The sequence below is a fragment of the Rhizobium sp. AC27/96 genome, from assembly GCF_001692325.1.
Classification (GTDB): Bacteria; Pseudomonadota; Alphaproteobacteria; order Rhizobiales; family Rhizobiaceae; genus Rhizobium.
In genome coordinates this window covers 57,046-114,716 of record NZ_LXKN01000009.1, presented here as the reverse complement: position 1 = coordinate 114,716, position 57,671 = coordinate 57,046, and the positions used below count along the sequence as shown (strand labels likewise).

General features: G+C 61.1%; 47 protein-coding genes, 1 pseudogene and 2 riboswitches (2 of these 50 only partly in view). Of the genes and pseudogenes, 26 read left to right on the top strand and 22 right to left on the bottom strand.

Annotated features, from left to right (window positions below; genetic code table 11):
* From A6U86_RS10130 to A6U86_RS10115, 4 genes are all read left to right on the top strand, one after another.
* A protein-coding gene (locus tag A6U86_RS10130; RefSeq protein ID WP_068389989.1) for a LacI family DNA-binding transcriptional regulator crosses the window boundary here: on the top strand, positions 1-231 show its end. 792 nt of this gene lie to the left of the window's left edge; the window shows 231 of its 1,023 coding nt (coding positions 793-1,023); its start codon lies off the left edge, out of view; it ends in the stop codon at positions 229-231.
* A 39-nt stretch (positions 232-270) separates the two neighbouring features.
* The gene (locus tag A6U86_RS10125; RefSeq protein ID WP_068390155.1) at positions 271-2,127 is read left to right on the top strand and encodes a DUF2264 domain-containing protein; all 1,857 of its coding nucleotides are present in this window, start codon (positions 271-273) and stop codon (positions 2,125-2,127) included.
* Positions 2,124-3,149: a hydroxyacid dehydrogenase gene (locus A6U86_RS10120; protein WP_068389986.1), complete on the top strand. Its 1,026-nt coding sequence runs from the start codon at positions 2,124-2,126 to the stop codon at positions 3,147-3,149. Before A6U86_RS10125 ends, A6U86_RS10120 begins: the two co-directional genes overlap by 4 nt.
* 114 nt (positions 3,150-3,263) lie before the next feature.
* The gene (locus tag A6U86_RS10115) at positions 3,264-3,851 is read left to right on the top strand and encodes a transglycosylase SLT domain-containing protein (protein ID WP_068389983.1); all 588 of its coding nucleotides are present in this window, start codon (positions 3,264-3,266) and stop codon (positions 3,849-3,851) included.
* Positions 3,852-3,900: 49 nt separating this feature from the next.
* Here A6U86_RS10115 and A6U86_RS10110 read toward each other — a convergent pair whose 3' ends face one another.
* The 3 genes from A6U86_RS10110 to A6U86_RS10100 all read right to left on the bottom strand — a co-directional run bounded on the left by A6U86_RS10110 (position 3,901) and on the right by A6U86_RS10100 (position 7,811).
* Positions 3,901-5,166, bottom strand: a complete 1,266-nt coding sequence (locus A6U86_RS10110) for a Gfo/Idh/MocA family protein (protein WP_068389980.1) — start codon at positions 5,164-5,166, stop codon at positions 3,901-3,903.
* A 222-nt stretch (positions 5,167-5,388) separates the two neighbouring features.
* A complete protein-coding gene (locus A6U86_RS10105; protein WP_068389977.1) occupies positions 5,389-6,813 on the bottom strand; it encodes a mandelate racemase in 1,425 nt (474 codons plus the stop codon).
* Between the two features lie 302 nt (positions 6,814-7,115).
* On the bottom strand, positions 7,116-7,811 hold the full coding sequence (locus tag A6U86_RS10100; RefSeq protein WP_068389974.1) for a TetR/AcrR family transcriptional regulator: 696 nt from the start codon (positions 7,809-7,811) through the stop codon (positions 7,116-7,118).
* A gap of 181 nt (positions 7,812-7,992) precedes the next feature.
* On the opposite strand from A6U86_RS10100, the gene A6U86_RS10095 reads away from it, so the two are divergent.
* The 6 genes and pseudogenes from A6U86_RS10095 (at position 7,993) to A6U86_RS10070 (ending at position 14,527) form a co-directional block, all read left to right on the top strand.
* Positions 7,993-9,279 carry an ABC transporter substrate-binding protein gene (locus tag A6U86_RS10095; protein WP_068389971.1) on the top strand — a complete coding sequence of 429 codons (1,287 nt, stop codon included), beginning with the start codon at positions 7,993-7,995 and terminating at the stop codon, positions 9,277-9,279.
* Positions 9,280-9,376: 97 nt separating this feature from the next.
* Positions 9,377-10,252, top strand: a pseudogene (locus tag A6U86_RS10090) (carbohydrate ABC transporter permease); the annotation flags it as partial.
* Between the two features lie 28 nt (positions 10,253-10,280).
* A complete protein-coding gene (locus A6U86_RS10085) occupies positions 10,281-11,129 on the top strand; it encodes a carbohydrate ABC transporter permease (protein ID WP_198929043.1) in 849 nt (282 codons plus the stop codon).
* Between the two features lie 170 nt (positions 11,130-11,299).
* Positions 11,300-12,325 carry a Gfo/Idh/MocA family protein gene (locus A6U86_RS10080; RefSeq protein WP_068389964.1) on the top strand — a complete coding sequence of 342 codons (1,026 nt, stop codon included), beginning with the start codon at positions 11,300-11,302 and terminating at the stop codon, positions 12,323-12,325.
* Between the two features lie 7 nt (positions 12,326-12,332).
* A complete protein-coding gene (locus A6U86_RS10075) occupies positions 12,333-13,403 on the top strand; it encodes a Gfo/Idh/MocA family protein (protein ID WP_068389961.1) in 1,071 nt (356 codons plus the stop codon).
* A 44-nt stretch (positions 13,404-13,447) separates the two neighbouring features.
* The gene (locus tag A6U86_RS10070; protein WP_068390149.1) at positions 13,448-14,527 is read left to right on the top strand and encodes an ABC transporter ATP-binding protein; all 1,080 of its coding nucleotides are present in this window, start codon (positions 13,448-13,450) and stop codon (positions 14,525-14,527) included.
* 302 nt (positions 14,528-14,829) lie between these two features.
* Here the strand turns inward: A6U86_RS10070 and A6U86_RS10065 are convergent, their stop codons facing one another.
* The 7 genes from A6U86_RS10065 to epmA form a co-directional block, all read right to left on the bottom strand.
* Positions 14,830-17,301: a glycoside hydrolase family 2 protein gene (locus A6U86_RS10065; RefSeq protein ID WP_068389959.1), complete on the bottom strand. Its 2,472-nt coding sequence runs from the start codon at positions 17,299-17,301 to the stop codon at positions 14,830-14,832.
* A 77-nt stretch (positions 17,302-17,378) separates the two neighbouring features.
* Entirely contained in the window at positions 17,379-18,338 is a 960-nt protein-coding gene (locus tag A6U86_RS10060) for a DUF1839 family protein (RefSeq protein ID WP_068390146.1), read from the bottom strand.
* A gap of 8 nt (positions 18,339-18,346) precedes the next feature.
* Positions 18,347-19,255 (bottom strand): amino acid--[acyl-carrier-protein] ligase, encoded by a 909-nt coding sequence (locus tag A6U86_RS10055; RefSeq protein ID WP_068389956.1) that lies wholly within the window; start codon positions 19,253-19,255, stop codon positions 18,347-18,349.
* A gap of 5 nt (positions 19,256-19,260) precedes the next feature.
* A complete protein-coding gene (locus A6U86_RS10050; protein ID WP_068389953.1) occupies positions 19,261-20,454 on the bottom strand; it encodes an acyl-CoA dehydrogenase family protein in 1,194 nt (397 codons plus the stop codon).
* Complete coding sequence (locus tag A6U86_RS10045; protein ID WP_068389950.1) at positions 20,454-20,705, bottom strand: acyl carrier protein; 252 nt, start codon at positions 20,703-20,705, stop codon at positions 20,454-20,456. Before A6U86_RS10045 ends, A6U86_RS10050 begins: the two co-directional genes overlap by 1 nt.
* 356 nt (positions 20,706-21,061) lie before the next feature.
* A complete protein-coding gene (locus A6U86_RS10040; RefSeq protein ID WP_068389947.1) occupies positions 21,062-22,114 on the bottom strand; it encodes a lysine-2,3-aminomutase-like protein in 1,053 nt (350 codons plus the stop codon).
* Positions 22,111-23,175 (bottom strand): EF-P lysine aminoacylase EpmA, encoded by a 1,065-nt coding sequence (gene epmA, locus A6U86_RS10035; RefSeq protein WP_068389944.1) that lies wholly within the window; start codon positions 23,173-23,175, stop codon positions 22,111-22,113. The genes A6U86_RS10040 and epmA overlap by 4 nt, the downstream gene beginning before the upstream one ends.
* A gap of 151 nt (positions 23,176-23,326) precedes the next feature.
* Between epmA and efp the strand changes: the two genes are divergently transcribed.
* Positions 23,327-23,896, top strand: a complete 570-nt coding sequence (gene efp / locus A6U86_RS10030) for an elongation factor P (RefSeq protein ID WP_068389941.1) — start codon at positions 23,327-23,329, stop codon at positions 23,894-23,896.
* A 79-nt stretch (positions 23,897-23,975) separates the two neighbouring features.
* On the opposite strand, the gene A6U86_RS10025 is transcribed toward efp, so the two are convergent.
* Positions 23,976-25,826: an ABC transporter ATP-binding protein/permease gene (locus A6U86_RS10025; protein ID WP_068390137.1), complete on the bottom strand. Its 1,851-nt coding sequence runs from the start codon at positions 25,824-25,826 to the stop codon at positions 23,976-23,978.
* 165 nt (positions 25,827-25,991) lie between these two features.
* On the opposite strand from A6U86_RS10025, the gene A6U86_RS10020 reads away from it, so the two are divergent.
* The 4 genes from A6U86_RS10020 (at position 25,992) to A6U86_RS10005 (ending at position 29,852) form a co-directional block, all read left to right on the top strand.
* Complete coding sequence (locus A6U86_RS10020) at positions 25,992-26,834, top strand: MoxR family ATPase (RefSeq protein ID WP_068389938.1); 843 nt, start codon at positions 25,992-25,994, stop codon at positions 26,832-26,834.
* A 26-nt stretch (positions 26,835-26,860) separates the two neighbouring features.
* Positions 26,861-27,478, top strand: coding sequence for a hypothetical protein (locus A6U86_RS10015; RefSeq protein WP_068390134.1), 618 nt, complete (start codon positions 26,861-26,863; stop codon positions 27,476-27,478).
* A 131-nt stretch (positions 27,479-27,609) separates the two neighbouring features.
* A riboswitch (SAM riboswitch) is annotated at positions 27,610-27,687 on the top strand.
* A 47-nt stretch (positions 27,688-27,734) separates the two neighbouring features.
* On the top strand, positions 27,735-28,661 hold the full coding sequence (gene metA, locus A6U86_RS10010) for a homoserine O-succinyltransferase (protein ID WP_068389935.1): 927 nt from the start codon (positions 27,735-27,737) through the stop codon (positions 28,659-28,661).
* Positions 28,662-28,664: 3 nt separating this feature from the next.
* A complete protein-coding gene (locus tag A6U86_RS10005; RefSeq protein ID WP_068389932.1) occupies positions 28,665-29,852 on the top strand; it encodes a VWA domain-containing protein in 1,188 nt (395 codons plus the stop codon).
* Positions 29,853-29,923: 71 nt separating this feature from the next.
* On the opposite strand, the gene A6U86_RS10000 is transcribed toward A6U86_RS10005, so the two are convergent.
* Positions 29,924-30,481 (bottom strand): DUF308 domain-containing protein, encoded by a 558-nt coding sequence (locus A6U86_RS10000; RefSeq protein ID WP_068389929.1) that lies wholly within the window; start codon positions 30,479-30,481, stop codon positions 29,924-29,926.
* Between the two features lie 140 nt (positions 30,482-30,621).
* Here A6U86_RS10000 and A6U86_RS09995 point away from each other — a divergent pair, with 140 nt between their 5' ends.
* The 6 genes from A6U86_RS09995 (at position 30,622) to A6U86_RS09970 (ending at position 36,425) form a co-directional block, all read left to right on the top strand.
* Positions 30,622-31,209 carry a TetR/AcrR family transcriptional regulator gene (locus A6U86_RS09995; RefSeq protein WP_068389926.1) on the top strand — a complete coding sequence of 196 codons (588 nt, stop codon included), beginning with the start codon at positions 30,622-30,624 and terminating at the stop codon, positions 31,207-31,209.
* Positions 31,210-31,560: 351 nt separating this feature from the next.
* Positions 31,561-32,586: an aldose epimerase family protein gene (locus A6U86_RS09990; protein ID WP_068389923.1), complete on the top strand. Its 1,026-nt coding sequence runs from the start codon at positions 31,561-31,563 to the stop codon at positions 32,584-32,586.
* Positions 32,587-32,708: 122 nt separating this feature from the next.
* Positions 32,709-33,482, top strand: coding sequence for a GntR family transcriptional regulator (locus A6U86_RS09985; protein ID WP_068390132.1), 774 nt, complete (start codon positions 32,709-32,711; stop codon positions 33,480-33,482).
* A complete protein-coding gene (locus A6U86_RS09980) occupies positions 33,479-34,510 on the top strand; it encodes an SIS domain-containing protein (protein WP_068389920.1) in 1,032 nt (343 codons plus the stop codon). Before A6U86_RS09985 ends, A6U86_RS09980 begins: the two co-directional genes overlap by 4 nt.
* Complete coding sequence (gene nagA / locus A6U86_RS09975) at positions 34,510-35,667, top strand: N-acetylglucosamine-6-phosphate deacetylase (RefSeq protein WP_068389917.1); 1,158 nt, start codon at positions 34,510-34,512, stop codon at positions 35,665-35,667. Before A6U86_RS09980 ends, nagA begins: the two co-directional genes overlap by 1 nt.
* Before the next feature lie 29 nt (positions 35,668-35,696).
* Positions 35,697-36,425: an SIS domain-containing protein gene (locus tag A6U86_RS09970; protein WP_068390129.1), complete on the top strand. Its 729-nt coding sequence runs from the start codon at positions 35,697-35,699 to the stop codon at positions 36,423-36,425.
* A 323-nt stretch (positions 36,426-36,748) separates the two neighbouring features.
* On the opposite strand, the gene A6U86_RS09965 is transcribed toward A6U86_RS09970, so the two are convergent.
* The 5 genes from A6U86_RS09965 to A6U86_RS09945 all read right to left on the bottom strand — a co-directional run bounded on the left by A6U86_RS09965 (position 36,749) and on the right by A6U86_RS09945 (position 44,491).
* Entirely contained in the window at positions 36,749-39,913 is a 3,165-nt protein-coding gene (locus A6U86_RS09965; protein ID WP_068389915.1) for an efflux RND transporter permease subunit, read from the bottom strand.
* Positions 39,910-41,091 (bottom strand): efflux RND transporter periplasmic adaptor subunit, encoded by a 1,182-nt coding sequence (locus A6U86_RS09960; RefSeq protein ID WP_068389912.1) that lies wholly within the window; start codon positions 41,089-41,091, stop codon positions 39,910-39,912. Before A6U86_RS09960 ends, A6U86_RS09965 begins: the two co-directional genes overlap by 4 nt.
* A 313-nt stretch (positions 41,092-41,404) precedes the next feature.
* Complete coding sequence (locus A6U86_RS09955) at positions 41,405-43,234, bottom strand: ABC-F family ATP-binding cassette domain-containing protein (protein WP_068389908.1); 1,830 nt, start codon at positions 43,232-43,234, stop codon at positions 41,405-41,407.
* Between the two features lie 2 nt (positions 43,235-43,236).
* Entirely contained in the window at positions 43,237-43,890 is a 654-nt protein-coding gene (locus A6U86_RS09950; protein WP_068389905.1) for a thiamine diphosphokinase, read from the bottom strand.
* A gap of 73 nt (positions 43,891-43,963) precedes the next feature.
* A complete protein-coding gene (locus tag A6U86_RS09945) occupies positions 43,964-44,491 on the bottom strand; it encodes a MarR family winged helix-turn-helix transcriptional regulator (protein WP_068389902.1) in 528 nt (175 codons plus the stop codon).
* Between the two features lie 166 nt (positions 44,492-44,657).
* Here A6U86_RS09945 and A6U86_RS09940 point away from each other — a divergent pair, with 166 nt between their 5' ends.
* From A6U86_RS09940 to A6U86_RS09920, 5 genes are all read left to right on the top strand, one after another.
* Positions 44,658-46,193, top strand: a complete 1,536-nt coding sequence (locus tag A6U86_RS09940) for an MDR family MFS transporter (protein ID WP_068389900.1) — start codon at positions 44,658-44,660, stop codon at positions 46,191-46,193.
* A 70-nt stretch (positions 46,194-46,263) separates the two neighbouring features.
* Positions 46,264-46,380, top strand: a riboswitch (TPP riboswitch).
* A gap of 85 nt (positions 46,381-46,465) precedes the next feature.
* Entirely contained in the window at positions 46,466-47,458 is a 993-nt protein-coding gene (thiB, locus tag A6U86_RS09935) for a thiamine ABC transporter substrate binding subunit (RefSeq protein WP_244509863.1), read from the top strand.
* Positions 47,459-47,468: 10 nt separating this feature from the next.
* Positions 47,469-49,106, top strand: a complete 1,638-nt coding sequence (thiP, locus tag A6U86_RS09930) for a thiamine/thiamine pyrophosphate ABC transporter permease ThiP (protein ID WP_068389897.1) — start codon at positions 47,469-47,471, stop codon at positions 49,104-49,106.
* Positions 49,099-49,827, top strand: coding sequence for an ATP-binding cassette domain-containing protein (locus tag A6U86_RS09925; RefSeq protein ID WP_068389892.1), 729 nt, complete (start codon positions 49,099-49,101; stop codon positions 49,825-49,827). The genes thiP and A6U86_RS09925 overlap by 8 nt, the downstream gene beginning before the upstream one ends.
* A 375-nt stretch (positions 49,828-50,202) precedes the next feature.
* Entirely contained in the window at positions 50,203-51,627 is a 1,425-nt protein-coding gene (locus tag A6U86_RS09920) for a M48 family metalloprotease (protein WP_068390122.1), read from the top strand.
* A 43-nt stretch (positions 51,628-51,670) separates the two neighbouring features.
* On the opposite strand, the gene A6U86_RS09915 is transcribed toward A6U86_RS09920, so the two are convergent.
* The 5 genes from A6U86_RS09915 to A6U86_RS09895 form a co-directional block, all read right to left on the bottom strand.
* Complete coding sequence (locus A6U86_RS09915) at positions 51,671-52,534, bottom strand: RNA polymerase factor sigma-32 (protein WP_068389889.1); 864 nt, start codon at positions 52,532-52,534, stop codon at positions 51,671-51,673.
* Positions 52,535-52,942: 408 nt separating this feature from the next.
* Entirely contained in the window at positions 52,943-53,515 is a 573-nt protein-coding gene (locus A6U86_RS09910) for a CarD family transcriptional regulator (RefSeq protein WP_068389886.1), read from the bottom strand.
* A 398-nt stretch (positions 53,516-53,913) separates the two neighbouring features.
* Positions 53,914-54,252: a ferredoxin FdxA gene (gene fdxA, locus A6U86_RS09905; protein WP_068389883.1), complete on the bottom strand. Its 339-nt coding sequence runs from the start codon at positions 54,250-54,252 to the stop codon at positions 53,914-53,916.
* A 194-nt stretch (positions 54,253-54,446) separates the two neighbouring features.
* Positions 54,447-54,851, bottom strand: a complete 405-nt coding sequence (locus tag A6U86_RS09900) for an RNA-binding S4 domain-containing protein (RefSeq protein WP_068389880.1) — start codon at positions 54,849-54,851, stop codon at positions 54,447-54,449.
* A gap of 3 nt (positions 54,852-54,854) precedes the next feature.
* On the bottom strand, positions 54,855-57,671 hold the 3' portion of the coding sequence (locus A6U86_RS09895; RefSeq protein ID WP_083196778.1) for a helicase-related protein. It continues 339 nt past the right edge of the window; only the last 2,817 of its 3,156 coding nucleotides appear in the window; the start codon falls outside the window, past its right edge; it ends in the stop codon at positions 54,855-54,857.

Here is a 57,671-nt window from a genome sequence, read left to right as displayed (position 1 = left end):
GAAGCCGGCCTGCGCGTGCCGGAGGATTTCGCCATCGTCGGCTTCGATGATCTCCCCTGCGCCCTGATGACCAACCCGAGGCTGGCGACCATGCGTGTCGATCGCGCGGCGCTGGGTCGCGAGGCCATCGGCCTGATGGTCGCCCGCTTCCGCGATCGCGATGCTCCCGCTCGCCAGATCTGCCACGGCGCTCCACCGGTCGCCGGCGGCACCCTTCCACCTGAAACCTGACCCCTCCCCGCAGCGGAAACAATCGAGAGAGCCATGCCGATGATCTACGACCCCGCCAGCACCAATCCGCTTGCCGGCAATCCACTGAAGACCCACACGGACATGCGCCGGGCGCTGACCGACCTGTTCAATCCGCTGCTGCCCTATTTCTCCGAGGGCAATGCCCGCGTCCGCATCGATGGCGCCGGCGCGCATTTTGACCGCGCGGCTGCCGATCTCGAAGGTTTCGCCCGCCCGCTCTGGGGCCTGGCGCCGCTCGGTGCCGGTGGCGGCGACTTCCGCCACTGGGACCGCTATGCCGAGGGGCTGGCCAACGGCGTCGACCCGAAGCACCCGGAATATTGGGGTACCGTCAACGGCCGCGATCAGCGCATGGTCGAGCTTGCCGCACTCGGCTTTGCACTCGCCTTGGTGCCCGAAAAGATCTGGGAGCCACTCGATCAACGCGCGCGCGACAATCTCATCACCTATCTCAAGCATGCCCGCACCTTCGACTATGCCGACAACAACTGGAAATTCTTCCGCATCTTTGTCGATATCGCCCTCGACAGGCTCGGCGCTTCCTTCGATCGCAGCCTGACGGAGAACTATCTGCGGGAGTTGGACGGCTTCTACATCGGCGACGGCTGGTATCGCGATGGCGATGTCCGCCGCATCGACCATTACATTCCCTTCGCCATGCATTTCTACGGGCTGATCTATTCCAAGCTCGTCAATGACGACCGCGCCGAGCGCTACCGCGAGCGCGCCGCCCTCTTCGCGAGGGATTTCCGCCATTGGTTTGCGCCTGATGGCGCCACCATCCCCTTCGGCCGCAGCCTGACCTATCGTTTCGCCTGCGCTGGCTTCTGGTCGGCGCTCGCCTTCGCCGATGTCGAGGCGCTGCCATGGGGCGAGATCAAGGGACTGTGCCTCCGGCACTTGCGCTGGTGGGCCGACAAGCCGATTGCCAATCGCGACGGCACCTTGCCGATCGGCTTTGCCTATCCCAACCTCCTGATGTCGGAGAACTACAATTCCGCCGGCTCGCCATACTGGGCCTTCAAGGCCTTCCTGCCCTTGGCGCTCAAGGAAACGCACCCCTTCTGGACGGCGGAAGAAAAGCCACTGGAAAATGAGCCGGCTATCGCCCCGCAGAAACATCCCGGCATGGTGTTGATGCGCAGCAAGGCTGATGTCGTGGCGCTCTCCTCCGGCCAGGAAAACCAGCAGATGCGCTTCGGCGCGGAGAAATACTCGAAATTCGCCTATTCGGCCCGCTACGGCTTCAGCGTCGAAAGCGATGAGCGCATTTTTGCCGGCGGCGCCTTCGACAGCATGCTTGCCTTCAGCGACGATGGCCTGCATTACCGTGTGCGCGAGACGAATGAAGAAGCCAAGCTCGCCGCCGATACGCTCTATGCCAAATGGTCGCCCTATCCGGACGTCACGGTCGAGACATGGCTCGTGCCCACCGCGCCCTGGCATGTCCGGCTGCACAAGATCACCACGCCTAGGCCATTGCAGACGGCGGAAGGCGGCTTTGCCATCTCCCGGCGTGATCTGGAAGCCGACACGCTGTCATCCGCAACTGGCGCCGCCTATGCGGTAGGCGAGGAAGATTTCAGCGGCATTCTCGATCTCGGCTCGACCGTCGAGCGTCAGGGCATAGCGCAGAAAGCTCCGCCGAACACCAATCTCATCGCCTCGAAGACACTGGTGCCGCAGCTGCGCGCCACCATCCCATCAGGTGAAACTATTCTCGTATCCGCCGTTCTGGCTGAGAAGGACCCATCCGCAGTCGGCAGCGCCTGGACGAAGCCGCCTGCGAAACCCGATATCGATGCCCTGCGCACCCTCGTGGCAGACAAGGGCATCACGGTCAGCGCCATCGAGGCGCCCGGTCGCTTGCCATGACGCAATTTACATCCGCTCGTCCGGCCATTGCCTTTGCGATGCAGCCATCGCGCACACAACACGTCCTGCCGGAGGCGCTGATCCAGCGCCTCGATACTGTCGGCCGAGTGTTGGACGCAGCACCAATGCAACGCTTCGATGATGCCCGCGCCGGAAAAATCCTCGCGGAGGCCGAAATCCTGATCACGGGCTGGGGCTCGCCAACCATCGATGCTGCAGCGCTGGCGCTGGCACCGCATCTGAAGCTGGTGGCGCATTCCGCCGGTACGGTGAAGGGCCTGCTCGGAGACAGCCTGTTTGATCGCGGCATAGCGGTCAGCCATGCGGCGCAGGCGAATGCGCTGCCGGTTGCCGAATTCACGCTTGCCGCCATCATTTTCGCCGGCAAGAAGATCTTCCGCTTTCGCGACCTCTATGTCGCCGACCGCAACCGCAAACGGACGCAGCCGATCCAGGCGCAGGCCATCGGCAATTACGGCCGCACTGTCGGCATCGTCGGTGCCTCGCGCATCGGCAGGCGCGTCATCGAGTTGCTCGCGCCCTTCGACTACCGCATCCTGCTCTACGACCCCATGGTCGATGCGGCCGAAGCGGCAGGCCTCGGCGTCGAGAAGACCGAGCTGGACGCCTTGATGACATCGGCCGATATCGTCTCGCTGCACGCGCCATCCCTGCCGGCGACACGGCATATGATCGACGTCCGACGTCTTTCGTTAATGAAGGAGGGGGCGACGTTCATTAATACGGCGCGCGGTGCTTTGGTCGACGAAGCAGCGTTGATCGCCACGCTGAAAACCGGCCGCATTGACGCGATCATCGATGTCACCGACCCGGAGATCCCCGAGGCCGGCTCGGCCTTCTATGACCTGCCGAATGTCTTCCTGACACCGCATATTGCCGGCGCTGTCGGACTTGAGCGGACGCGCCTCGGCGAAATGGCGGTGGAGGAGACCATGCGCTTCATCGAGGGCAGGCCGATGCTCTACGAAATCCACCGCGAGGACATGGCCCGCATGGCATGATGCGACGCAGCAAATCCATGAAAACACCCTGAAATCGCCCCATTTCGGCACAGGCAAACAACCGGTTTTTAATCATTCCGCGCTAGCAATTTCCTCAGCGAAGAGGTTCTAGTTATGCGTAGTCGCGTCCTTTCCATTCTGGCTGTGGTGCTGCTCGGCGTGCTGGCAGGCTGTGCCACTGCACCCTCGCGCACCCGCAACATCTGCGCGATCTTCGATCAGCGCGACGGCTGGTTCAACAATTGGCAGCGCGCCGCCCAAAACACCGAGCGCAAATACGGCGTGCCGGTGCCGATCCTGATGGCGACGATCTATACCGAATCCGGCTTCCGACCGCGCGCCCGCCCGCCGAGACGCTATCTGCTCGGCTTCATTCCCTGGAAGCGCCCGACAACCGCCTATGGCTATTCGCAGGCCCTCGACGGCACCTGGGACAAATACAAGCGCGAGACCGGCAACTGGACGGCAAGCCGCACCAATTTCGCCGACGCCATCGATTTTGTCGGCTGGTATCACTACCAGACGCACCTGCAGACCGGCATCGCGCTGAACAATTCCTACGATCTCTATCTTGCCTACTACTCCGGCCCCAAGGGCTATCTGCAGGGATCGTGGCGCGGCAATTCGACCGCTCTCGCCGGTGCCAAGCGCTTCAACGGCATGACACGGATCTACGCGCAGCAGCTGCCGGGCTGCGGCTGATCTCGCCACTGACTTTGAAGCAATTTCCGCAAAAGGCGGAGCCGCAAGCCTAAGGCCGCGGCTCCAGCAGGTTCAGACCGTCATCCTTGCCCCACAGATCGGCAAGCGATACCTGCTGGCCGGTGCGGCTGCTCTGCAAGGCCGCGATGCCGCAGAGAACCGACATCGCACCCGCACGCGAGCCGGCACGCTGCTTGAGCTCGTCGTTCGGGCCTGAGCGCAGCAGCATGTTGCGCAGCCGGTCGTCACCACCATAGTGACCGCCGGATGCGTGCGGCACCCATATGCGCTCGACATCACCGAAATTCTTCATGACGACGATTTCGTCTGCCGGCGGTGTCGACCACTTTTGCTTCTCGTATTGGCGCAACTCGATGCGGCCCTTGTGGCCGTTGAAGGCGATGTGGTGTCCCTCGATCGGCATATAGGTGTTGAGGGAATAGGAGACGTTGACGCCGTTGCGATAGCGGATGGAGGCGACCATCGTATCCGGAATATCGATATCCTCGCGGAAAACGCAGGCATCGCGCACATAGCCGTCAACGGTCGACGGGTCCTCATAGAGGCTTTCGAGCAGCGGCGTCGCGCTGATGTCGAGATAATAGTCGCACTCGTCCTTGTAACGACAGTTCCGACAGCGCTCGCCGCGGAACGGACCCTTGCGGCCGTAATGCTTGAGATCGGCAAAGGCGGCAACCGTTTCCGGATCGGAATCCAGATACCAGTTCAAGAGATCGAAATGATGCGTCGCCTTATGAACGAAGAGGCTGCCCGAATTTTCCGTGAAGGCATGCCAGCGGCGGAAGTAGTCGGCGCCGTGGCTGGTATCAAGATACCAGTGAAAATCGACCGAGGTGACATCGCCGATGACGCCGGAATTGATCAGCTCCTTGATCTTCGCCGATGTCGGCGCGAAACGGTAGTTGAAGGAGATATCCAGCCGCTTGCCGGTGCGCGCCTCGGCGTTGAGGATGCGCTTGATCTTGTCGACCGTCGTCGTCATCGGCTTCTCGCTGATGACATTGGCGCCGGACTCCATCGCCTTGACGATCAGATCGTCATGCGTGGAATCGCGCGTGCAGACGATGACCAGATCCGGCTTCTCCACCCGCAGCAGCTCATCGAAGTCGGTGTAAACAGGCACGGAGGCGCCGATATAGTCGAGCGCCCGCTGGGCCCGCATGGCATTGAGATCACAGACCGCAACAAGCTCGACCTCGCTGCTCCAGCGCTCGACAAGGTCCCTGCCCCACATGGTCGCGCCGCGATTGCCGGTACCGACCAGAACATAGCGTTTCTTCGATGACGATTGCATGTCTCCTCCTCAAGAGTCTGCAAATGACGATGTGAGGCCGCGTCGGGCCTGATTTACTTCGGCGAAGTGCCCCTCACCCCAACCCTCTCCCCGCAAGCGGGGCGAGGGGGCTTCCCTGCCAAACCCACGCTCACTCCGGGTGGTAAATTCGAATATTACGCTCCGTCGTCCCCTCTCTCCGCCCGCGGGGAGAGGGCTAGGTTGAGGGGCAAGGCAGGAAATCTATACCGCCGATGAGGCCTCCATCGCGTTCCAGTCCGGCTCCACCAACGAACCGAGACCGACAGCGTCGATAACGGAGCCGATCGCAAGCTGCCCGCCGTCGATCCGCAGCCGCGTCCGGCCATTGCTGACGCGATAGAGATCTGAATGGCTACGGGCGAAAGCCGCCTGCTCTTCCTCCGGCGCGCCGGCCATGCCATCGACATAGTGATGCCCGTTGCGCTCGATATGGGTCATGCCGATCAGCGAGGCGAGTGCCAGGTCCTGCTGCACGGCAAGTCCCCCTTGAGTCGTCAGGTCCTCGGCCGACATGAAATAGGGGATACCCTCTTCCGCGCTCCACTTGGCGACGCGCGCCCGGTTCAATAGCGAGCGATAGAATCCCTTGCAGGACTTCGAGGAGATGCCGGTATAGCCGAGCCCCCTCGCCGTCACGAAGGCATCGATATCGGCATCGGATTCATCGATCTCCACCGGCTTGAAGCCAGCAAGCGCCGTCACCGGCTTCTCAAAGGCATACGCGCGTGCGATCGGCTGCTCGACGAACAGGATCGAGGCGGCGAAACGCGCCAGCCTCGGCTCATCCCTGACGCGGGCGAGCAGATCGGCGACCGCCTCGGCGGACGAAAACTGCTCGTTGCCGTCAAGCGTCACGGAATATGTCGGCACCTTGGCATCGATAACGGCGGCAACGCGGCAGAGGCGATCGATATCGGCTTCGGGAGCACCTGATACCTTGACCTTGAAGAAGGTCAGGCCATAGGCGTCGATCGCCTCCTCGAAACCCTCCGGCAGGCCGTCATTCAGACGTTCGCTTGCCGGGATATCGCTTGGCACGATCGCATCGACCAGACCGACCGTATGCCGGGCGGCGAGGCGCGTTGCAGGCTCCAATGTCGACAGAAATCCGGAGAGATCGAAGCCAGAGAGATCATGCGCCGTCGAAGCGTCGATGCCGGGCCGGTTTGCCCTGATCGCCTGCGCAACCGTCTGGCCTTCCAGCCGGCAGAGGGCATCGAGAACAGCCCGATTGGCAACGGCGAGGCCGAAGGAGGCGACAAGGCCGTTCAGCTTTTCAGCCGCCGCACGGGCATGATGCGATGCCTCAACGGCCGCATGCAGCCCGAAAGCCGTTCCAGTACCCGCGCTTCTCAGCGCATCGAGCGCCAGCACCAGCGAGCGGCGCAGCTGGTTCTCATTATCGCCGTTGGAAAGATCAGGCGATTTGTCGAACCATTTCGGCACCATCAGCTCGGCCGCCATCCCTTGCGCCGAGCGGCCCAGGGCATCCTCGATGCGCACGCGCAGGAAAATCTGCCGGGCCTCCCGCAAGGTCGCGGCCCCGAAGCGGAAAGGCAGCCGCAATTTGACTGGGCGCTCGAATGCCTCGGCCTCGACAAGCCTGATTTTCAACGGTTCGGTCATGATGGTTGAGTGCTTCCCTTGTGGTTATCAGGCTCAACTGCCAAAGCCGTGCAGGAGAGCGGCAATGCTAAATCTCCAGCGGCGGGTCATGCTCCGTGCATGCAGCAATATCATGCATGGCGATGCCGATGCGCTTCATGATTTCTCCTCCCTGCCCGATTCCCTCCGGAATCAGGAAGCAACGCTTGGTCGCCGAAGAAATGTAACCGTATAGTTACAAGATCGCGCGATCACGCCGGCTTTGTCAATCGCCTTTTTTAAATTTCTCCGGCACCTCCAGGGATGCGTACTTTCGGGGCAGGTCATGCCCGGATGGAGGCCAGCGTCATCGCGACGATATGTTCGCCCCAGGCGTTGAGGGAGTCCTGGCTGCCCAGCTTGCGCGCAAAGATCGTCGAAAGCGTGTGGCGGTTCGAGAGATAGAAGAAGCCGAGTGCCGCAATCGTCAGATAGACGGATATCGGATCGACGGCAGCCCGAAACATGCCGGCCGCCTCTCCCCGGCGCAACACGCCCGAAAGCTCATCGATAAGATGTGAATGCATCGCAAGCACCTTGTCGGATCGCTTGAGATAATGAGCGTGATGCAGATTTTCGGTGGCAAGCAGGCTCAGGAATTCCGGATGCGCGAGGAAGTGCCGCCAGGTGAACAGAGCCAGCTCCCGCATCCCTTCCTCCGGATCGCGGCGTGCAAGATCGAGATGTTTTTCGGCATTGCGGATCGCCGCATAGGTCGCCTCCAGCACCGCGAGATAGAGCCCTTCCTTGTCGCCGAAATAGTGATAGAGCATCCGCTTGTTGGTCTGCGCCCGCGCAGCGATCGCATCCACCCGGGCGCCGCCGAAACCGTGGGCGGCGAATTCCTCGGTCGCCGCTTCCAGAATCATGGCATGGGTCTTTTGCGGATTGCGCGACACTTTTTTAGGCCGCACTCGCACGACCTCGTCGATTTCAGCTTGTGCTGTATTTTCAGTCCCTTGTCTCTCCCTGGCGGTCATGGCTAACCTCCTCCCGGATCGGTCTTTCCCGCAACGCGCGTCACCGGCCCCCGCATGCGTCGTTTTGAGTGTGACACGATTGGCGCTTGACAGCAGTCACATTTCTATCCAACTTGTAACCAAATAGTTATATCATGCAAAGCAGTTCGTAAATCATCGCTTTACTGGGGAGGAGACCAGGATGACGTTGACGATCGACCGCCGGCAGTTGCTTGCCGGCATGACAGCCGCGCTAGCCTTGAGTACTATCGGACTTTCCCGCGCCAATGCGGCAACGGCGATGCGCCTTCTTTGGTGGGGATCCAAGGAACGAAGCGACCGCACATTCTCAGCCGTCAAAGCCTACCAGACTAAAAATCCCGATATCACCATCGCCGGAGAATCCTTCGGCTGGGACAGCTACTGGACGCGCCTTGCCACCCAGACCGGCGGCGGCAATGCGCCCGACCTGATCCAGATGGATTATCGCTACATCTTCGAATATGCCCGTCGCGGCACATTGCTCGATATGACGCCCTATCTCGGCAAGAGCCTGGCGATCGAGGATTTCGGCCCCGCCAATATCGATTCCGGCAAGGTCGACAACAAGATTTACGGCGTCAGTCTCGGCGTCAATTCCTTCATGGTCGTCGTCAACACGGCAGCATGGACTGAAGCCGGTGTCGAGCCGCCGCATGACGCCATGAACTGGGAACAGCTCGGCGATGCCTGCGCCAAGGTGACGTCAGCCAAGAAGCGCCGCGGTTTTTATGGCACGGCCGATGCAAGCGGCGGCGAGCCGGCTCTCGAATGCTGGCTGCGCCAGCGCGGCAAGGCACTTTATACGGCTGACGGCAAACTGGCCTTCGAAGCCAAGGACGCCGCCGAATGGTTCGATTTCTGGGGTCATATGCGCAAGATCGGCGCTTGCGTGCCGGCCGATGTCCAGGCGCTCGACCAGCAGACCCTCGAAACCGACATGCTGGTGACCAAAAAGGCGGCCGTCAGCTACGCCCATTCCAACCAGTTTGTCGCCATTCAGGCCCTCGTCAAGGATAAGCTCGACATCGTCTCCTTTCCGGTTTCCGGTGCGGACAGCAAACCCGGGCAATATTTGAAGCCGTCGATGCTGATGTCGATTTCGGCGGCCTCGGCAAACAAGGATGCCGCCGTCGCCTTCGTCAATTATCTGGTGGAGGACCCGGAAGGTGCCAAGACCCTCGGCGTCGAGCGCGGCGTTCCTCCCTCGTCGAAGATCCGCGACCTTCTAACGCCTGATCTGGACCCCGTCAGCAAACAAGTCGTCGACTATATCGGCCGACTGACGCCGCATGTCGGGGCACTGCCGCCGTCTCCGCCGAACGGCGCCGGCGAGAATGCATTCCTGTTGAAAAAGATCGCCGAGGAAGTGGCTTTCGGCAAGACCAGCTCCCAGGACGCAGGGACGAAGTTTGCCGAACAGGCAGCAGCAAACATTACGCGAGGCTGACACCGTGGGTACAAACAGCAACAGCGTTGCCGGCGGCTTGGCCGTCAGCGCGTCCGCGCCGGTGCGCGTGGAAACCATCTACAAGGCGCCGAGCGCCTTTTCCCGCAACGCGCCGGGCTATCTCTTTCTCCTGCCGTGGTTCATCGGCTTTTTCGGGCTGACCCTCGGACCGGCGATCGCGTCGCTCTACCTCTCCTTCACCGACTACAATCTGTTGCAGTCGCCGAACCTGGTGGGGTTGGACAATTATGTGCGCATCGCCACGGCGGACGACAAATTCCTGTCCTCGTTGAAGGTGACACTGTTCTACGTCGTCTGCTCCGTGCCGCTGAAGCTTGCCTTTGCACTCGCGGTGGCACTGCTGCTCAATCGCGGCATCCGTGGCCTTCCGGTCTATCGCGCCATCTTCTACCTGCCGTCGCTGCTCGGCTCCAGCGTCGCCATCGCCGTGCTCTGGCGGCAAATCTTCGATGCCGATGGCATCGTGAACACGCTGCTCTGGTATCTCTTCGGCATCAACGGACCGAGCTGGATCTCCAATCCGGACTATTCGCTCTATACGCTCGTCATCCTCGCCATCTGGCAGTTCGGCTCGCCGATGATCATCTTCCTGGCCGGTCTTCGGCAGGTTCCGACCGATCTCTACGAGGCCGCCAGTCTCGACGGCGCATCCAAGACGCGGATCTTCTTCAAGATCACCCTGCCGCTTTTGACGCCGGTGATCTTCTTCAATGCGGTGGTCCAGACCATCGACGCCTTCAAGGCCTTCACGCCGGCCTATGTGATTTCGTCCGGCACCGGCGGCCCGATCGATTCGACGCTGTTCTACACGCTCTATCTCTACCAGGAAGCCTTCGGCTATTTCCGCATGGGTTATGCTGCGGCGCTCGCCTGGGTTCTGGTTGTCATCATCGCCATCTTCACCGCCTTCTCCTTCCTTTCCGCTCGTTATTGGGTGCATTACGATGACTGACGCGAAGCTCACCCATTTTGCCGAGGATATGAACCCGCCGCGCGAGCGCCCCTGGTTCGTCTCCGTCCTCGTCCACACCGCTCTCATCGCCGCATCCATCGTGATGCTCTATCCGCTGCTGTGGATGCTCTCCGGTTCGATCAAGGACCAGAACGAGATCTTCGGCACAGCATCGCTGATCCCGTCTCACTTCGACTTCAGCTCGTTCCCGCGCGGCTGGTTCGGTGGTCAGGTCACCTTCGGCACCTTCGTCTGGAATTCGGCCGTCATTGCCGTGCTGTCGGTCCTCGGCAATGTCATTTCCTGCTCGCTGGCCGCCTATGCCTTCTCGCGGCTGAATTTCTGGGGCAAGAATTTCTGGTTCGCGCTGATGTTGGGCACGCTGATGCTGCCCTATCACGTCACGCTGATCCCGCAATATATCCTCTTCCTGAAGCTCGGCTGGGTGAAGACCATGCTGCCGCTGGTCGTGCCAAAATTCCTTGCGGTCGACGCCTTCTTCATCTTCCTGATGGTGCAGTTCTTCCGCGGCATCCCGCGCGAGCTGGACGAAGCCGCCATGATGGACGGCTGCAGCCCCTGGCGCATCTACTGGCGCATCATGCTGCCCCTGTCGTTGCCGGTACTGGCGACGGCCGCGATCTTCTCCTTCATCTGGACATGGGACGATTTCTTCGGGCCGCTGATCTACCTCTCCGACATCAACACCTACACCGTGCAGCTCGGCCTGCGCTCCTTCGTGGACTCCACGGGAAGTTCCGACTGGAGCAGCCTGTTCGCCATGTCGAGCCTGTCGCTGATCCCGGTCTTCCTGATCTTCCTGTTCTTCCAGAGACTGCTGATCGACGGCATCGCCACGGCAGGTCTCAAACGCTGATACGAACCGCGCAGTCCCGAACACCCAAGGCTTGGGGCCGCATCCCGAGCAATTCCAGCAAAAGTGCGAAGCGGTTTTGCGTCCGGAATTGCGTGAACACAAACAGAGAGCATTTCTGGCTTCGTTTGAGACGGAAATGCTCCCGAGAAACCCATTGAAAGGAATGTCGCATGAGCGCGCTGCGCTTTGCCGCCATCGGCCTCAATCACGATCACATCTACGGCCAGGTCAACGTCATGCTGCGTGCCGGCGCAGAGCTGGTCGCCTTCCACGCTATCGAAGATGACCTTGCGGCCGTCTTCGCCGAACGCTTCCCGCAGGCGAAACGCGTTGCCGACAAAAGGGAAATCCTCGAGGACAGCTCGATTGCTCTCATCGTCAGCGCCGCTATTTCCAGCGAACGCGCTGGCCTTGCCATCGAAGCCATGCGCCACGGCAAGGACGTGATGCTCGATAAGCCGGGCATGGTGACGTTGGATCAGCTCGCGGATGTGCGAAAGGTACAGGCCGAGACCAAGCGCATCGTCTCCATTCTCTATTCCGAGCATTTCGAAACGGCATCGACCGTCAAGGCCGGTGAGCTGGTGAAGGCCGGCGCCATCGGCAAGGTCATCCACACCACGGGCCTCGGCCCGCACCGGCTGCGCAAGCCGACCAGGCCGGAATGGTTCTTCGACCGCAAGCGCTATGGCGGCATCATCACCGACATCGCCTCGCATCAATGCGAGCAGTTCCTGTTCTTCGCGGATTCGTTGGAGGCCGAAGTGCTGTCGGCGACGGTGTCCAACCGCGCCAATCCGGAAACACCCGGCCTGCAGGATTATGGCGACTTCCACCTGCGCACGCCTGACGTGACAGGCTATGTCCGCGTCGACTGGTTCACGCCGGATGGTCTTCCCACCTGGGGTGACGGCCGCCTGTTCATTGTCGGCACCGAAGGCACGATCGAGCTGCGCAAATATATCGACGTCGCCGGCCGCCCCGGCACCGATCACCTCTTCCTTACCGACCGCAAGGGCATGCAGCATATCGACTGCACCGGCCGCGACCTGCCCTACGGTCGCCAGCTTGCCGCCGACATAAGAGACCGCACCGAAACGGCGATGGGCCAGGACCATTGCTTCAAGGCCATGGAGCTGGCGCTGAAAGCGCAGGCGCTGGCCGAAGCAACATCGCTCAAGAATATTCAGAGGTAATTGCGTCATGTCCGACATCAAGAAAGTCGCGATCATCGGCCTCGGCATCGGCCGCTCCCACATCATGGAAGGCTATCTGCCGCACGCCGATCGCTTCGAAGTTGCCGCACTCTGCGATCTCAACGAGGAACGTCTGAATGCGGTCGGCGATGAATTCGGCATAGCAAAGCGCGTCACGGATTTCTCTGAAGTCCTTGATATGCCCGATATCGACATCATCGATATCTGCACGCCGCCCGGCTCGCATTTCGAGCTCATCATGCAGGCGCTTGCAGCCGGAAAGCACGTGGTCTGCGAGAAGCCGCTGGTGGGATCGCTCGCCGATGTCGACGCCGTCATCGCAGCCGAGAAGACATCAAAGGGCCGGCTGATGCCGATCTTCCAGTATCGCTACGGCGACGGCATCCAGAAGGCCAAGCGCATCATCGACGCCGGCATTGCTGGCAAGGCCTATGTAGCGACCTCCGAGACCCATTGGGTGCGCGGCGCCGACTATTACGCCGTCCCCTGGCGCGGCAAGTGGAATACCGAGCTCGGTGGCGTGCTGATGACGCATTCCATCCATCTGCACGACATGCTGACCTATCTGATGGGCCCGATCGCAGGCCTTTTCGGCCGCGTCGCCACCCGGGTCAACGATATCGAGGTTGAGGATTGCGCCAGCGCCAGCCTGTTGATGGAAAACGGCGCGCTCGCCACCATCAGCGCCACGCTGGGCTCGCACGACCAGATCAGCCGCCTGCGCCTGGTATTCGAAAACGTTTTGCTTGAAAGCAACCACGAGCCCTACAGCCCCGGCCAGGACCCGTGGAAGATCATCCCCGCCAATGAGGAAATCGGCGCAAAGATCGATGCGCTGCTCTCCGACTGGACGCCGATCCCGATCCGCTTCAACACGCAGATGCGGCTGTTCCATGAAGCGCTGGTTTCCGGTGGGCCGCTGCCGGTAACGACGGCCGACGCCCGCCAGGCGCTGGAACTGGTCACGGCATTTTATGAATCATCGGAAACGCGCACCGAGGTCCGCTTCCCTGTCGGGCCGGAAAGCGCAAAATACAAGAGCTGGAGGCCGGAATGAACATTGCCCCGGCAGCCATCAGGACGAACAAGGAGCAAGCACCCATGGCGACAAGCGTCTCGCTGCAGAAGGTTATCAAGCGCTACGGCGAACTCCAGGTCGTCCACGGCATCGATCTTGAGATCGAGCCGGGGGAATTTACCGTTTTCGTCGGCCCGTCCGGCTGTGGCAAGTCAACGCTGCTGCGCATGATCGCCGGTCTCGAGCCGATTTCCGGCGGCGGCCTTTATCTCGACGGCAGCCGCATGAATGATGTGCCCGCCTCCAAGCGCGGCATCGCCATGGTCTTTCAGTCCTATGCGCTCTATCCGCATATGTCGGTCTACAAGAACCTCGCCTTCGGCCTCGAAACCGCCGGCATGAAGAAGCACGAGATCCAGCCGCGCGTCGAAAAAGCAGCCGAAGTCCTGCAGATCACGCAACTATTGCAGCGCAAGCCGAAGCAGCTCTCCGGTGGCCAGCGCCAGCGCGTGGCCATCGGCCGCGCCATCGTACGCGAGCCGAATATCTTCCTCTTCGACGAGCCGCTCTCGAACCTCGATGCCGAACTGCGCGTGCAGATGCGCGTCGAGATCGCCCGCCTGCACCAGCGTCTCGGCAACACGATGATCTACGTCACCCACGACCAGACCGAGGCCATGACCATGGCCGACAAGATTGTCGTGCTCAACGGCGGCAAGATCGAGCAGGTGGGGGCACCGCTCGACCTCTACAACAAGCCGAAGAACAAGTTTGTCGCCGGCTTCATCGGCTCGCCGAAAATGAACTTCCTCAACGCCAAGGTCGCCGCATCCGACGATGGCTCCGCCGTCATCGACCTCCACGGCCAGACGGTCCGCCTGCCGCGCCGGCTGGGCGGCATCCAGCCCGGAGAAGCCGTAACGCTCGGCGCCCGCCCCGAACATCTGAATATCGGGGATCGCGGTGTGGCTCTCGGCAGCGCTCATGTCGATCTTGTCGAGCATCTGGGCGGCCAGACGATCCTCTACGCCACCCTGCATGGCGGCCAGACGCTGACGGTCGCATTGGAAGATCAGCAGGCTATCCGCGCCGGTGAAACGGTCAACATCCGCATCGATCCGGATCGCTGCCATCTGTTCGGGCCGGATGGGGCGACGCTTTAGGAAGTTTCGCGCACTGACTTATCTCGCCCCTGGCGGGCGAGAAAGTAAAAACTTAGGATTAGGCGAGGGCTCGTTCCTCGTCTAATTCTTAGTTTTTACAAGAGCGGGGGTAGGTAGGGACGCAATCAACTTCCGTCATATCAGCGCAAGAAGCAGACCTCCGCTCTTGCAATTTCAATGGCTTAGAAATTGCGCCGGCCTTTTGAAGGTGAAGCACATACCGTCTCGCAATTCCTAAACCACTGAAATTACTTCCTCGCCCGCCAGGGGCGAGATAGATCCTCGCATTCGCCGCAACTCACTCACACCTCAAAGATTCGCCGGCTACTGATCGTGCGAATTTGCCCCATCGGAATGGCATCGACGGGCACTCCAGCCCGGCGATATAGGCGAAGCCGCCGGCTGCTGCCCGGCGGTAGATGAAACCAGTCATCCTCTGCGCGGTAGGCTTCGAATTCGATCTGCACCGATTGTGCCAGCCGATCGCTGCTGAGATCGAGGAACCAATTCTCACCTTGCTGGACCGCCGATGCCATGATCTCGGCATCATGAAACGCCTTGGTTCGGCCAAGTGGGAAATAAAAGGCCTCGGCGATGAGCGCACCCGTATCGGATGCCGTCAGCTGGGCCACAGTGACATCGTGCGACGGCGGACCGAAGCGGAAGGCATAGGTCGTATCGAAGAAGGCGCCGAAAAGATCCGTGCAGGCGATCTTCTGCTTGGTACGGGCTTCGACCACCAGGTCGCGGCCGCCACCGACGACGATCTGCCGGCCATCGCGGAGACATGAAATCTGAACAGTCAATTCGAGCGCAACATCGCTCTCGTTGATCACATGCACGTCGAGGCCGTTGGTGCCCTCGTCGGTGAGCAGCACCTGCACCGGCCGGAAGGCGCGGCGCAGCGCATACCAGATCGGCTTGGGCTCACCGGTGGAATCGATCACGCCCCAGCCGGCGCCGGGCAAAAGGTCCTGCAGCGTCCAGACAAGCGCCCCGTTGCAGCCGGAGCCGTGCCGCCGCCATTCGGCATAGGTCTCCTCGGCGACTTCGCCGGTGACGGCGCGAGAAAGGCTTAGATAGAGATCGGGATCCTCTCGCCGCAGCCGGCTCGGCTCGAAACCATAGAGTTCCTGAAGATAATGATCGCGCACATCGTCGAAATCCCAGGATGCGCCGCGATCGCGCGGAACGCGCTCCTTCCATAGCGGGCTATGAACGGCCGGAACCGGCAAATGCCGGCCGAGCGTGCGAGCCTGCGGCACATGCGCGAAAGCCAGACTTTCGGCGGAAAAGCGGACATCGGCGCGGCGCGCATCGGCAAGCGGCCGCATATAGGCGCCCACGCCATAATAATGTGTCACGCCGGCATTTGGCGAAAACGGCATGGCGCCGCCGGAAGGCGAGTTGACGACATAGGGCACATCGGGCCGAAGCGCTTGCACCAGCGGCGGGATGATCTCCTCGACGATCGGGCTCTTCCAGAACTGTTCGGGCAAGCCCATCATCGCCGCCTGCTGCTGCATCTCGCTGCCGCCGCAAAGGACGGCAAGCGAGGGGGATAGGCGCGTACGGCTCAGAAATTGCGAGACTTCCGCCTCGACATGGGCGTTGAGGACCTTGTCGGTCTTCGGATAGTCGAAATTGGCAAACATGAAATCCTGCCAGACCAGCAGGCCAAGTTCGTCGCAAAGGTGGAAGAAATCCGGCGTCTCATAAGCCATCGTGCCGCCGATGCGGATCATGTTCATGCCGGCCGCAGCCGCCAGCCGCAGCCACGGTTCGTAATCCTCGCGGCTACCGGGCAGGCGCGCGATATCAGCCGTCGTCCAGACCGCGCCACGGCAGAAAATCCGCTCGCCGTTGACGACAACTGCGAAATCCTGCCCATCGGCGCCGCGATCGACAGACAGACGCCGAAAGCCGGTCTGGCCAAGCGGATAGTCGATGCCGTCAATCACAAGCACGACGTCGTAGAGGCGAGGCGTGCCATGCGTATGCGGCCACCAAGGCTCCACGCCGGGAATTTTCAGGATCGCATTATAGCGGCCTGGACTATCCCGCTCGAAAGCCTGCTCGATATCGCCGCAGCGCAGGACGATCTCGCTTACATCGCCCTCGATCGAAAGCGATGCATAGAGCCGACCTTCACCATCATCGAGCAAGTCAGGCCGCAGCGAGAGATCGCGGACAGCAGGCGTGCCAGAACGCAAAAGCGAAACCGGTCGCCACGGACCGACGGCGTGTATCTCCGGGCACCAGCCGGGCATATGGCCGAGCAGCGTCGTGCGCACGAGCCGCAGGCCCTGCGGCGTGATCATCTGCGGTCGCCAGCGGGCGCGCGGGCCTGGTTCTGAAAGTCTCGACTCCAGAGCGCGAAAACATAGCGCCAGCTCATCTCCGCCAAGCAGAGTGACGGCGACGTCATGGGCCTCGAACATGCTTTCGGAGACGAGGATTTTCTGACCGTTGAGGAAGACCTCGCAGAGCGTCGCCAATCCCTCCAGCCGCAACACGGCATCGCCGGCATCCGCATCGATTAGACGGCAGATGTACCAGGCATCCCGGTCATTGAGCGGGTGTGGTTTCGTGCGGTCGAAAAGTCCGGCTTTCTCCAGCGCTTCCGCCACGGTGCCCGGCACCGGCGCCGGGATCAGGCCGGCCGAAAGCGGCACGTCGGAAGGAGAGACGCAGGTGCCCGCATCCGTCAGCACCAGATTCCATCCTTCGCTCAGCCGCATTTCGCCGCCGATACTTGCCAAGCGCCCGTCCATGACATCTTTCCGGAGGATTTCCCCGCCCCAAACCTAACCCGAAATCGCCGAGCCGTCTCGCATCGAACGGAAGCCGGTCAGAGCTTCCGTTCAAGCAGCCCCATCATGGCATCCCATGCATCGGCGGCCGGATCAAGCGCTGTCCGCAGCGGCTCGAATTTCTTGCGCGTAATGGCGCGGGCAAGCTGAAACTGCACCGACTTCGCAGCTTCCGATATCCGCCGCGCTTCGGCGGCGGCATCGGAGAAATCCGCCGTCAGCCAGTCGAGATGGCTGCCCGCGAGCTCGAAATTGGCACCGAGCTGGCGCAGCGTGTTGAAGGCGTATTTATGGAAGAAACCAAAAGGCCGTTCGGCCACCGCTTCCACCTGCGTCGGGAAGACCTCGGCAAAGGCGCGGATCGGATTGGCCTGCGGGCGACGGCGGAAATGCAAGGGCAGCAGCTGCCGTGACGTCTGCCGAATGGCGGCTTTGCCTGGCACCTTTTCAGGGAACTTAACGAATTCCGTATAGGGCAGGAACGGCGGATCCTCATCCGTCAGATGCAGCTGGAACAGCCCGTCGAAATCCTCGCCCGACAGCTGGAAGAAGCCGCCATTGTGGAAATAGTCGAGCGTGCGGCCTTCCATATCCAGATGGTTGATCGCCACCGTCGTCTTGCCGTGCTCGCGGCGATAGCCGACGCCCTGGGTATCCGGCATGAAGAAAGAGTCCATCTCCACCAGGCAGAGCCGGCCACGGCCGATCTGCTCGGCGACGTGGTTCTGTACCTTGTCGTAGATCGCCAGTTCGGTGCAGCGGATGCCGTAGAGCGCTTCCAGATCTTCGAGCGGCACCTTGAAGAAGGTGAACTGATCGCCTTCGAAATCCTGGCCCATCGTGAAGCCGAGCATGGCTTCCGGCGGCAGGTTCAAGGTTGAAAGCACTTCGATCCAGAGGTCGATGTAGCAATTGGTCTCAGGCCACATGCGCTCGCTGTCGTGCAATGCATGTGGCTTGTAGGCGGCGGGTTCCAGCCCCTGAAAGACGGCGGCCATGGAAGCGATCAGCCCCACAGCGTCTTGCGCACACTCTCGGGCCATTCCTTGACGTCGAGACCGTGGTGATGGAACAGCGCCAGCGCAATACGCTCCAGGCCGAAGCCGACGCAGGCCGTATGGGCGACGGTGCCGTCAGCGAAGTTCAGCCCCCATTTCGTCCCGAAGGCGTCCTGGTGATAGTTGAAGCTCATGCACGCCGTCGGGTTGGCGGTCGAGGTGATCGGGATCAGCAGCTCGAACTTCAGGTTCTGGTCGCGCTGATTGTTGGCGAGCATCTTGCCGGCACGGCCGAAGAAGGGATCGTTGGCAGTGTCGATATTCACCTCGAGGCCAACGGCCTTCATCATCTCGACGCCGCGGTCCATCCAGCTCTGACGGAAATCCGTCACATGCTTTTCGGTGCCCATGCAGACATATTCGCGCATGCGGAAGAGCTGCTGGCGAGCCGGGTCCTTCGAGGGCTCGTGACGGAAGCAGTAGGACTGCAGATCGAACAGTGCGCCGCTTTCCGAAATGGCGCCGCGCTTGGCGACCGTCGGGTAAAGCGGATAGCAGGCAGCCGGGGTCAGCACGATATCGGTCGCCTGCTGATCCTTCGTCCAGTCGTCGCCGACTTCCATGCACTTCAACAGGCTCATATGGTCGAGCTCGTGACCGCAGAAGCTGTGCACGGTGCCGGCGAGCTGCGGGAAGCTCTTCATGTAGCCGCTCTTCTCGAAGAAGACCCGGTTCATGCCGGGCGGAAAGCGGATGGCCTCGGCGCCATCGGCGCCGCCGAACTTGTCGATCAGCCGCTCGAAGGCAGCAATAACATCTTCGAACTGGCCGCTGCGGCCATAGAGACCATCAACGCCGGTGTCGATCAGAAGACCGGATTCGAAAAGGCGGTCGAGAAACGAGGTTTGCATATCCATGACGATTACCCCAACAGGCTGGTATCTTGTTTGTGGACGAGCAGCATGGTCGACGTATTGCCGAGAATGCGGTCATTCGAGATCATCAATTGCGCCGAATGCGCATCACGCAGATGGCGGCCGAGGCTGTAGGGCGTACCGTTCTTGTAGCCCATGATGCCGCAGATCAGCATGGCGTGATTGATGATCGGCAGGATCATCTCCGACGATGCGATCTTGACGTTGTTCATCGCGACGGCAAAGGCCATGGACGAGAGCCTGTCGGCATCCTGCTTGGCTTCCTCATAGACCTTGAGGCCGGCAACCACATTGGATTTGACCATCTGCAGCATGCTTGACGTCTCGGCCAGACGCAGCGCGCCCGGCGGCGGCGCGCCGGGAGATTTGCGGGCCGCGGCACGCACGAATGCCTGTGCGCGGGCAACGGCATCGGCCGCAATTCCATACCAGACGCCGCTCCAGAGCAGATGCGAGCTTGCCAGCATGGACTGCGCCGCGATCTCGGCAAACGGCTTCGGCAGGATCTGCACTGCCGGAGCTTCACCCTTGAACAGGAAGCCGTCGGAGCAGGTGCCGCGCATGCCAAGCGTATTCCACTCGACGGTGCGTTCGATCGAATACTGATCTTTCAAGAAGACCGTCAGCACCTGATCGGAAGAAGCGGCCTCGGCATGGCTGCGCGAGGTGATCAGGATGGCATCGGCATGGGCGCCGTAGGAGATGACGGTCGCGTCCTTTTCCAGGAAGCAGGTGTCACCTTCGACCTTGATGGCACAGATGCTGTTGCGCAGGTTACCGCCAATCCCGCCTTCGGTGGTGGCAGAGGCCAGCAGCAGCTGTTCCCTGGCGATGCGGCGCATGAACTCGCGGTGCCAGTCGCTGTCGGCGCCATGCTCGACCAGGCTCGAAAGCTTGATGTGATGCATGGCGAAAACCATGGCGCTGGCCGCGCAGGCCTGGCCAAGGATCGAGCAAAGCTCGGCGATTTCGGTGATCGATGCACCCTCGCCACCAAGGGCAGCGGGGATCTGGATGGACAGCAGCCTCTCGGCGCGCATGGCGTCGGCAGCTTCGCGGGGGAACCGGCCCTCGGTGTCGACGGCATCGGCGTGTTGGCCGGCGATCGCGGCGACGCGCGCGGTTCGCACCGCCAGCGCGTCACTCGTCCCAACCTCGTGCAAAGCGACGGCCGCGCTCATCATGCGACCTTTCGATTATCCAGGATCATGCTGACGGTCTTTTCGATCGCAGCGATGCTGGCGAATGATTTGCGGTTGAGGAGATTATCGGGAAACTCGATGTCGAACGCCTCTTCGATGCCGAGCATCAGCTGGACGGAAGCGAAAGAGGACAATCCCGCCGCATAGAGATCGGCATTGTCTTCAATCTGATCGATAGTAACGGGGAGCGCACCGAACTTGGCCAGCAAATCGCGAATCGTCTTGTTCATAGTCTAGTCCCTTCTGGCAATGGCAAGCATAACCGTAGTTACGCAGTCTTATTATTCGCCAAGAAGTAACAGGGAAAATAGAACACTCCACTAACCGACGTGGTAAATACAACAGACTTATACTTCGTAGAAAATTCCCATATTCAACATCAGCCTAATTGAAATTTACCGAATGTAAGGCATTTAAGATGCCGTCTATGCAGTAATATTAAATATTTCTAATATTGTGTCTTGGTGGTTTTCGGGAAAGGCGGACGCGGTAATAAGGTTAACGTGCCAAACTCGCCACTACGTTTTATTCGAGAAAACGCATAACAATCAGCGCGTCAGTAGAAGTATAAGCAGGAAAATCGAATCTAGGCTTCCGGCGGATAGATGTGATCGCCGCCGCGATAGTCCGAAATCGAATAGCAGCCTTCGCCCATCTCGCGAACCGAGCTCCGGCCGATATCGGCCTTGCCGTAGCCGCCGGGAATATCGAGTATGTAGGTGGGCTGGCAAAGGCCGGAGATGCGACCGCGCAATGCGGCGACGATCGCCTGCCCCTCGGCAATCGTCAGGCGAAAATGGCTGGTGCCGGGCGCAAGATCAGGGTGATGCAGATAGTAGGGCTTCACCCGCGTCTCTACGAAAGCCTTCATCAGCGCCGCCAGCACATCCGGATCGTCGTTGACGCCCTTGAGCAGCACCGACTGGCTGACGAGGACGATCCCCGCATCGACCAGCCGGGCGCAGGCGGCGCGCGCCTCCTCCGTCAGCTCCCGGGGATGATTGGCGTGCAGCGCTATATAGATGGTCTTACCGCTCGCCTTCAGCGCCGCGATCAGGGCCGCATCGACCCTCGAGGGATCGACGACGGGAACGCGCGTATGGAAGCGGACGATCTTCACATGGTCGATATCGGCGAGCTGCCGCAGGATTTCTTCCAGCCGACGCGGCGAAAGAACCAGCGGATCGCCGCCGGTCAGAATGACTTCCCAGATCTCGCTGTGATCGCGGATATAGGCAAAAGCGCCGTCCAGCGCCACGCCATCGAGCGTCCCGAGGCCCTGCGGCCCGACCATCTCGCGGCGAAAGCAGAAGCGACAATAGACCGGGCAGACATGCACGGCCTTCAGCAGCACGCGGTCGGGATAGCGATGGACGATGCCTTCGACGGGACTATGGGCGTGATCGCCGATCGGATCGGCGCGCTCATCGGGCGTGACGAGCAATTCGGCCGCATCGGGCACGAACTGCCGGGCGATCGGATCGGCAGGATCGGCCGCGTCGATCAACCGCATGACGGTCGGCGTCAGCGCAACCGCATAGCGCTCCGCCACCGCCTCCAGTGACAAAGCCTGATCGGCATCGATCAATCCGGCGCGCTCAAGCTCGCTGATAGTCCTGATCGGACGCATCGAATTCATGCTCCGTACTCCGCGACCGGCGCCCATAGCACCTGTTCTATGCGCGAGGCCCCGGTTGCCAGCATCACAAGCCGGTCGAAACCGAGCGCGATGCCGCTTGCCTCGGGCATGACGGAGAGCGCCTCCAGAAAATCCTCGTCCAACGGATAGGTCTCGCCGTAGACGCGCAATTTTTCCGACATCTCGATCTCGAACCGCCGGCGCTGCTCGCCGGCATTTGTCAGCTCGCCGAAGGCATTGGCAAGCTCGACGCCGCAGGCATAAAGTTCGAAACGTTCGGCAACGCGGTGGTCCCCAGCCGAAGGCCTGGCAAGGGCCGCCTCGGAAACGGGATATTCATCAAGGATCGTCGCGCGGCCGAAGCCGAGATTGGGCTCGATCTTCTCGACCAGAACCCGGCTGAAGAGATCCTGCCACAGATCATCCTCGGCGACCCGCATGCCATTGCGCCGCATGTCGGCCGCCAGACGCTCGCGGTCTGTGGAGCCGTCGAGGCCGATCGAGGCAAAGAGATCGATGCCGGCATAGCGCTCGAAAGCGGCTGCTACGCTGACGCGCTCCGGCGTGAGGAACGGATCGGTCTCGGCACCGCGATAGGTGAGCTTCTTCGCCCCGACCGTCTCGGCCGCCAGCGCCAGCAGCGCGGAGCAATCGGCCATCAGCGCCTCATAACTCTCTCCGGCGCGATACCATTCCAGCATGGTGAATTCTGGATGGTGCAGCGGCCCGCGCTCGCGGTTACGATAGACGTGGGCAAAGCAGGCGATGCGCTCCTCGCCGGCGGCCAGCAGCTTCTTGCAGGCAAACTCGGGCGAGGTGTGCAGGTAGAGAGGCGATGCCTTGCCATCCGTCGTCAGGGCCTCGGTCTCGAAAGCATGCAGGTGCGCCTCGTTTCCCGGCGACACCTGCAGCGTCGCCGTATCGACCTCGATGAAGTCGTTACGCGCAAAGAAGATGCGCAACGCCGCCTGGATCGCATTGCGGCCGAGAAGGAACGGCCGCCGGTCCGCATGGACATTGCGGGTCCACCAGGGGGACGCTTTGCTGGTCGTTGGCTTCATTCCTAGCTTTCTTCGGGGCTCACGCCGCGTTGGGGGTGGCAATTTCCATTGATTTAGGGTAGTTGCGCCCCCAAGCAAACAATTGCTGCGTCTCGGAGAGCATTTCGACAGTCCCTCTACGACGCAAAACGCAGCGTTACAAGGAAGTCTTATGGTCAAGGTCATCGCCTCTTCGGTCCGCAAGGGCAACGTTCTCGACGTCGACGGCAAGCTCTACGTCGTTCTCACCGCTCAGAACTTTCATCCAGGCAAGGGCACTCCGGTCACCCAGGTCGACATGCGCCGCATCGTCGACGGCGTGAAGGTCTCCGAGCGTTGGCGCACCACCGAACAGGTCGAGCGCGCCTTCGTCGAAGACGTGAACTTCCAGTACCTCTATGAAGATGGCGAAGGCTTCCACTTCATGAACCCGGCCACCTACGACCAGGTCGTCGTCGATGTCGAAACCATGGGCGACCAGAAGGCCTTCCTGCAGGAAGGCATGACGTGCGTCCTGTCGATCCATGAAGGCATCGCGCTGGCCCTCCAGCTGCCGCGCCACGTCACGCTCGAAATCACCGAGACGGAACCGGTCGTCAAGGGTCAGACGGCTTCCTCTTCCTACAAGCCTGCGATCTTGTCGAATGGCGTGCGCACCCTGGTGCCGCCGCACATCAACGCCGGCACCCGCGTCGTCATCGCGACGGAAGACGTTTCCTACGTCGAACGCGCCAAGGACTGAGCATTTCAGCTTCAACGCATGAAAAACGCCCCGTCAACCGACGGGGCGTTTTGCGTTTGGGGCGAGTGAAATAGTCGCGCTACGGCGTATTGGCTTTTTTCTGATCCTGCTCTTCGGCCTCGGCGGGCGCTGAAGCCGTATCCGTCTCGATGCTATGCTCGTGCGGGGCCAAGGCCTGCAGATGCAGCACCCGCGGCGACATCGCATGCATATAGGCCTCGTTGCGGCCGACATAGATCACGGTCACATCGGTCATTTCCGCCAGCAAGGCGCTCAGCATGGCCTGAACTTCGGACTCCAGCCCTTCGAGCACATCGTCGAGGATGACCCATTTTGGTTTTGCCAGGAGCATATGCGCAAAGCCGACGGCCTTCTGCTCCTCTGTGTCAAGCAGCCGATCCCAGCGGGCCTGCGTATCGAGCCGGCCTTTGAGACGGCTGAGACCGACCTTTTCCATCGCGGCCTCGACGGCTGCTTCGTCATAGGCGTCCCGATCTTCCGGAAAACAGATCGCTTCGCGGAGCGTACCGCCGGGCACATAGGGCGTATGCGGAATGAACAGCATGTCGTCCATCGGCGGCAGGCTGACCGTGCCGGAGCCGCTGTACCATTGATGCGCCAGCACTTCGAACAATAGCCTGCGGTTCACGCCGTGATCGCCGTTGATCATGATGTGCTCACCGGCATTGATCGTCACCGTTCCCTCGGCAATTCGGAAGCCGTTCTCGGTCGCTTCGTCGTTGGTCCGGGTGGAAATCTCCATATCGGTCCACACCATCGTGCCGGGCGCGGCATTGTCGAAGACGAGAGTGTGCGGCATCGGCGTCTTGTCGTCCATTTCCGTTAGAGCCTGACGGAAATCGGTGACACGCATGAGCGTCGCACGCCATTCGGCTATCGGACCGAAATTCGCGACATACCAGCGCAAGGCCGAATTGACCTGGTTGAAGGCGCCGACGGCGACCATGAGTTGGCCGAAGGTCAGCCCACCGGAGAAATAGGCTGGCGCGGCCACCAGGATGGGGATGATCAGCACCAGCCAGCCATAGCCGGCAGAAACCCAGGTGAGATTGGTATTGGCGATTGCCAGCTGGCGGATGACCGCAAGGACGGCGGAAATATCGAGGTTGATCCGCCGTCGTTCATTTTCCTCGCCACCGGCAATGGTGATCGCCGGCATGTGTTCATTGGCATGCATGAGCGCGAAACGCAGCTCGGCTTCCTTGGAATAGCGATCGGCATTCAGCCGCACCAGCCGGCGGCCGACGAACTGGCTGAGGAAGGACGCCGAGCCGGCGTAAAGGATCGCCGCCCACACCATGTAGCCGGGGATGGAGAAGCTCGCGCCCTTGAAATGGAAGACCATGCCGTTGGAAAGTTCCCAAAGCACGCCGATGAAGCTCAATAGCAGGATTGTCGCCTGCACCAGCCCGATGGCGAGGCCCGTCGAGCTTTCCGCGAGATTGCGGGCATCCTCATGCAGCCGCTGATCGGGATTGACGCCGATGAGCCCGGCCGAGGCCAGACGAAGCGCGCGCTTGGCCTGCAGCCATTGGTTCACCAGATCGCGCGCCAGACCCTCGCGCATGTAGAGCGCGGTCATCTGGTTGAGCCAGGCCTGAATGACGTTGAGGACCAGAAGCGAGCCGGCGATGATGCCGAAGACGCCGAGCTGATGGAAGAAGGCGGTGATATCGCGCCTTGCCAGCGAATCGTAGAAAGGAGCGTTCCAGCTATTGAGCAGCACCTGGACGTAGGCGGTGACCATGATGATGGCGAAGAGCGCTATGGTCAGGGAAATGATCTTGAAGCGTACTGGTGAATTCCAGAACGCGGAGAACATCATCCTCAGCCGAAAGAAGAGGCTCAAATCGTATCCGACCTGCTCGTTCCCCTGGATATTCGGCTTGGCTTGCGCTTCAACTGCCATCAGCACTTCCCTGCGACGCACGTACCGTCAGTTAACCATGACCCGCCCTCATGTCCATCCTAGCAATAGATCGGTGCGATCACGTTGCTATATACACGGTTTCACGCCTTGAACCGAATAAGGTCAGCAATTAGCTTGCATTGGAAAGATTGAGAAAGCCTTCCGATGCAGTTTCAGGGAACAGCAGACTATATCGCCGACAAGGATTTGATGGTCGCGGTCAATGCCGCCATCCGGCTGGAACGGCCGCTTCTGGTAAAGGGCGAGCCCGGCACGGGCAAGACCGAACTGGCGCGGCAAGTGGCAGCCGCCCTCGGTCTCGCTCTCCTCGAATGGAACGTCAAATCGACAACCAAGGCGCAGCAGGGGCTTTACGAATACGATGCCGTTTCGCGCCTGCGCGACAGCCAGCTCGGCGATGTTAGAGTTCACGACGTCGGCAATTACATCAGGCAGGGCAAGCTCTGGCAGGCCTTTACCTCGCCGAAAAAATGCGTGCTGCTGATCGACGAGATCGACAAGGCCGATATTGAATTCCCGAACGACCTGCTGCAGGAACTCGACCGCATGGAGTTCCACGTCTACGAAACCGGCGAGACGATCCAGGCCGCGATCCGGCCGATCGTCATCATCACCTCGAACAACGAGAAGGAACTGCCTGACGCCTTCCTGCGCCGCTGCTTTTTCCACTATATTCGCTTCCCCGACATGGAGACGCTCGCCCGCATCGTCGAAGTTCACTATCCCGGCATCAAGCAGGCGCTGGTGCAGGCAGCGCTGACGCAATTCTTCGAAATCCGCGACGTGCCGGGCCTGAAGAAGAAGCCATCGACCTCAGAAGCCCTCGATTGGATCCGCCTGCTGGTCGCCGACGACGTCGACCCCGCCACATTGCGTGTCGATGCTAAGAGCGTGCTGCCGAAGCTGCATGGCGCATTGCTGAAGAATGAGCAGGATGTTCATCTTTTTGAACGACTGGCCTTCATGGCGCGGGGGCAGGGGAAGTAGTGCAGGCTCGTGGTGACAGGCCGAAGATGACCGTGCCCAATTCAAATATAAAGCGTGGAGACCATTTTACCTGGACATATGCTCTTTGGTTTATACCGATGTTGATACAGCCTTGGGAAGGTTGGCTTCCCTCTGGTTGGGATTGGTGGAGCATTGATCTTTTAGCGTTTCTATTACTTTCAATCGCAATTTTAGTTTCGCTTTGCGTCAACTTAATACGCCGCCGCTGGCGGCGAATTTTATCACTCCTGGCAACTCCGGTTTTTCTGCTGATTTTAACCGGCCTTCTTGCTTTTGTTGGCATGACTCCTGACCGTGTCAGGTTTGCAGTCACTCGCGGTGAATATCTTGCTCAGATCAAGCGCAACAACGCGCAAAGCACAGCGCCGCGCTTCAATACATTTGCCTGGGATGATACTTTTATAGCAAAGACTTACGTGACTCTTGTTTATGACGAGAGCGATGAGATAGGCTTGCCTGTCGGTCAGCAATCAGACGCTTGGCGTCAACGAGTTGCAGAAGCGTGTCACAAGAGCGGCAACTGCGTAAAACTTGATTCTGAGCCAGACGAATACATTACCGTAGAGAAACTTAGCGATCATTTCTATCTTTTCGAAGATAGCTTCCCGAACGCCTTTCCGTAGCTATCTGCGACATCACTTTAAGACGGGACCCAAGCCCTTCTTGAGCGTCAGTAAGTGACAAACAACATGAAAGCGCGGTCGCCAGCCCCGCAAGGCCTACCCCATTGACCCGCCGCCACGGCAGGTTTATGGAATTTGACTGTGGTGATTTGGCCGGCCGGCTTGCAGCCACGTTAAATAAGTCGCTAAAGGGCCGCGTGCGGACCGGTAGCGATTCATATTGCGGCCGGTTTTTTGCATTTGGTCGAGTGAAACGATGCCCATCAAGATTCCCGATACGCTGCCCGCATTTGAAACCCTCCAGAACGAGGGCGTGCGGGTGATGACCGAAACGGTGGCGATCCGGCAGGATATCCGCCCCCTTCAGATCGGGCTTCTTAACCTCATGCCGAACAAGATCAAGACCGAGATACAGATGGCGCGCCTCGTCGGCGCATCGCCGCTGCAGACGGAGTTTTCGCTGGTGCGCGTCGGCGGCCACAAGGCCAAGAACACCTCCGAAGAACACCTGTTTTCCTTTTACCAGACATGGGAAGAGGTCAAACACCGCAAGTTCGACGGCTTCATCATCACTGGCGCGCCGATCGAACTGCTGGAGTATGAAGAGGTCACCTACTGGGACGAGATGCGGCAGATCTTCGACTGGACGGCGACCAATGTCCATTCGACGATGAACGTCTGCTGGGGCGCGATGGCCGCCGCCTATCATTTCCATGGCGTGCCGAAGCATACGCTGAAGGAAAAGGCCTTCGGCGTCTATCGCCACCAGAACCTCGCGCCGTCCTCCGTCTACCTCAACGGCTTTTCCGACGATTTCGCCATTCCGGTCTCGCGCTGGACGGAAGTGCGTCGCAACGACATCGAGAAGGTGCCGAGCCTGCAGATCCTGATGGAATCGAGCGAAATGGGCATCTGTCTCGTGCACGAACGGGCCTGCAATCGGCTCTACATGTTCAATCACGTCGAATATGATTCCACTTCGCTGGCGGACGAATATTTCCGCGACGTGAATGCGGGCGTGCCAATCAAGATGCCGCACAACTATTTCCCGCACAACGATCCGGAAATCCCCCCGCAGAACCGGTGGCGCAGCCATGCACATCTGTTCTTCGGCAACTGGATCAACGAGATCTACCAGACCACGCCGTATGATCTGGAGGAGATCGGCCAGGAAAGGACTTGAGGCTTGTTCATTCCCTTCTTCCTGAAGCTGAAGGAAGCGAAGGTACCGGTCACGCTCCGGGAATTCCTGTCGCTGCTTGAGGGAATGGAAGAGGGGATTGCCGACTATGACGTCGAGGCCTTCTACTATCTGGCGCGCACGACGCTGATCAAGGACGAGCGCTTCATCGATCGCTTCGACCAGGTCTTTGCTGACTATTTTCGCGGCGTCGAGGCGATCGGCGGCAATGCCGATGCGGTCGAGACGGCCGCCATTCCCGACGAATGGCTGCGCAAGCTGGCGGAAAAGCATCTCACGGAAGAAGAGCGAAAGCAGATCGAGGCGCTCGGCGGCTTCGACAGACTGATGGAAACATTGCGGCAGCGGCTGGCCGAACAGCAGGGCCGGCACCAGGGCGGATCGAAATGGATCGGCACGGCGGGCACCTCTCCCTTCGGCGCATACGGCTATAATCCGGAAGGCGTGCGCATCGGCCAGGAAACCTCGCGCCACCGCCGCGCGGTCAAAGTCTGGGATCGCCGCGACTTCCAGAATCTCGACGACGGCGTCGAGCTTGGCACCCGCAACATCAAGGTGGCGCTGAAGCGCCTGCGCCGTTGGGTGCGCGAGGGCGCGGCCGACGAGCTGGATCTCTCCGGCACCATTCGCTCCACCGCCGAACACGGCTATCTCGACGTCCAGACCCGGCCCGAGCGGCGCAATGCCGTCAAGCTTTTGATGTTCTTCGATGTCGGCGGCTCGATGGACGACCACATACGCGGGGTGGAGGAGCTGTTTTCCGCCGCCCGCTCTGAGTTCCGGCACATGGACTATTTCTACTTCCACAATTGCCTCTACGAAGGCGTGTGGAAGGACAATCGCCGCCGGCGCGTCGATATTACCTCGACGACCGACCTGATCCGCACCTTCGGCCCAGATTACCGCGTCGTCTTCGTCGGCGATGCCTCGATGAGCCCCTATGAGATCAACCAGCCGGGCGGCTCTGTCGAGCATTGGAACAAGGAGGCCGGCAGCGTCTGGCTCAGCCGCATGACCGGACATTTCCGCAAATGCGTCTGGCTCAACCCGGTTCCTGAAAACTACTGGGGTTATACGACCTCGATCTCCCTCATCCGCCGCCTCATGGCAGACCGCATGTACCCGCTGACGCTTGGCGGGCTGGAGAAGGCGACGCGGGAGCTTTCGCGCTAGGCGCACGCGCTCCCGCCCTTTCGGCGACGGCAAATGGACTTTCACCTTGCCACCGCCAGACGGGGCAAACTCTATGCGTGCGCTTTGCGATAGGCCGCGACGACGAGCCAGATTGCCGAAAGCAGGAAATAGAATGCGCCGAACCCGACATAGGGGGCGATGTCCAGAATCGTCGGCGCGGCAGCGCCAATGGACCGGCTGATCATGAACCCGCCGGCAAGGGCCGATTGCGCGCCGCTCAGGATCATCACCCATTGCGCGCCAAAGTGACGCCAGCGCCTGACCGCCGTGTAAAGCTGCAGGAGGCCCGAGAGGATCGCCCAGATGCCAAATACGGCCAGAACCGCATAGGTGCTGTTGGTGACTGCCACGATCACGGCAAGCGTGGTTATCGTGCTGACCACGACATTCAACGCCTGGGACGGGTTGGCCTTGAGGCCGCCATTGACCCGCGCGTCAACCAGATTGGCGAAGGCGTCCCATGCCGGGTAGATCACGAGCAAGAAAGCAATGAGATGAGATTGCCCGCCAAAGAGAATGGCGGCGGCAATCCAGGCGATCGAGAATATGGCACGTACGAAATAATAGGATCGCAGCCAGCTGGACTGGCTTGAGGACTGGTTTTGCATTGGCAGGCTCCAAGTTGAAATCTACCAACTAGTAGGAAGGCTGAACTTGCCTGTCAACTCACTATCCGAACACCTCTTTGTGACAAGCCGAGGTACCGGGGTAATCTTGACAAATTACCTACCAGAAGGTAGGCAGCAGCATGAAATCAATGACTTCGACTTCCGGAAAGATTCTCGACACCGCGCAATCCCTCATCGTCGCGGGAGGCTACAACGGCTTCAGCTATGCCGATATCTCGGCTGCGATCGGCATCCGGAAGGCGAGCATCCACCATCACTTTCCGACAAAGGCCGAGCTGGTCGCGATATTGGTCGACCGCTACAGGCAGCAAGTGGACGGGGGTTTGAATTCTCTTCGCGAACAGGTCTCAAGCCCGGCCGAGCAATTGCAGGCCTATCTGAATTTCTGGCAAACATGCATTCGTGATGCCTCGCTGCCCTTCTGCGTCTGTGCCATGCTTGCTGGCGAAATGCAGATGCTGCCGGAAGAGGTCGCATCACGCGTCCGCGCCCATTTCCATAGTCTCGCGGGATGGCTGACCTCGGTTCTGAAGACTGGCACCGAGCAAGGCCTGTTCCGGCTGGACAAGCGGCCGGAAGAAGAAGCGCAAATGCTGATGGCATCGGTACACGGGGCGATGCTTTCCGTACGGGCTTTCGGCGACTCCGAACTGTTCAGTGCAATCGTCAGCCCTCAGATCACCAGGCTGCTGGCCCCCGCTCGCTGAAGAACGTTGGATCTTTGACTTAGCCCCTCACCCCGCCCGCGGTAGGGCAATTGCATATGGGGCAACGCCGGCACTGATAGTTCCTTCTCCCCTCGGGGAGAAGGAGTTGCGTGGCAACGATCTCCCCCATATACGCTTCCCGTAAGCGGGCAGAGGGTGAGGGGCCATTGCGGAAACCAGCCGACCTGTCGCACGCACGGCACACGACCAGCGTAATCTAGCACTTCGAAAGCCTTACCCAACCTTGATCCCTCTCCACTCGCCCCTAATTTCCCTATCGAATCGGTTGCGGAACGGCACGAATGGGGGCAGGGTCTGGCCTGATATTTCGAGAGCAATGGATGAGCTGATATGACGGAAAGCACTTTGCAACGGGAAGTTTTTGGGACGACGGCCGATGGGGATACCGTCTACCGCGTCAAGATCGTCGGTGGCGGGCTGACGGCGCATATCATGTCGTGGGGCGCGGTCATCCAGGATCTTCGGCTTGATGGCCACGGCCCGGCCCTCCTTCTCGGCTTCGACGATTTCGCTGATTATCGGGCCCATTCCTCCTATTTCGGTGCCACGCCGGGCCGCTGCGCCAACCGTATCGGCGCCGGCCACTTCACGCTGGATGGCAAGCAATACCAGCTTGAGCTCAACGAAAAGGGCGTCACCCATCTGCACGGCGGCAAGGACAATATTGCCAAACGTAACTGGACCATCGTCGAGCACGACACCGACCGCGTCGTGCTGAAGATCGTCGATCCCGATGGCCGCGCCGGCTATCCCGGCAATTGCACGATCCAGGCGACCTATTGGGTTCATGGCAACGGTGAATTTTCGATCACTTATGAATCGACCGCCGACCAACCCACCCTCGCCAATGTCTGCCAGCACGCCTATTTCAATCTCGACGGCCGCGACGACGCGCTGGGCCACGACATCATGATCGCCGCCGATCACTATACCCCGACGGATGAGAAGCAGGTGCCGACAGGTGAAGTCCTCCCGGTCGATGGCACGGTGTTCGATTTCCGCGAGATGTCGCCGATGAAGCGTTTCGATGGCAGCGAACAAGCGCTCTACGATCACAATTTCTGCCTGTCGGCCGAGCGCACTGCCAAGCGCTCCGTCGCTCTCGCCCGCAGCGTCAATTCCGGCGTGTCGCTGGAGGTGCGCACCACCGAGCCCGGCGTACAGTTCTATACGGGCTTCAAGCTCAATGTTCCGGTTCCGGGCCATGACGGCCGCAAGATCGGCCCCTTCGCCGGCTTCTGCCTGGAAACGCAGGTCTGGCCGGACGCCATCAATCATGAAGGCTTCCCCAATGCCGTGCTCCGCCCGGGCGAGGTATTGCGGCAGGAAACGGATTACATTTTCACCAAGAACTAGGCCGGGCATGCCCTGCTTTCCTGATATCCGGCCGGGCGTCCCAAGCGCCCGGCCGATTCTTTTTAGGCCGACGGACAGATTCACCTTGTGAATTGGTTCTAAATAGGTTCTATATGGTCATCATGGATAGAACCAGTTTGATCGCCGAATTGAACACCCGCGGTCTCGGCGACGGGACCGGCAGCGGGCCGCTGTACAAGCGTCTGGCGCAGGCGCTGACGGGCCTCATCCAGGAAGGCCTGCTGAAACCGGGTACGGCTCTGCCGGGCGAGCGCGATCTCGCCGGAGCACTGGAAATCGGCCGCGTTACAGTGCGCACCGCCTATCGCGACCTGCTCGCCTCCGGTGTCATCGAATCCCGCCACGGCAGCGGCACCTTCGTCTCGCAGCATGTCGAGCGCATCGAACAGCCGCTCTGGCGCCTCTCCTCCTTCTCCGCCGATATGCGCTCGCGCGGTCGCGAGCCGGCAGCCCGCGTCTTGTCGCGCACCATCAGCGCGCCGGCGCCGGAAGAATCCTTCCTGCTCGGCCTCGGCCTCGACGAACCCGTGCTGCGGCTCGACCGCCTGCGCTTGGCCGATGGCCAGCCGCTTGCCATCGAGCGCGCCGTGGTTCCCATCAAATTCCTGGGCGAAGACGCCATATCCGAAGGCTCCCTCTACGATGCGCTCGCCGCCCGGGGGTACAAGCCCGTGCGCGCGCAGCAGAGGCTGACGGCCGTGACACTGGACCCCACTTCCGCATCGATCCTGACCGTCAAGGCCGGGGCGCCTGCGCTCCTGATCGAGCGCGTCTCCCGCCTCGCGGACCAGCGCGTCGTTGAATATACCCGCTCGCATTATCGCGGCGATGCCTATGATTTTGTTGCTGAATTGAGAATTGGAGATGACCTATGAGCGAGACCCAATCCCTGATGCTGACGGAAGCCGGCCAATCGCCTGAGGTGGTTGCGGCGCTGCTTGAAAAGGAAAAGCCCGCGTTTGCCGAAATCGCGAAGCTCTTTTCCTCGGGCCGTCCGTCGCTGATCACCACGGCGGCGCGCGGCTCTTCCGACCATGCCGCCACCTTCTTCAAATATCTGTTCGAGATCTCCTGCGGCATCCCGGTCGCCTCGGTCGGCCCGTCGATCGCCTCGGTCTACGGCGCGCCGCTTCATTTGAAGGGCGGCATTCACTTCACGGTATCGCAATCCGGCGGCAGCCCCGACATCATCGCGCTGCAGGCCGCCGCCAAGAAGGGCGGCGCCACCACCATCGCCGTTGTCAACGTCACCGATAGCCCGCTTGCCAACGAGGCCGACATCGTGCTCGGCCTCAATGCCGGCAAGGAACAGAGCGTCGCCGCCACGAAATCCTTCATCGCTTCCGTCGCAGCCCTTGCCGGCGTCACGGCAACGATCTCGCAGGACAAGGCGCTTGCCGCCGGCCTCGCCAACCTGCCGGAAGCGCTTGCCGCAACCTCGGGCATCGATGGCAAGGCCGCCGAGGACGTGCTCTTCAATGCTTCCTCGCTCTATACCGGCGGCCGCGGCCCGGCTTTCGCCATCGCGCTCGAAGCCGCGCTGAAGGCCAAGGAAACCGCAGGCCTGCACGCGGAAGCCTTCTCGCTGGCAGAACTGATGCATGGCCCGATGCGCCTCGTGCAGCCAGGCTTCCCGATCGTCGCCTTCTCGCCCGATGACGCTGCCTTCGTCAACAATGCCCAGGCGCTCGAACGCCTGCAGAAGCTCGGCGCGACCGCCGTCTCCTTCTCGACCGCGCCGCTTGCCGGCATCAACCTGCGCATGCCCAGCACCGGCAACGGCCTGCTCGATCCGCTGGTATCGCTGCTGTGCTACTATCGCCTCATCGAGTCGGTGACACGCCGCAAGGGCTTCGACCCGGACAAGCCGGCTAACCTTCTCAAGGTAACGGAGACCATGTGATGGACTACAAGGTCTTTACCGGCGCCCGTATCTTCGACGGTGATCGGTTTCATGAGGATAGCGCGCTTGTCATCGGCAACGGCCGCATCCATGCCATCACCAGCGTCAACGATGTGCCTGACAATGCCGAAACGATCCAGCTGAAGGGCGGCGTCCTGTCGCCCGGCTTCATCGATGCGCAGGTGAACGGCGGCGGCGGCCGCATGCTGAACGACGAGCCTTCGCCCGAATCCATGTATCTGATCGCCGATGGGCATCGTCCCTATGGCACCACGTCGCTGCTGCCGACGCTGATCACCGATGTCGCGGCCGCAACCACGGCGGCGATTGAGGCGGCGATCGAGGCAGTGAAGGCCAATCGCGGCGTTGCTGGCGTGCATCTGGAGGGCCCGCATCTGGCGCCGGCCCGCAAGGGCGCGCATCTGGCCGAGTTGATGCGCCCGGTCGAGGACAGCGACGTCAGGACCTTCATCCGCGCCCGTGAGGCGATCGGCACGCTGCTGGTCACCATGGCGGCCGAGCAGGTGACGGAGCGGCAGGTGCAGGCGCTGGCCGAAGGTGGCGTCATCGTCAGCATTGGCCATAGCGATTGCACAGCGGAAGCAGCGGATGCCCGTTTCGATGCCGGCGCCCGCGGCGTCACCCATCTTTTCAACGCCATGAGCCAGATGGGCCATCGTGCGCCGGGCCTCGTCGGCGCGGCCATAGACCACCCCGCCCCCTGGTGCGGCATCATCGCCGACGGCCACCATGTCGATCCGATCGCGCTGCGCGTCGGGCTGCGCGCCAAGCGAGGCGAAGGACGGCTGTTCTTCGTCACAGATGCGATGTCGCTCGTCGGCACGGATCTTCCGAGCTTCACGCTGAACGGCCGCACCGTCTATCGCACCAAGGGCGGCTATTGCTCGAAGCTGACGCTGGACGACGGCACGCTTGCCGGCTCAGACGTCGATATGGCCTCGACGATCCGCTACGGCGTCAATGTCCTTGAGCTGCCGCTGGCGGAAGCCCTGCGCATGGCGACATCCTATCCCGCCCGCTTCCTGCGCCTGACGGATCGTGGCCACCTGACCCCCGGAACCCGCGCCGACCTCGTTCACATCGACGACGGCATCGAAGTCACCGGAACGTGGATCTCGGGCCAGCCTTCGGCCTGAAATAATGAATGAGAATGAGGAGACTCGGCATGACCGCAGTCACTGACAGCTATTTTTCAGCCCTCATCGGTCGGCTGGAAAGCATGCGCGAAACGCTCGCCGAACCGATGTCCAGGGCCGCAGCCGCCATCTGCACGGCGGCGCGCGCCGATCGCCGCGTCTATGTCTTCGGCACCGGCCATTCGCACATGCTGGCTGAAGAGGTGCACTACCGCGCCGGTGGTCTGGCCTTCACCATCCCCGTGCTTGTGGGGTCTGCCATGCTGCATGAGGGCGCCGTCATCAGTTCGGTCTATGAGCGCACGGAGGGCCTCATCCGCCCGGTCTTCGAGCGTTACGGCATGCAGCCGGGCGATGTGCTGATCATCGCCTCCAACTCCGGCGTCAATGCCGCACCGATTGAGGCTGCCGACTTCGGCCGCGAAATCGGCGCCACCGTCATCGCCATCACCTCGCTCGCCTATTCGGCTGTCATTGCCAATGGCCGCCGGAGGCTTGCCGATATCGCCGATATCGTGCTGGACAACGGCCTGCCGCCGGGCGACGCCATCATCGACCTGCCGGGCACGGAGCTGAAGGTCGGCCCGGCATCGACGGCCATCGGCACAACGGTACTGAACGCCATCTTCGCCGATGTCGCTGCCGAGCTTTGCAAAGATGGCGAACCGCCGGTCTACCTCAGCGCCAACATGCCGGGCGCCAAGGAGACCAATCAGCGGCTGGTGAAGAAGTACCGCCCGCGCAATCCGCATCTCTGATTAGAAGCCCATCTCGCCCCTGGCGGGCGAGAAAGCAAAAACTTGGGTTTAGGCGAGGGCTCGTCCCTCGTCTAAGCCTTAGTTTTTGCCAGAGCGGGGGTAGGTAGGGGCACGCATAGGCCTATGAAACAATAGCAACAAGAAACAGACCCCCTCTCTTGCAATTTCAATGGCTTAGAAATTGCGTCAAGCGTTCGGATATGGAGCTTCGCCGGTATCGCAATTCCTAAACCAATGAAATTGCTTTCTCGCCCGCCAGGGGCGAGATAGGTTTCATGTCTGCCGCGTGCTTCTGCAGAGGAGTTGAAGCCGCCTAGAATGCCTCAAGCTGCCTCTGCTTCATCCTTGGTCGCCTCCACCTGCTTGTGCCCACGGCGCAGCACGACGTAGAACACCGGCGTCAGGAACAGGCCGAACAGCGTCACGCCGAGCATGCCTGAGAACACGGCCGTGCCGAGCGACTGGCGCATTTCCGCACCCGGTCCGGTCGCGATCATCAGCGGCACGACGCCGAAGATGAAGGCGAAGGCCGTCATCAGGATTGGGCGCAGACGCAGATGACTGGCCTCGATCGCCGCCTCCACCGCACTCTTTCCTTCCAGCTGCGCCTGACGGGCGAACTCGACGATCAGGATCGCGTTCTTGGCCGCAAGGCCAATCAGCACGATCAGACCGATCTGCGTCAGGATATTGTTGTCCATGCCCCTGAGATGCACCCCGATCAAGGCAGCGAGCACCGCCAGCGGCACGATCAGGATGATGGCGAGAGGCAGGGTCCAGCTTTCATACTGGGCCGCAAGCGCCAGGAAGACGAAGATGACCGACAGGGCGAAGATATAAACCGCCGTATTGCCGGTGTTCCTTTCCTGATAGGCGAGCTCTGTCCATTCGAAGGTCGTGCCCGCCGGCAACAGGTTCTTTGCCAGCCCTTCCATGGTGTCGAGCGCGCTGCCCGTGGAAACGCCTGGCCCCGGATTACCCTGGATGGGAACCGAGACATACATGTTGTAGCGCTGCACGAGCGCCGGCCCCGTCGTATCCCGGATATCGACCAGCGTTCCGAGCGGCACGAGAGCGCCGGTCGCTGAGCGAACCTTCAGCGCCAGAATATCTTCGCGGTCCATGCGATATTGCTGGTCGGCCTGCGCACGCACCTGGTAGACGCGGCCGAAGGCGTTGAAGTCGTTGACGTAGGATGTGCCGAGGTTGATCGACAGCGTCTCGAAGATGTTCGGGATCGGCACATTCAGCGCCCGCGCCTTGTCGCGGTCGATCGCCAGGAAATATTGCGGGCTATTGGCCGAGAAGGTGGTGAAGACGCCGCTGACGCCCTTATTCTGCGCGGCAGCACCCATCATCTGATAGGCCAGCGGCAGGATACGGCGCATGTCCGGATTTTCCCGGTCCATGATCTGCATCTTGAAGCCGCCGGAATTGCCGACGCCGCGGATCGAGGGCGGCGGAATGGCGATGATGAAGGCCTCCTGGATACCCTGGAGGCTGCCATAGAGCTGGCCGATGATCTTCATGGCGCTTTCACCGCTCTTCAATCTCTCCTCGAAGGGTTTGAAGGGCGTGAAGATGACGCCGGAATTCGAGGCATTGGTGAAAGTCGCACCATTGAAGCCGGCGAAGGCGACTGCATTTTCCACGCCGGGCGTCTTGTTGATGATCGCCGTCGCCTTCTCGATGACGGCGTTGGTGCGCGCGAGCGAAGCGCCATCGGGCAATTGCACGACGACGATGGCGTAGCCCTGGTCCATGGTGGGAACGAAGCCCTGCGGCACGATCCTGCCCATGTAATATGTCGCACCGAGCAGCCCGACAAAGACCAGAAGGGCACAGCCAAGCGCGACCCAGGTCGTCACCAGATGACGGATGATCCAGGAATAGCCCCGGCTCATCGACTCAAAGCCCCGGTTGAAACCGTCGCCAAGAGCGCGGCCGAAACGCGAGGCAATATTGTTGGATTTCTTGTGATCATGCGGACGCAGCACGATGGCGGCGATTGCCGGCGAGAGCGTTAGCGAGTTCAGGCAGGAAATCGCCGTCGCGATGGAGATGGTCACCGCGAACTGCCGGTAGAACTGTCCGGTTATGCCCGGAATGAAGGCGGTCGGCAGGAAGACCGCGATCAGGACAAGCGAAATCGCCAGAACCGCGGTGCCGACCTCGTTCATCGTCACATGCGACGCCTCCTTCGGCGTCATCCCCAGCGCCAGATTTCGCTCGACATTCTCGACCACGACGATCGCGTCGTCGACAACGATACCGATGGCAAGCACCAGGCCGAATAGCGTCAGCATGTTCAGCGAGAAGCCGAAGGCGAGCAGGAAGGCGAAGGTGCCGATCAGCGATACCGGAATGGCGATGATCGGAATGATCGCCGTCCGCCAGGATTGCAGGAAGACCAGCACGACGATGGCGACCAGCACGGCCGCTTCGAAGATCGTCTTGTAGACCTCATCGATCGATTCCGCGATGAATTCGGTCGGGTTGTAGACGATGCGATATTCGAGCCCTTGCGGGAAATCCTGCGCCAGGCTCTGCATCGTCTTCTGGATATCGGCGGCGGCATTGAGCGCATTGGTGCCGGGGCGGGCAAAGATGCCGAGCGCCACGGCGGGATTGCCGTTCAGATAGCTGTTGGTGACATAGTCCTGCGCGCCGAGCTCGATGCGGGCCACGTCCTGCAACTGCACGAGGCGGCCGCTATCCGTCGCCTTGACGATGACGTAGCGGAATTGCCGGGCATCGGAAAAGCGCCCTTGCGTCGTCACCGTATATTGAAAGGCGTTCGTGCCCGAAACCGGCGGCCCGCCGATCGAACCGCCCGAAACCTGCACGTTCTGGTCCCGCAGAGCCTGGACGATATCGCCTGCGGTCATGCCATAGGCGGCAAGCTTTTCCGGATCGAGCCAGATACGCAGCGAATATTGCCGCTCGCCGAAGAGCTGCACATCGCCGACGCCGTCGAGACGGACGAGCAGGTCGCGGATGCGCGTGCGGGCATAATTGGAGATATAGAGCTGGTCGTAGCGATTGTTGGGCGACAGGAGATGCACGACCATCATCAGGTCGGGCGAGCTCTTGACCGTGGTGATGCCGATGCGGCGGACATCGTCAGGCAGTCGCGGTTCGGCGATGGCGACGCGGTTCTGCACCAGCACCTGTGCCTTGTCGAGATCGGTGCCGAGCTTGAAGGTGATGGTCAGCGCCATCGAGCCATCGGCGCTGGAATAGGAGGACATGTAGAGCATGTCCTCGACGCCATTGACCTCCTGCTCGATCGGCGTTGCCACCGTATCGGCAATCGTTTGGGAATCGGCGCCCGGATAGGAGGTGCGCACGACGATCGTCGGCGGCGCGACCTCGGGATATTGCGCCACCGGAAGCTGGAAATAGGCAATGCTGCCGACAATCAGCAGCACGATGGAAAGAACCGACGCGAAAATCGGCCGGTCGACGAAAAAATGGGAAAACCTCATTGGTCGGTCCCCTGTGCATCCGCCTGCGCAGGCGGCTCGTCGCTCGTCGCTTCCTGCGGCAGCTGGATCAGCTGAGGCGCAACCTTGACACCAGGCCGAACACGGATCAGCCCGTTGACGATGATGGTCTCGTCACCGGTCATGCCGTCGCGGATAACGCGATAGCCATAGAGTTTCGGTCCCAGCCGCACGGATTTCGGCGTCACATTGCCGGCCGTGTCGACGGTATAGACCACGCGCTGGTTCTGATCCGAGCCGATGGCTTCGTCAGGCACCAGGATCGCCTTGTAGCTGTTGGACCCCTGCACCTGGACGCGCCCGAACAGGCCGGGCTGGAGAATGAGATTGGGGTTCGGGAAGGTGGCGCGGACACGGATCGTGCCCGTCTGATTGTCGACGCGGTTTTCAGCGAAGTCGAGCTTGCCCTTGAAGGGCTTCTGCTTGGAATCGGCGATCGTCACCGTGACATCGAGACCGCCGCCGCCCTGCTGCAGGGCGCTGCCGTTCTTGCGGGCCTGATCGGCATAAGAAAGCAGCCGGCGTTCATCGACGTCGAAATAGAAATCGATCGGATCGAGGGACACGATGGTCGTGAGGATCGTCTGGTCGGCCTGCACGAGATTGCCGACCGAGATCAGACGCCGGTCGATCCGGCCGCTGAGCGGCGCGGTGATCTTGGTGAAATCCATATCGAGATTGGCACGATCCACGGCCGCCTGCGCGCCGCGCACGTTCGCCTGGGCGGACAGGAGGTCGCGGCGGCGGTCATCGAGCGTCGAGGCCGACTGGCTGCCCGTGGTCGACAGGGATTCCGTCCGCTTGAATTGCGCGTCGGCGAGCGTCAGCGACGATTTCGCCACTTCGAGCGAAGCCGTCGACTCGTTCAGCGTGGTGATGAATGGCCGCTGGTCGATGACAAAAAGCAGGTCGCCCTGCTTGACCATGGTGCCGTCCTTGAAATGCACCTCCTGCAGATAGCCGCCGACCCGCGACCGTACCGAGACCTCATCGACCGCCTGGAAGCGCCCGATGAATTCGTCGCTATCGATGACGTCGCGAACGACGGGCTTGGCGACCGTCACGGGCGCAGCCGGCGGCGCGCTTTGCGCTAGCGCCTGGGCACCTGAAATAACGGCGAGAACACAGCTGAACAAAATGGAACGCGGCAGCACCGGCATGAAGGCCCCCTCGGAAAACCGCGGACAGCAAGGAGCGCCGCCGCGTTAAGCGATCACGAAATTTGCTTGTTACTTTCTGCGAAGGACCCGTCGCCATCAGGCGAAATCCAATCAGGTCTCTTCGGACTTCCCCAACCTGCGCCACGGGCCGCGGTGGCCCGGGGGTATCAACCGGCTCATGGTCCGGCAACATGGGTTAATGTATAAACGGTTTATCGGATTCGACAACAGGGAATGAGGCGATAGCGGTACAGCGCAACCGTTTGTTTTTTCTCACATAGATAGACGCGCATAGGATGAGGAGATCCGAGCCTCAGCTCTCCAGCTCCTCACGCAGCATTTCGAGCTCCAGCCATTCCTCTTCCATCCTGGTCAGGCCTTCACGCAGCTTTTCCATCTCGGCCGCAAGACGATTGAACGTCGCAGGATCCTTGGTGAACAGGTTCGGATCGGCCATTTTCTTCTCGCGGGCGGCGATCTCTGCCTCCGCCTTGGCCATATCTTTCGGCAGGTTCTCCAGCGCGAATTTCTGCTTGTAGGAAAGCTTGGCCTTGCCCTTCGAAGCATCGGTGGCGGATGCCCCGGCTTCGGCCGCCTTCGGCTTTTCCGCAGCCTTTTCCGCGCGTTTGCGCTCTTCCATCGCACCCTTGCGCTGGGTGAGCATGTCGGAATAGCCGCCGGCATATTCGATCCAGCGGCCATCGGGCTCTTCCGGATTGGCAGGCGCGATCGTCGAGGTCACTGTGCGGTCGAGAAAGTCACGGTCGTGGCTGACGAGAATGACGGTGCCGGAAAAGCCGGCGACAATTTCCTGCAGGAGATCAAGCGTCTCGATGTCGAGATCGTTCGTCGGTTCGTCGAGAATGAGCAGGTTCGTCGGCCGCGACAGGATGCGCGCCAGCATCAACCGGGCGCGCTCGCCGCCGGAGAGGTTCCTGATCGGCGTGCGGGCCTGTTCCGGCTGGAACAGGAACTCCTTCATGTAGCCCGTCACATGCCGCTGCTCGCCATTGACGAGCAGGTTCTCGCCGCGACCGTCGGTCAGGTAGTTAGCGAGCGTATCTTCCGGGTTCAGCTCCTCGCGCTTCTGGTCGAGGGTGGCGATCTCCAGATTGGTGCCGAGTTTCACCGTGCCGCTATCGGGCGCGAGCTGGCCGGTCAGCATCTTCAGAAGCGTTGTCTTGCCGGCACCGTTCGGGCCGACGAGGCCGATGCAATCGCCGCGATGGACGCGGATCGAAAACGGCGAGACGATCACCCTGTCGCCATAGGTCTTGGTGATCTTGTCTGCCTCGATCACCAGCTTGCCGCTTTCCTGCGCATCGGACGCAGCCGCTTGCACGGTGCCGAGAGCGCCTTTATGGCCGCGATGGCGCGAGCGCATGTCCTGCAATTCACCAAGGCGGCGCATATTGCGCTTGCGCCGCGCGGTCACGCCATAGCGCAGCCAGTGCTCCTCACGCTCGATCTGCTTGCCGAGCTTGTGCTGTTCCAGCTCCTCGGCTTCCAGCACCTGGTCGCGCCATGCCTCGAAATGGGCAAAGCCCCGGTCCAGCCGGCGCGAGGTGCCGCGGTCGAGCCAGACCGTGGCGGTCGAAACCTTTTCGAGGAAGCGACGGTCGTGCGAGATCAGCACGAGGGCGCTGCGGCTCTTCTGCAATTCGCCTTCCAGCCATTCGATGGTCGGCAAGTCCAGATGGTTCGTCGGTTCGTCGAGCAGCAGGATATCCGGCTCCGGCGCCAGAACGCGAGCCAGAGCCGCGCGGCGGGCCTCGCCGCCCGAAAGATTGTTCGGATCTTCCTCGCCGGTCAGGCCGAGATGCGAGAGCAGATACGTGACACGATAGGGATCGTCACCGGGACCGAGACCGGCTTCCGCATAGGCGGCCACGGTCTTGTAACCGGCGAAATCCGGCGCCTGTTCGAGATAGCGCACGGTTGACGACGGATGGCGGAATACCTCGCCCGACTGCGCTTCAACCATGCCGGCGGCGATTTTCAGCAGCGTCGACTTGCCGGAACCATTGCGGCCGACCAGGCAGATCTTGTCACCCGGCTCCACCTGCAGCGCGGCGCCGGCCAGAAGGGGCGCACCGCCAAAGCTCAGGAAGATATTGTCGAGTTTCAGAATGGGAGGGGCCAAGATCAGACTCCGGTAAGATCATAAGGGCGGGCAAGAACGATCGCCCTGCCGCTGCCGAGCGAAAAGCGCACAGCACCTTCCGCCACATTGGAAATGGTGCGCGACGCGCCGAATGGCAGGTGGAAGTCGCGCAAGGGATAACGGGCATTCTCGATGAAAAGGCCCGTCAGGTCGCTGAAGCCGAGCACCGAAAACAGCGAGCCTTGTGGCAGCGCGATTTCCATCTGCCCGGGCAGAAGCGGAACCGCCTCCTCATCGCCTGATGTCAGCAGCACATCAAGGCCCTGTTCGGCAAGGCGAACGCCGTAGAGCAGATGCTGGATGGCATGATCCGAGCGCTCGCCGCCCATGGCGCCTGCCAGGATCAGCCTGACGGCACCGCGATCGATCGCCTCCGATACGGCAATCTCGCCATCGGTTGCGGCCTTGGCGGCCGGATAGGGCTGCTTCGGCACGCCGGGAAAGGCCGCCAGAAGATCGGCAGGCGTCGAGTCGAAATCACCCACCCACAGTTCGGGTTCGACACCGAGCGCCAAGGCATGGCGCATGCCGCCATCGGCCGCGATGAAACGGCTACCGGAAACGGCGGCGCGCAGTCGGTCCGTCAGGCGAAGCTCGCCGCCGAGCAGGATGGTGAAGGTGGTGGACTGGCTCATGCGCCAAGCCCATAGCGCAAAGTCATGTCCCTAGGGAAGAGCGCCGGCCGCAAGAACCACCCGTGCGGGCCGCTCAGTCGGTCGTTTCCGTGATGCGGGCCTGGATAACACCTTCATAGCCTGTGACATAGCGATCGAACAGCACCGAGAAACTCGCAATGTCCTCGCGCGACCAGTCTACAAAGATACTGCCGATGACGGAGTGTTTTTGTGCCTGGATTTCCGACAACAACCGCTGCCCGAGCGCGGTGAGCACCACGACGATGCGCCGCGCATCGGCCTGGGATGCCTTTCGCCGCAACACGCCGCGCGCCACCATGTCGGCAACGATGCGGCTCGCCCGCGACGGATCGATACGCAATATCTCCGCAATCGTGCCGACCGTCACTTCGCCGGTAGCTTCAGCCCGTCTCACGACGTCGAGCACGTCAAGATGCGAAAGCTCGAGCCCTGGAGCAACGTTCTGAATGGCGAGCCTGCCGATCATGCGGCGGCCGGTCAGCAGGCGCATGCGCGTCATCGCCTGACCGATCAGCAGGAGATCCTCGTCTTCGGTCAGCGGCTGGGCTTCAACTTCACGTGTATTCGTCGCAGATGTCATCTTTCCACCATATCAGAGGCGGAAAAGAAATAAAACATGCAAACAGCATTCACCTGTCATTGACAATTATATGCTAATAGCACATATGTTCCCCATATGAAACCGGGGCGACCCGCGCACTCGTTCGACTGCGCAGCGTTTCGGACAAGCTCGGATATCTTGTTCCATGGACATGCAGACAACGTTCGCGCCGCTCGTGACTGATCCCAGGCGCCGGCTTATCCTTTTCCTGTTTCTGATGACTGCCATGTTCATGGCAACACTGGATAACCAGATCGTATCGACGGCGCTCCCGACCATCGTCGGCGAGTTCGGGCACCTCGAGCGTTTCGGCTGGATCGGTTCGGCCTATCTTCTCTCGCTTTCCGCCGTCATGCCTGTTTACGGCAAGCTCGGCGATCTCTTCGGCCGCAAATATGTAATGATGACGGCCATTGCGATCTTCACAATGGGCTCCGCCGTCTGCGGCCTTGCCGTGTCGATGAATACCTTGATCGCCGCCCGTGTGCTGCAGGGCCTTGGCGGCGGCGGTATTCTCGTGTCGATCTTCGCTGTTAACGCCGACATCTTCGAGCCGCGCGAGCGCGCACGCTACCAGAGCTATTCAAGCCTCGTGCTGATGGCTTCAGGCGCCATCGGCCCGGTTCTCGGCGGCACGATGAGCGATCTGTTCGGCTGGCGTTCGATTTTCCTTGTCAATGTTCCCATCGGCTTCGTCGTGCTGGCTGGTCTCGCCACCATGCTGCCCTATCGCAAGCCGAGCCGCCGGCCGAAGATCGATTATGCCGGTGCGCTGGTCCTAGCGCTGACGACGACAAGCATCGTGCTTGCCGCGGATGGCACCGAACTCTTCGGATCGCTGCTGTCGCCTGAATGTCTCGGCATCATCGCCTTCGGCATTATCTGCGCCATCACCTGGGTCTTCATCGAACGCCGCGCGCCCGAGCCCATCGTGCCGATGACGCTCTTCCGCAATCCGACATTCGGCCTGCTCCTGATCATCTCGATCACCAGCGGTGCCGTTGCCATCGGCATGGTCAATTACTTCGCGCTCTTCCTGCAGACGACGACGGGCCTGTCGCCCTCAGTGGCCGGCCTGCTTTTCATCCTTTTGACCGGCGGCCTCGTCTGCGGCTCACTTTCCGCCGGCAGGCTCATCGCGGCAACGGGCCGCTACAAGCCCTTCGCCATTGCCAGCGCCGCCTGCAGCACCATTGCATTCGCCTCGCTCGCCTTCGTCCATGCCGGCACACCCATCGCCCTCATCGGCGGTCTGATGCTGCTGCACGGCATCGGCATCGGCCTTGCCCAGCAGGTGCCCGTCATCGGGGTGCAGAACGCCGCCGGCGCCCGCGATATTGGTGCCGCCACCGGTGCCGTCACGCTGTCGCGCATGGGCGGCGCCTCGATCGCCATATCCATCTATGGCGCCATCATCGCGGCCAAGCTTGGCAATGTCGGCGTCTCGATTGCGGGTGTTTCCGACATCGAGGAACTGACGCCGAAGATGATGGCTGCCCTGCCGGAAGCCACGCGAGAGGCCGTCGCCAATGCCTATGCAGGTGCCTTTAGCCCGCTGTTCATGACGGCCGCCGGCATTTGCCTGCTCGGTCTCCTGACATCGCTGACGCTGAAGAACGTGCAACTGCCCGGCGCTACCAAGAAATTCGAAAGCACTGTCAGCGCCGAAGCTGCCGAATAGATCGCGCAGCCTGCAATCGACAGGGGAATCATTCCCCTTGTCATCCCTTCGTCACAAGGCTAAATCTGCCGACGCTCTAACGGGGTGCCTTATGTCCTTTCGGACATCTGGCTGAGAGGCTTTCACCAGCCAACCCGCGGAACCTGATCCGGCTAACACCGGCGGAGGGATTAGACGCGTGACGAAATCATAGCGCCCTTTTCCCCTTGAAGACGAAACCAAAAGGAGGCGCTCTGTTGCTCGACCGTTCACTATTATCACTGTTCACCGGCCTGGCCTTTGCCGCCGGCACGGCATTTCTTTCCACGCAGCCCGCCGCAGCGGCCGACAAGACGCTGACCATCTACACCTATGAAAGCTTCACCGCCGATTGGGGTCCAGGCCCCAAGGTCAAGGCCGCTTTCGAAAAGACATGCGGCTGCACCGTCAATTACGTGAGTGTCACTGATGGCGTGGCGCTGCTCTCCCGCCTGAAGCTCGAAGGCGCCGGCACCAAGGCCGATGTGGTTCTTGGCCTCGACACCAACCTGGTCGACGAAGCCAAGGATACCGGCCTGTTCGATGCCAGTGGCGTCGACACATCGGCGCTCAAGGTTCCCGGCGATTTCAAGGATGATGTCTTCGTGCCCTATGACTACGGCCATTTCGCCGTGATCTACGACACCCAGACGGTCAAGAATCCGCCTAAGAGCATGAAGGATCTCGTCGAGAGCGATCCCTCGCAGAAGATCGTCATCGAAGACCCACGCACCTCGACGCCGGGCCTCGGCCTGCTGCTCTGGGTCAAGTCGATCTACGGTGATAAATCAGCCGACGCATGGACCAAGCTCAAGGGCCGTATCCTGACCGTCACGCCCGGCTGGTCGGAAGCCTATGACCTCTTCACTAAGGGCGAAGCGCCGATGGTGCTGTCCTACACGACCTCGCCGGCCTATCACATGATCGAGGACAAGACGGAACGCTATCAGGCGGCCGCCTTCTCCGAAGGGCATTACATCCAGATCGAAGTTGCCGGCCTCGTCAAAGCGTCGCCGAATAAGGACCTTGCCCGCGACTTCCTGAAGTTCATGGTCTCCACAGGCTTCCAGGACATCATCCCCACCAGCAACTGGATGATGCCGGCCGCCGCCACCTCAACGCCGCTGCCGGACGCCTTCGGCAAGCTGGTGGTGCCGACGAAGACCTTCCTGATGAGCCCGGATGTTGTCGAGAAGAACCGCAAGGCCTGGATCGACGAGTGGCTGACCGCCACCAGCGCCAACTGATCTCTCACCCATGCTGACGGCATCCGAAAGAAGACGTGCCATTTCCGGCGGGGCATTCAGCCTCGCCGGCATCGCGCTTTTTGTCGCGATCGCCGTCGCCATCCTGCTTGCCGCCGGCATCGAGTCCGGTGGCGACACCACGCTCGCCGATCCCTATCTGCTGCGCGTGCTGCGCTTCACCCTGCTGCAGGCGATCTTGTCGACGCTGCTCTCCATCCTTTTTGCCATCCCCATTGCCCGCGCTTTGGCACGCCAACCACGCTTTCCCGGCCGGCTGTGGCTGATCCGGCTGATGGCAGTGCCGATGGGCCTGCCCGTCCTGATCGGCGCGCTCGGCCTTCTCGGCATATGGGGGCGCCAGGGCCTGCTCAATCAGGCGCTTGCGGCCCTCGGCCTGTCGCAGCCTGTCAGCATCTACGGCCTTGCCGGCATCCTGCTGGCGCATGTCTTCTTCAATATGCCGCTCGCCTGCCGGCTGATGCTGGCCGGGCTGGAGCGCGTTCCGGCAGAATACTGGCTCGTGGGCGGCGGGCTTGGCATGCGACCTGCCTCGATCTTCCGCTTCATCGAATGGCCTGTTCTGCGCGGTCTCATCCCCGGCATCGCGGGCCTGATCTTCATGCTCTGCGCCACCAGCTTCACGCTGGTGCTGATCCTTGGCGGCGGCCCGGCCGCAACGACGCTGGAAGTGGCGATCTACCAAGCGCTCCGCTTCGATTTCGATCCCGGCCGCGCCGTGATGCTGTCACTGCTACAGATCGTCATCACCCTCATCGTGCTTGGCGCGATGACACTGTTTCGTGCGCCTGACGATCATGGGCTGACGAGCGGCCGCGCCCTGCGGCGCATCGATGGTCAAGTGCCGGCGGCTCGCTGGGTCGATGCCGCTCTGCTGTTGGCTGCGGCAATCTTTCTCGGCCTGCCTCTCGCCTCCGTCGTCGTGACGGGCCTAGAGGCAAACCTTCTGAAGCTCGCCGGCCAGCCGATCTTCCTGCAGGCGGCGATAACAAGCCTCCTCATCGCACTCGCCGCCGGTCTTCTGGCCGTCCTGATTTCCTTTGCGATCATTCGCGCCCGATCGGTGATATCGGCGGAACGCAGCAAGACCCTCGGCCTGCGCGGCTTGTCGATCGCGTTGAGCGCAAGCTCCTCCCTCATCCTGCTTGTCCCGCCGATAGTGCTGGCAACCGGCTGGTTCCTTGCGCTCCGGCCCTTCTGCGACCCCAGCCGCTTCGCCGCCCTCCTAATCGTGGCCATCAACGCGCTGATGGCGCTACCCTTCGTCATTCGCGTGCTGGAGCCGGCCTATGTCATCCACCGCCGCCGCACCGAACGGCTGGCGGCAAGCCTCGGCCTTCATGGGATCTCCCGCCTTCGCCTGATCGATTGGCCGGGCCTTCGCAAGCCGCTCTTCACCGCGCTCTCCTTCGCCATGGCCCTGTCGCTCGGCGATCTCGGCGCCGTCGCCCTTTTCGGCTCCAGCAGCCTGATGACTCTGCCCTGGCTCGTCTACAGCAAGCTCGGAAGCTACCGCACCAACGATGCCGATGGATATGCCTTGATACTCGGCGTGGTATGCCTTCTCCTCACCATCGCCGGCACGGTGGGCCAAGGCACCCGCGACGGCGAAAGCAGGCACAATGACTGACGGCAGCAACATGATCGAAGGCAGCATCGCCATGACCGGCGTCGAACTGCGCCTCGGCACGCATGATTTCCACTTCGATTGCGCGTTGCCGCAAGGCAGGATCATCGCCGTCGCAGGTCCCTCCGGCTCGGGCAAGTCGACCTTCCTCAATCTGCTGGCCGGCTTCGAAAAGCCCGATCGCGGCCGCATCCTGCTTGCCGGACAGGACGTCACCGGCAAGCATCCCGCAGAGCGGCCTGTGTCGCTTGTCTTCCAGGACAACAATCTCTTCGCCCATCTCGACCTCTTCACCAATGTCGGCCTTGGCATCAGCCCTTCCTTGAGGCTCTCGGCACAAGACCGGCAGAGGGTCTCCGAGGCGCTGGCACGTGTCGGGCTCCCCGGTTTCGAGAAGAGAAAGCCGGGCACGCTGTCCGGCGGAGAACGACAGCGCGCTGCCTTCGCGAGAGCGCTGGTGCGCGACAAGCCGATTCTGCTGCTGGACGAGCCCTTTGCAGCGCTCGATCCCGGCCTGCGCTCCGGAATGGTCGAATTGCTGAAGACCCTTCACCGGGAAACCGGCAACACGCTCCTCATCGTCTCGCATGATCCGGCGGAAGTCAGACGCCTTGCTGACCATGCCGTCTTCATCGACGGCGGCAAAATAGCACTCTCCGCTCCGATCGACGCCTTTCTGCAAACGACCGGCATTCCCGCACTGGCCACATTTTTACAACACTGAGTGCGACGCAGCATCTTGCTGCCGGCTTTGCCTTAATTTCGTCGTGCCGAACGGCTGAAACTCCTCTGAAATGCTTGCTAAAATACAACGCTGCCACATTTAAACGGAGTCTCGCTATGCAACCGGTGTCAAAATCGGCTACAGCAAGGGTTGGAGACCGTCCGGATGAATGCGGATTGATGGGGTGAAAGCAACCTTTACCGGCGCGATGATAATCGCCCCGGTAATGATCAACCGGATTTGGCGCCGAGCCGGCATGGCAGCGAAATGAGCGAGACACAGGTACTGAAGCAGAACGAGCGAGCAGAACGAAGGATCAGCGTGACCGTCGCAGCCCGTTTGCGCCGCCTGGCACCGCTCCTTGTCGCCGCGGCGATGCTGAACAGCTGTCAGACCGTGATGGATCAGTCGTATCAGCCGAGCGTCTCGCCCTCGGCCAATCCGCAGATCGTTTCCGAGGTCCAGAAGAACGACCCGCGCGCGCAGATGGGCGCTCGCGAGCATCCAAGAATTCTCGCCAGCTACGGCGGCGAATACAAGGACGCCAAGACCGAACGTCTCGTGGCCCGCATCGCCGGCGCCTTGACCAGCGTTTCGGAAAACCCGCAGCAGTCCTATCGCATCACCATTCTCAATTCGCCGTCGATCAACGCCTTCGCGCTGCCGGGCGGCTATCTCTATGTGACGCGCGGCCTGCTGGCGCTTGCCAATGACGCCTCGGAAGTCGCAGCCGTTCTGGCGCACGAAATGGCGCATGTGACGGCCAATCACGGCATCGAGCGGCAGAAGCGCGAGGAAGCCGAGGTCATCGCCAGCCGCGTCGTCGCCGAAGTGCTGTCGAGCGATATTGCCGGCAAGCAGGCGCTTGCCCGCGGCAAACTGCGCCTTGCCGCCTTCTCGCGCCAGCAGGAACTGCAGGCAGACGAAATCGGCATCCGCACGCTCGGCCAGGCCGGCTACGACCCCTATGCGGCAGCCCGCTTCCTGAATGCCATGGAAGACTACAGCCGCTTCATGACGGCCAATTCCGATGTCGACCAGAGCCTGGACTTCCTGTCGAGCCATCCGAGCACCCCGCAGCGCATCGACCTTGCCAAGGCGCATGCGCGCGAATTCGGCGAGGAAGGCAAGGTCGGCGACACCGGCCGCGACTATTACCTGAACGGCATCGACGGCCTGCTCTATGGCGACAGCCCGGAGGAAGGCTATGTGCGCGGCCAGACCTTCCTGCATGGCGGCCTTGGCATCCGCTTCAACGTACCCGAAGATTTCCGCATCGACAACAAGGTCGAAGCCGTCATGGCGACCGGTCCCGGCGACATAGCCATCCGTTTCGACGGCGTTGCCGACACCCAGAACCAGAACCTGACGAACTATATTTCCAGCGGCTGGGTGACCGGCCTCGATCCGTCGTCGATCAAGTCGATCACCGTCAACGGCATGCCGGCCGCGACTGCGCGCGCCTCAGCCGATCGCTGGGATTTCGACGTCACCGTCATCCGCGACCGCACGCAGATCTTCCGTTTCCTGACGGCGGTTCCGAAGGGAAATATTGCCCAGCTCGATCAGACGGCCAATGTGCTGCGGGCAAGCTTCCGCCACATGACGCCGGATGAGGCCGCTTCGCTGAAGCCGCTGCGCGTGCGCGTCGTCACCGTCAAGCCCGGCGACACCATCACCACGCTCGCAGCCCGCATGATGGGCACCGACCGCAAGCTCGACCTGTTCAAGCTGATCAATGCCCTGCCCACCGGCGCGAGCATTGCACCGGGCGACAAGGTCAAGATTATCGCGGAATAGATAAGGGCCGGATCACCTTCTCCCGGTCGGGAGAAGGTCTCTGTCAGGCGTAGCTTGCCATGCGTGGATCTGCATCCACCAGCGCGCTGCGCAGCTTGTCCATCGCCCGGCTTTCGATCTGACGCACGCGCTCCTTGGAAATGCCGAGATCGGCACCAAGTTCCTCCAGCGTCGCCCCGTCTTCGACGAGACGGCGCGCCCGGATGATCTTCATTTCGCGTTCGTTGAGATGTTTCAGCGCCGATGCGAGCCAGATGCGACGGCGTTCGCCATCGATCATGTCCGAGACCTGTTCGTCCGGAAGCGGCTCGCTGCTGATGAGGAAATCGATGCGTTCCGCACTTTCGGAATCGCCTGAAATCGACGGCGCCTGCAGCGAGGTGTCGCTGCCGGAAAGGCGCGCATCCATAGTCTGCACGTCGGCAAGGCTGACGCCGAGCGTCACGGCAATTTCCTCATGGATGGATTGAACGGTCACGCTGGAATTGCTGCGGGCAAGCTTGGCGCGCAGGCGGCGAAGATTGAAGAACAGCGCCTTCTGCGCCGAGCTCGTGCCACCGCGCACGATCGACCAGTTGCGCAGGATGTAATCCTGGATCGAAGCGCGAATCCACCAGCTGGCATAGGTCGAGAAGCGCACTTCCCTCTCCGGCTCGAAGCGGGCAGCGGCCTCCAGCAGGCCCACATAACCTTCCTGCACGAGGTCACTCATCGGCAGTCCGAAATTGCGAAACTTGCCGGCCATCGAAATGACAAGGCGCATATGGGCGGTCGCGATTTTGTTGCGGGCGCCGCGATCGTCGTGATCCTTCCACCGTATGGCGAGATCATGTTCTTCATCGCGATCGAGATAAGGTGCAGCCATGGCGAGTTTGATCATGCGCCGATCTGCAGACATATTCGTCATACGCATCTCCTAGGTTCGGCCCCAGATCGTCTTTAAGCCGCGGTCGACAAAAAGGGGCAGCAGGCATGGTTTCCGAACATCGCTGTTCGGATGAAAATCAATGAATGAAATGCAAAATTGGAGACCGATTCTCCGGCTCGCCGGATTATCGATGACTAGTCTAGTTCGATCTCATCAGACTGATCAGATGATTGAAGCATCTTCAGATCACCGGGGGGCTTCGAATGAAAACGCATAGGCCGGTCCTCGTGAATGGCAATAAAACGGCCCGCCCAGACACCTCTCCTGCAGGAGAGAACCCACACCGACCGCCAACACGAGCTTAAAACGCGGCAGAAGGAAAAAGGTTCCAAAGAAAAAAACCCGGCACGAGGGCCGGGTTTTTGGAGGCTGTATGTGCCGTTTGTCTTATGCGGCTTCGTCCTGGGAATCGTCTTCCTCGATAGCCTTGCCGCGCTTCGGACCCTTGTTGAGGTTGGTCTCGACGAGACGAACGGCTTCGGTTTCCGACATCTTGTTGACGGCGGCAATTTCGCGCGCCATGCGATCGAGCGCAGCTTCATAGAGCTGGCGTTCGGAATAGGACTGTTCCGGCTGGTTCTCGGCGCGATAGAGATCGCGAACCACTTCGGCGATGGAGATCAGGTCACCGGAATTGATCTTGGCATCATATTCCTGAGCGCGACGCGACCACATGGTACGCTTCACGCGGGCTTTGCCCTGCACGACCTTCAACGCACGCTCGACGAAATCGGTCTCGGAAAGCTTGCGCATGCCAATGCTCATGGCCTTGGCCACCGGCACCTTCAAACGCATCTTGTCTTTCTCGAAATCGATCACGAACAGCTCGAGCTTCATGCCTGCGACTTCTTGCTCTTCGATCGCGGTGATCGTCCCGACGCCATGAGCCGGATAAACAATCGCTTCACCAGTCTTGAAGCCGTGCCGTGCTGCTGAAGGTTTTTTCTGCTGGGTCGTCATTCTTTTCAAAAACTCCCTGTTACGCGCCCGGTTGGGCCGGGGGCCGGGTCAGTCAGGCCCGGATGAGACGGAAGCACCGTCGGGGTAGCGTCATCCTGGTCCAGCCAGACTTATGCAAAAAGAAACCCACCCATCGCGATTTCAGCCCCGACAACACAAAACGTTGATATGTCAAGGAAACCGCGTACGGATTGGTGATTTGCTTTCGTGATGGTTTTAGGCACGCGAAATGCCGCTGTGGATCAGTATGAGGAACCTATCACAAAAATCTGAGGAAATCAATAATTTGCTTCACGCGCGCCAAAGAGGCCCCGTTGACCGCTTGGCGGCCTCACGATAACGATTCGCTCCGTGCGATATCGACTACACCTTTCCAGGTGGCCTGTCACGGCCGTCGATCAATCGCCAGCGCCGGGATTTGTCGAGAAATACTTCTCGAGTTTGCCCTGTTCGCCATCCATTTCCTTGGCTTCCGGCAGCGGATCGCGCTTGACGGTGATATTCGGCCAGATGGATGCATATTCGGCATTGAGCTTCAGCCACTTGTCGAGACCCGGCTCCGTATCGGGCTTGATGGCCTCGGCAGGACATTCGGGTTCACAGACGCCGCAATCGATGCATTCGTCAGGATGAATGACGAGGAAATTCTCGCCCTCATAGAAGCAATCAACGGGGCAGACTTCCACGCAATCGGTATATTTGCAACGGATGCAATTGTCGGTCACGACATATGTCATGAAGCACTCCAGGAATGTCTCTAGCTTCCGCGGCTGCGCAACCTGGAACGTCGCACCCTTCCACGGTGCCGAACGAACAGACGAATGCGCCATGCGCAAACGCGCCGTCCAGCTGGTTACCGGCAGGTATCGACTTTGTCCGCCAATTTCAAGGACAAACAATCTGGAAAACCGCCCGCGACGGGCAGAGTTTTCTAATCCTCGTCCGAGGTCAACCGATCGATTGCACGCCGGTCACGTTTCGTCGGCCTGCCGCTGCCCGGCGCCCGCAACGCCTGCTCGAAGGCGGTGAGGCGTTTTGTCTCATCCGGCGGCGGGGTCAAATCCTCGTAAAGCAGCTTGGCTTCCTCGAAAGGTCCCCTGCGCTCACCGGTGGAGCGCACGACGAGGATCACATCGCGACGCTCGAGAGAAAGCTCTATCCGGTCTCCGACCTTGATGCCGTGGCTCGGCTGCGAGACCCGTTCGCCATTCACCCGCACGCTGCCGTTCTGCACATAGACTTGCGCCAGCGAGCGGGATTTCACCATGCGGGCAAAGAAGAGCCATTTGTCGATGCGCTGGCGCGAACCGGAAAATGGCTGCTTCTCGTCCTTCATGGCCTACTTCTTCATCTGCTCCTTGAGAGCAGCCAGCTTTGCGAATGGAGAATCCGGATCGATCGGCTTTTCCTTGCGTGGCGGCTTGGCTTCGAAACGAAGCGGCTGCGGCGCGCCGCGATTGTTCCGGTCGTTCCGATTGTTGCGGTCATTGCGGTCGCCGCGTTCCTGACGGTCGTTGCGTTCGCCACGGCCGCCTTGATTCTGCGGACGGCCACCATCGCGATTATTGCCGCGCGGTCCCTTGTCGCCGGCGCCACGGGCATCGCGCCCGTCACGACGACCCTCGCGATTGCCCTCGCCGCTTGCTTGCTGCTGCTCGCCATTGCGGCGATTGCCATTCTGGGCACGGCCTTCGCCCTGCTGTCCGCGGCGATCGCCGTGGCCACGGCCGCCTTGACGCTGCTGCTGATCGCTGCGACCGCCAAGACGCCAGAGCAGAACCGGCTTCGGCTCCACGGCTTCGGCAGCTTCAACTGCAACAGCTTCCGTTTCGCCAGCCTCGGCAGTTGCCTCCGCAACCGGCTCGGCCGATACAGCGGCAACCGGAGCGGCTTCCTGCGCAACGGCTTCGGCTTCCTTGGCCGGTTCTTCGCCGGCGGAGGAGTCGGCGTCGTCATGATCGACCTTTTCCGCGGTGGCATCCGCAGCCGGCGCTGCCGGTGCGGCAAGTGCATCCTGCTGCGCAAGATGGGCAGCAGCCTCTTCGGCCTTCACGGCATCGGCGCGATAGCCGAGACCCTTCAGGATCTCTTCCATGTCTTCCAGCGTGGCGCCGAGGATAGAAAGCATCGCCGTCGTCGTGGTGAAGCGGCGGCCGTCATAGGCACCTTCAGGGCGCGAAGCCTGGCCGGGCTTCCACTGCAGCAGCGGACGGATGAGGTCCGCCAGGCGTTCGAGAATATCGATGCGCACGGCGCGCTTGCCGAGGAAGCGGAAGCCGGCGAGCTTGTAGAACGTGCGCTCATAGCTCGGATCGGTGACAACGGACGTGCGTCCAGCGGCCAGCACGGGAATGAGATCGCCGTAGCCGGGCTTGTCGAGGCCATCATTCTTCAATGCCCAGAGCAGGCTGATGAGCTCGGCCGGAGCCGGCTTCAAAAGCGCGGGGACGAAAATATGATAGGCGCCGAAGCGAATACCGTAGCGGCGCATCGAGGCGCGCGCATCCTGATCCAGCGACTTCACCTCTTCGGTGACGTCGCGGCGGAACAGAACGCCCAGATTTTCGACCAGCTGGAAAGCCAGGCCCTTGGCAAGACCCTGCAGATCCTCGGCGCGCGACAGATCGTCGAGCGGCTTCAGGATGGTGCTGATATGATGATTGACGAAGCGCTCGATGCGAGCCGCGACATGATCGCGCGCATTGCCCGACAACTGCTCGTCGGCAAGCAGGATGACGCGCGGCCGCATGATATGATCGCTGCCCGACAGGCGCGCCACGGGATCGCCGAGCCAGCGCACCATACCGTCGGCGCTGATCGCAAGATCGCTATTGCCGGCTGCATGCATGCGCGCAGCACGTGCCTCAAACTCCAGCGCAAGCGCCTTCAGCGAGGCTGCCTGGACAGCCTTGCCGTCCGGCCCCTCGGTTCCCGAGATAGGCGTGAACCGGAATCCGGTCAACTGTCCCACATGATGCCCCTCAACGAAGACATCCCCATTCACACTGATTTCAGCTTCCAGCATTGCATTCTCTCTCAGGCGCTTCATGAGCACAGATGTCCTGCGATCAACAAAGCGTTTCGTCAACCGTTCATGTAACGCATCGGACAATCGATCCTCGATTTCCCGCGTCTTTTCTTGCCAGTGTGTCGGATCGGCAAGCCAGCCGGGCCGATTCGACACATAGGTCCAAGTCCTTATCTGCGCGATTCGCGCCGAAAGCGTGTCGATCTCACCATCCGTCCGATCGGCGCGGTGCACCTGTTCGGCAAGGAAGTCCTCCTTCACCGTGCCATAGCGCACAAGATCGGAAAAGAGGGTAGCAATGAGATCGGCATGCTGGGCAGGCGTAATGCGCCGATAGTCCGGAAGCGCGCAGGCTTCCCATAATTTTTCAACCCGGGCCGGGTTGTTGGCAAGATCGACAATCTCCAGATCGCGTGACAGATATTCCAACGCCTGCTGGTCTACCGCAGGCAGCGCCCGCGTCAAGCCCTGCACGCGTGGCGCGTCTTCAAGACTGGTGCGAAGCGCGGCGATCGAGGAGAAATCAAAGCCCTTGGTGCGCCACTGCAACACCTTGACCGTGTCGAACTCATGGCCTTCGATCCGGCGCACCAGCTCGTCGTCGAACGGATCCACCTGGCCCGTCACGCCGAATGTGCCGTCCTTGAGGTGACGGCCGGCGCGGCCGGCAATCTGGCCGAGCTCTCCCGGATTGAGATTGCGGAACTGATAGCCGTCGAATTTGCGATCCTGGGCAAAGGCGACATGATCGACATCGAGATTGAGACCCATACCGATGGCATCGGTCGCGACCAGATATTCGACATCGCCGGCCTGATAGAGCGCGACCTGTGCATTGCGGGTACGCGGGCTGAGCGCGCCCAGCACGACGGCAGCTCCGCCACGCTGGCGGCGGATGAGCTCGGCAATCGCATAGACCTCGTCGGCGGAAAAGGCGACGATTGCCGTGCGCTGCGGCAGGCGCGTGATTTTCTTCTGACCTGCGTAGAAGAGATGCGAAAGCCTTGGCCGCTCGAGAACGGTAATGCCGGGCAGAAGTTGCTCGAGGATAGGCCGCATCGTACCGGCGCCAAGCAGCAGCGTCTCGTCCCGGCCGCGCAGATGCAGGATCCGGTCGGTGAAAATATG

Excerpts from the sequence above, each read along its gene's own strand:
- A6U86_RS10125 (WP_068390155.1), top strand. The coding sequence starts at position 271 with ATGATCTACGACCCCGCCAGCACCAATCCGCTTGCCGGCAATCCACTG.
- A6U86_RS10120 (WP_068389986.1), top strand. The coding sequence starts at position 2,124 with ATGACGCAATTTACATCCGCTCGTCCGGCCATTGCCTTTGCGATGCAG.
- A6U86_RS10115 (WP_068389983.1), top strand. The coding sequence starts at position 3,264 with ATGCGTAGTCGCGTCCTTTCCATTCTGGCTGTGGTGCTGCTCGGCGTG.
- A6U86_RS10110 (WP_068389980.1), bottom strand. The coding sequence starts at position 5,166 with ATGCAATCGTCATCGAAGAAACGCTATGTTCTGGTCGGTACCGGCAAT.
- A6U86_RS10105 (WP_068389977.1), bottom strand. The coding sequence starts at position 6,813 with ATGACCGAACCGTTGAAAATCAGGCTTGTCGAGGCCGAGGCATTCGAG.
- A6U86_RS10100 (WP_068389974.1), bottom strand. The coding sequence starts at position 7,811 with ATGACCGCCAGGGAGAGACAAGGGACTGAAAATACAGCACAAGCTGAA.
- A6U86_RS10095 (WP_068389971.1), top strand. The coding sequence starts at position 7,993 with ATGACGTTGACGATCGACCGCCGGCAGTTGCTTGCCGGCATGACAGCC.
- A6U86_RS10085 (WP_198929043.1), top strand. The coding sequence starts at position 10,281 with ATGAACCCGCCGCGCGAGCGCCCCTGGTTCGTCTCCGTCCTCGTCCAC.
- A6U86_RS10080 (WP_068389964.1), top strand. The coding sequence starts at position 11,300 with ATGAGCGCGCTGCGCTTTGCCGCCATCGGCCTCAATCACGATCACATC.
- A6U86_RS10075 (WP_068389961.1), top strand. The coding sequence starts at position 12,333 with ATGTCCGACATCAAGAAAGTCGCGATCATCGGCCTCGGCATCGGCCGC.
- A6U86_RS10070 (WP_068390149.1), top strand. The coding sequence starts at position 13,448 with ATGGCGACAAGCGTCTCGCTGCAGAAGGTTATCAAGCGCTACGGCGAA.
- A6U86_RS10065 (WP_068389959.1), bottom strand. The coding sequence starts at position 17,301 with ATGGACGGGCGCTTGGCAAGTATCGGCGGCGAAATGCGGCTGAGCGAA.
- A6U86_RS10060 (WP_068390146.1), bottom strand. The coding sequence starts at position 18,338 with ATGGCCGCCGTCTTTCAGGGGCTGGAACCCGCCGCCTACAAGCCACAT.
- A6U86_RS10055 (WP_068389956.1), bottom strand. The coding sequence starts at position 19,255 with ATGGATATGCAAACCTCGTTTCTCGACCGCCTTTTCGAATCCGGTCTT.
- A6U86_RS10050 (WP_068389953.1), bottom strand. The coding sequence starts at position 20,454 with ATGAGCGCGGCCGTCGCTTTGCACGAGGTTGGGACGAGTGACGCGCTG.
- A6U86_RS10045 (WP_068389950.1), bottom strand. The coding sequence starts at position 20,705 with ATGAACAAGACGATTCGCGATTTGCTGGCCAAGTTCGGTGCGCTCCCC.
- A6U86_RS10040 (WP_068389947.1), bottom strand. The coding sequence starts at position 22,114 with ATGAATTCGATGCGTCCGATCAGGACTATCAGCGAGCTTGAGCGCGCC.
- epmA (WP_068389944.1), bottom strand. The coding sequence starts at position 23,175 with ATGAAGCCAACGACCAGCAAAGCGTCCCCCTGGTGGACCCGCAATGTC.
- efp (WP_068389941.1), top strand. The coding sequence starts at position 23,327 with ATGGTCAAGGTCATCGCCTCTTCGGTCCGCAAGGGCAACGTTCTCGAC.
- A6U86_RS10025 (WP_068390137.1), bottom strand. The coding sequence starts at position 25,826 with ATGGCAGTTGAAGCGCAAGCCAAGCCGAATATCCAGGGGAACGAGCAG.
- A6U86_RS10020 (WP_068389938.1), top strand. The coding sequence starts at position 25,992 with ATGCAGTTTCAGGGAACAGCAGACTATATCGCCGACAAGGATTTGATG.
- A6U86_RS10015 (WP_068390134.1), top strand. The coding sequence starts at position 26,861 with ATGACCGTGCCCAATTCAAATATAAAGCGTGGAGACCATTTTACCTGG.
- metA (WP_068389935.1), top strand. The coding sequence starts at position 27,735 with ATGCCCATCAAGATTCCCGATACGCTGCCCGCATTTGAAACCCTCCAG.
- A6U86_RS10000 (WP_068389929.1), bottom strand. The coding sequence starts at position 30,481 with ATGCAAAACCAGTCCTCAAGCCAGTCCAGCTGGCTGCGATCCTATTAT.
- A6U86_RS09995 (WP_068389926.1), top strand. The coding sequence starts at position 30,622 with ATGAAATCAATGACTTCGACTTCCGGAAAGATTCTCGACACCGCGCAA.
- A6U86_RS09990 (WP_068389923.1), top strand. The coding sequence starts at position 31,561 with ATGACGGAAAGCACTTTGCAACGGGAAGTTTTTGGGACGACGGCCGAT.
- A6U86_RS09985 (WP_068390132.1), top strand. The coding sequence starts at position 32,709 with ATGGATAGAACCAGTTTGATCGCCGAATTGAACACCCGCGGTCTCGGC.
- A6U86_RS09980 (WP_068389920.1), top strand. The coding sequence starts at position 33,479 with ATGAGCGAGACCCAATCCCTGATGCTGACGGAAGCCGGCCAATCGCCT.
- nagA (WP_068389917.1), top strand. The coding sequence starts at position 34,510 with ATGGACTACAAGGTCTTTACCGGCGCCCGTATCTTCGACGGTGATCGG.
- A6U86_RS09970 (WP_068390129.1), top strand. The coding sequence starts at position 35,697 with ATGACCGCAGTCACTGACAGCTATTTTTCAGCCCTCATCGGTCGGCTG.
- A6U86_RS09965 (WP_068389915.1), bottom strand. The coding sequence starts at position 39,913 with ATGAGGTTTTCCCATTTTTTCGTCGACCGGCCGATTTTCGCGTCGGTT.
- A6U86_RS09960 (WP_068389912.1), bottom strand. The coding sequence starts at position 41,091 with ATGCCGGTGCTGCCGCGTTCCATTTTGTTCAGCTGTGTTCTCGCCGTT.
- A6U86_RS09950 (WP_068389905.1), bottom strand. The coding sequence starts at position 43,890 with ATGAGCCAGTCCACCACCTTCACCATCCTGCTCGGCGGCGAGCTTCGC.
- A6U86_RS09945 (WP_068389902.1), bottom strand. The coding sequence starts at position 44,491 with ATGACATCTGCGACGAATACACGTGAAGTTGAAGCCCAGCCGCTGACC.
- A6U86_RS09940 (WP_068389900.1), top strand. The coding sequence starts at position 44,658 with ATGGACATGCAGACAACGTTCGCGCCGCTCGTGACTGATCCCAGGCGC.
- thiP (WP_068389897.1), top strand. The coding sequence starts at position 47,469 with ATGCTGACGGCATCCGAAAGAAGACGTGCCATTTCCGGCGGGGCATTC.
- A6U86_RS09925 (WP_068389892.1), top strand. The coding sequence starts at position 49,099 with ATGACTGACGGCAGCAACATGATCGAAGGCAGCATCGCCATGACCGGC.
- A6U86_RS09920 (WP_068390122.1), top strand. The coding sequence starts at position 50,203 with ATGCTGAACAGCTGTCAGACCGTGATGGATCAGTCGTATCAGCCGAGC.
- A6U86_RS09915 (WP_068389889.1), bottom strand. The coding sequence starts at position 52,534 with ATGACGAATATGTCTGCAGATCGGCGCATGATCAAACTCGCCATGGCT.
- A6U86_RS09910 (WP_068389886.1), bottom strand. The coding sequence starts at position 53,515 with ATGACGACCCAGCAGAAAAAACCTTCAGCAGCACGGCACGGCTTCAAG.
- fdxA (WP_068389883.1), bottom strand. The coding sequence starts at position 54,252 with ATGACATATGTCGTGACCGACAATTGCATCCGTTGCAAATATACCGAT.
- A6U86_RS09900 (WP_068389880.1), bottom strand. The coding sequence starts at position 54,851 with ATGAAGGACGAGAAGCAGCCATTTTCCGGTTCGCGCCAGCGCATCGAC.